A 57,671-nucleotide genomic window follows, 5' to 3' on the forward strand; every position below is an offset into this window, starting at 1 on the left:
TTAGCTCAAAAAGTCTTGTTCCATATTTAGAATTATAGAGATACTGCCTTTGTCCATACGCTTTGTCAATTGTAGAAATTGCAATCTGTGAAAGATTATAACCTTCATAAAGTTTTTTGTGAGTGCTTAGCGCATTTTCATTTGGCAAAAATATTTTTGTCATGCATGCATCTTTTATTGTAGCAGCTATACTTGATTTTTCTATATCATTTAATGACTGTGTCGCAAAGACAACTTCAGCATTTGCTTTTCTTAAAACTTTTAGCCACTCTTCAATTTTTGCTTTCATTCTTTCATGTCGCAAGAATACCCAGCATTCATCGAGAATAATCAAAGTTGGAATATCTTTTCCCAACTTTTCATTTTCAATTTTAAAAAACAAGTATTCCAAAATTGGCAAAAGCACTTTAGGTTTTTCCATAATTGCTCCCATTTCAAAAGTCAAAAAATTTGTATCTTCCATCACATCACTGTTATTATCAAAATAACTTCCATAAATTCCTTCCTGTGAATAAACTCTTAATGCCTCTTTTAATTTTTGAATTTGCACAAGTTTTACAAGTGTACTGATTGTACGCATTTTGACTTCCATTTTGGATAGTGAGAGCAACGCATCATATATTTTTTTTCGATTTACTACGTCTTTTGCCAAACTTTCATCTTCCTGTGCAATAAGTCCCATCACCCAATCCATCGCAAATTCCATATCTTTGGACTTATGAATATTTCTAAGTGGTTGAAACGCCATATGATTTTCACTTCCCAAATCATAAAATCTACCACCTGAAGCCATTGTCAAGACTTTTGATGACGCACCTTTATCAAATACAAAAACTTGTGCAGCACTTTTTCCATAATTTTTTTCATTTTTATCACTAAAAATTTTACTTTCATATTTCAAAAAATTTAAGACCATAGTTCCCAGCAAAACAGATTTCCCTTTTCCTGTAGGCCCTAATACAAGCGTATGACCGACATCTTTGTCAACTTTGTTGTTAAAATGAAAAATTCTGTCATCCGTTATCGTGTCAAACAAATTTGGTGCATTTATCCGCACGTCCCAGTCATTCCCTTCAAAAACTGAAGAAATTGGAAGCATATATCCAAGCGATTCCGAATTCATCGGACTTTTTCTCATATTTTGTTTTATATTGGATGGCATCGCTCCAAAATAAGCATCTTTTACATTTAATTTATCGTCTAAGCATGTAAAACCATGGCGATTTATAATTCTAATGACTAAATTAACTTTTTCATTTAATTTTTTTAAATTCTTGTCTGAAATTATCACAGTAAAAGTATAATATCCATAAGAAACCTTGTCCGCTTCGAGCTCCTCTCTTGCATATTTTGCTTCATAAGTTTTTTTAATTCTATTCTCATTCCCACTATCAACATTCCCACGAGTGTTATTAAACGCATTCAAAACAATTTGAATCATATTGTATCTTTTTCCAAACTGATACTTCTCAATATTTCTTATTGAAGAAAGCGCTTCTTCCTTGGAAAGTCCGATCAATCTTGTAACACTTCTAAACGGAAACTTTAACTTTTCTAGCTCAGAAAATATTTGTGGGACGACTTCACTTGGAAATAATTTTATACTCACAACTTTTGTGTATGAATCATTTGCTTTAATTGCTCCATTTTCAATTCTCATCTGTGAACAACTTAACCATTCATCAATTGGAAAACCTAATGGTGGTACTTTTAAATTAATTGATGGTAAATTAGGATTTATTGTTCTATACAAAAAATTTAACAATTCACTATTTTCTAGAATTTTAATATCCAAAACTGCGTACTCGAGCCTAAACAAAATATCTTCCAATTTTCTGTTAAACTCTTTAATAAGATTGTCAAACTGCTTCATATAATCCTTTTTCTTGAAACTTCCTTCGTTAAATAAAAATTCATCAATATTTTTTTCTTTTGTGTAATCGTACAAATATGAAATTGTTAAATAGTGGCAAATTTTATAAAATTTTTTCTTTTTAAATAGCTCATTTCGCATCTTATGTCCTATAATCGTTGGAATCGGTGAAAATTTGCTTATTTTTTCTTCTTTCCTTTTTATTGGAATTTTTTGTGTCTCATAGTGGAAAACGACTCCGCTGTCAACTTCTTTCAATGTTTCATTCAAATTTTCTAAAATTTTATCAATGTCATCAACATAATCCAAATCTTTATTAATTATTTCAAAAACTCTGGCAAATCCTCCATTTTTCAGTAAAAGTGTATTTTTATCAATCATTCTTCTGTACGGAATATAAAAATTTACACTGTCATTAGTTGTATTTAATTTAAATTTATCAACAATTTTTTCCGAAACAAAAAAACTACTTTTATTTTTTTTACTTTTCATTTTTCTCCTTTCAAAAAATTTCACCAAAAATATCAAATATTTTTAAAATTATTTATCTTCTAAATTATTTCCCGCTATTTTTTCAACATCTACTGCTTCTCCTTCTGGAACTTCATTAAATTCACTACTTTTCACCTTTTTGTTATATTCTCTCAAATCATTTTCATATTTTGTCATCGCACTTTCATATTCTCTTTTTCTATAATTTTCTTCTTCAACTTCTTTTAAATATTTATGCCATCTTGAAAAATAATAAAATTCTCTTACATTCTTATATTTTTGCAATTGAATTTTTAAAAAATCACTATTTTCATAAATTTTACTTTCATCACCTGAATTATTAACAATTTCTACCTCAGTTTTTTCATTCTCACCACAAAAAATAAAACTTGAAAAAATTAAAAATAAAAATATTTTTTTCATAATTTTCCCCCCTTTTTTGTAAAAATATCCTAATTTAGCTTATTTTCTTTTTTAGTAATATCTTCAAATACATTTTTAAAATTAATATTACTTAACAAATCATCCACTTCATATCCTTTCTCTTTGTCATCAATCTTAACATTGTTTTTTTCATTTTTTAAAAGCGATATTTTTCTTACTTTTTTATTTTTTTTTAAAGAACTTTCTTTTTGAATCTTGTTATAAATTTCAATATATTTTTTTATTCCTTTGCTATTTTTTATATAATTTTCCCTACTTCTCTTGTATTCTTCCAACTCCTTTTCATCAAATCTTTTGATATTAGCTTCCATCGTTTTTATTTCACTGTAAATTTTTTTTATATCTTTTTTCATATTTTTTAGTGCAACCTTGTAAGGAATGTAGTTATACGGATAATTTTTATACTTTTTTCGTTGTTTTTCAGAAAGCTTTATATACTGCTTTTCCTTTTCGTAGCAACTTTCCGTGTAAATATATGGAATTTTTGTCAAATCACCGTACTCTTTTTCCTCAAAATAGACAATTTTATCGCTTTTTATTGGATTTCTTCCCGCAAGTTTAACTATTATTTTATCACTAGGAAATCGTCCGACTTCATCTGGCGTAAGCAAATCCTTTCCCAGAAATTGCTGACTTTCAGATTTTATAATCGTTCCAATTGTTTTATTTGACTGAGTAAACTGCTCCACCGTTTCTTTTCCTAAAAGTTTTGAAACATAATTTGAAGTAGTTTCATCGTTTGAGGTGTAGAAAACTTGCGTCTGGCAATTTGACAAAAATCCATTTTCCTTCCCATAAATTTTAAATAATTGATCTAACGACTGAAGAATTATCATCATTTTCATACCGTATCCAGCGACATATCCAATTCCTTTTTCCAAAATTTCCAATTTTCCAATTGCTGGAAACTCGTCCAAAAGCAAAAGCATTCTCCATTTGTGCCCCTTTTTATTGATGTAATCTATTTCTGGAGTAAGAATATTTACCATTTGCAGCAAAAGTATTTTTATTAGTGGTGAAAGCGAAGTTATATCAGCGGGTGGAACAACCAAATAAAGTGATACTGGCTTTTTGTAATTCATCAAGTCAAAAATTCTAAAATCGCTGTGATCTGTATTACTTTTTACAATCGGAATTTCAAAAATCGAAAGTTTAACTTTTGCCGAACCAATTACAGAACCTAAGGTCTGCTCTGGCAAATTTCCTTTTTCCATAAGGTATCTAGCTGCTTTCGGATGTCTTCCTCCTTTAATTATTTCTGCATCGTTTGGATACATTTGAAATAATTTATTTCTGACATACTCTTTAACTTCTTCATCTTTTCCAAATTCTTCTATCATATCTTCCTCCTGCGCCTTTTGTAAAATTATTTCTTTTATTGGTGCCGTGTAATTTGGATCTGTTATAAAATCGACCACATCTGCCATACTTGCACTAGACACTGGTTTTTTTTCGCCGTTTTCAAAAAGAAATTTTGGATTTTGTAAAAATTTTTTGTACATCACATAAAAAATTATCCCAATTAACAAATCCGCCGCTGAATTATTCCAATAAGGATCTTTTCCACCACCACTGTCATCCTGCATAATTATATCAACAATAAGTCTCACATCTTCCATTTCATATTCAGTCAAAAATCTGACTTCTGCAAGTGGATTATATCCACACGAATTTTTTGATTTTGGTGCAAATCTCAAGATTAAATTATCAAATTTTTCTTTTCTAGCCCCCGAAGTCAACTGATAATTTTCTCCTTTAATATCGAGCACAACAACACTTTCATTCCAAGAATCAATAAGCGTTGGAATTATAATGGAAACTCCTTTCCCTGTTCGAGTTGGCGCCGTAACACAAATGTGAGTCTTGTTATTATCCCGTAATGTTATGCCGTTAAATCTCCCCAAAACTACACCTTTATCCGATTTTAGACTCACACCAAAGTATTTATCTTTTCCTTTTTTAAAGTCAATTTCTTCAATTCCTCCCCATTTTGCTGAACCATGTGAATCATTTATTCTTTTTTTCTTTTTCAAAATAAAATAAAAAATTAAAATTATTAAATTAAAAATTATAAGATAAAAAATTGCAAAAGCTCTTGTTTTTAAAAAAAATGAACTTTGAGAAATATCAATTATTTTCCCGTGATAACTTACTTTTTTCCCGACAAGTGCAAAACTTCCTAAAAAATTAATATTTGTTTGCATAGACAACATCTTATAAATATGCAAAAAATTTTTTTTTAATATCAAATCAAAAAAGAAAATATATGCTAAAATATTTATAAAAAAATATGTAAAAAAATTACTATAACTTTTAAGTTAATCTTATTTTTCCTCATTTATTCCCCTTTCATATATTCCAAAAATATTTCTTCAACCATTGTAAAAAAAGAATCTATATTACGAAAATCATAAATTTTTATTCCAGTATTCATAATCAAAAATTTAATAAATAAATTTTTTTCGCATTTAAAATGATTTCTTTTCAAAAATTCATAAAAAATCTTTTTCACATCACTTTTTAAAAAAATATTTTCACTTCCAATAAAAAATTTTCCACTAAATTTTTCAGTTAATTGAAAAAAAACTTCTTTTTTTAAATTTTCAATTCCAATTCCATTTTGAATAGCTGATTTGAAAATAATATTTTTTTCGTTTCCTAAAATTTTAGTAAAAATCATACTGTATAAAATATCACTGTCCAAATAAAAAATCAAAAGTAAATTATTTTTCAAAAGTTCTTCATCTTTTTCTTTAGATGGAAAAGATAAAAAATCAGGAATTTCAATATCGTAATAATTCAAAATATTTTTTTCTTCGTAAAAACTCTCAATTTGAAATTTTATAGAAAGAAAATAAAACCTTTCTTTAAAATTTATTTTAAAATCCAAAATTCTAAAATTTGTTATATTTCCCCAAAAAAATTCACAATTTTGTGAAAAATCATAACCTTGATACAACGAATTATTAAAAGTAAAATCAGAAGTTTCATTTCCATTCATTTCCTCAAAAATTTTATCAATTTCAAATTCATAAGCTTCCAATTCTGTAAAAAATCTTTTTGCAATTTTTTTTAATTTTAAATTTTTTCTTATTTCCAAAATTAACTCTTTCAAAATAATATTAAAATTTTCATTTTCAAAATAATCAAAATCCCAATTATCCATCTCCTCTTTTTGAAGATTCAGAATTTCAAATAATTCAATTTCAAATTTTTCCCACAAAACATATTTTACAAGCTCCCAGCTTTTTTTAAAAATAATTTTATGAACATAATTTTTACTGCAAAATTTTTCACAACTTGCAAACTTTTGTAATTTTCCATTTTTAATTCCATCTTTTATCCCAATAAAAAGAGTATATTTCTCAGAATTAACTTCATATTTGTATAAAAATCCAAAAGAAAATTTCTCAGAATTTTTTGTTTCACAGCTATTTATCAAATTTATTAAATTTTTTATTATATTTTCCAAAATTTTCTCCTACTGCGAATTTTGATTTTCCATCGGTTCCACTTCTATATTTTTAGTGTCTGAATTTTTGTTTAAATTAGAATATGTCCCATTATTCTGCTGAATTGGAATTGGATTTTGTAAAACATTTTGACTCACATTTCCAAATTCTACATCTTTTATTATAAGTCCCAATGGATTTAATCTAACCATCGCATTTGAATTAACTGCAACTTTGTCTAAAAAAGCTACCATTGTATATTTAGCTTCTTTTTCAGGCGTCCCATTTTGTGAATAAGTCGTCTCCTTAAAGTTAACTTGGTATTTGTCCTTGTCAATTTTAACAAAGCTTTCAATCTCAACTGAAATTGATTTTTGCATTCTTAAAACTTCATTTGTATTAGTTTTATTGGCGATAAAATCCTCGATTTTAGCTTTTGCAGAATTATTTACAAATGCCATTTTTTCTTTTGTCTGTTCTTTATAAAACTCGCTGTCCTTGTAAACAGTTCTTATTTTTTTCACAAAATCAACCAAAAAATATTCAATCAATTTTTCATCAACGTTTTGATTACTAGCGTTCTTAGTATTTAAAACCTGTCCATTGACGGAGTTTTCTTTATCAACTCTTATAACATAAGGAATATACGGATTTTTTACACTTCTATAAATTAATCCAAGGAGTGTCATAAAGTTTGTTAAAGTTAAGCACACTATTATAAAATATAATATTTTTAAATATTTTTGAATTTTGACAGTTGAATGATACATCATTTCAACTGATGTTCTCATACCTTTGGAGCTACTCAAATTCCCAAACTCATATTTCTCACTAATTTTTTTATTTCTTTTATATTCACAACTTTCCCCTCTAAAATTAAAATTTTAATCAATCAAGTTTTCCAAAATATATTTTTTATTTTTGTAGTCATAACCTTTTACTCTCATTATTTCACTCACATAATTACTGCTGTCCATTTTTTTCTTCACAGTAATTACAATATTTACAGCTTGCACTATTTCTTCAATCTGCGGAACAGAAGTTATTGAGAGCATATATTGTTCCATTTTTTTTAACGCAGATTGACTGTCATCTGCATGAATTGTATTAAATCCTCCTTTTGAACCAGAATTCCAAATTTTTAGTAAAATATCAACCTCTTCCCCAGTTCTTGACTCTCCAACAATTACGGTATCTCCATCAAGCCGCATAGAAGTTTTTAATAAATCAGAAAGTTTTACATATTTTGAAGTTGTAAGCTCTACCTTGTTGTCGCAGTCGCATATAATTTCGGGTGTATCTTCAATTATAATTATCCGTTTTTTTGTCCCTTTCAATTCATTGATGCAAGCATTTGCAAGAGTAGTTTTTCCAGTTCCAACTCCTCCAGCGATTAAAATATTTGCTCCATTATGTATCTCTTCTACAAGCTTTTTTTTATATGTTTCCGAAAGTTTTCCAGTATTTACATAATCAGTCAGCGGAAAAATTCTAGACGGCCTTTTTCGCAGTGAAAAAACAGGTTGACCTTTTACAATATCGCCTATTAAACATTCTATTCTCTCGCCAGTTGGAAGATTTGTCGATAAAATTGGTGCTTCTTCAGAAATTATGGCGTGATTGTAATCGGCAATTAACTTTATCATATTTTCTGCTTTATCCGCTTCCAAAATTATATCTGTTTTAAATTTCCCCTTTCCAAACATATCGACTCTTATGAACCCATCTTGATTCAAATTAATTTCATTGATATTTTTATCTCTTAAAAGCGTCATAATATCTTTTCCAAACTGTGAAAATATGACTTCGCTGTCTTCGCGAACTTTGATAATCTGCTTGTATCTATATGGTAATTTTGAAAAAATCGAATCATAAGTTGTAATATAACTTAAATCTTCAAGTCCAATATCGTCTGGACTTTTTTCCAAAACTTCCATTTTAGTTTTTTTATTTTTTTCCTCAATTTCTTCAATAGAAATTTTTATTGCTTCCATTTCTCCCCCTTTAATCACAAAATTAAATTAAAATCAATATTTGCTCCAAAAATCCAAAAGATAAAATCACCAATCGCCCAAGTCAATCCAATAATAAACGCCGCCTGAATAAATTTCATAAAAACAGTTGCCAAATCTGGTGGTTTTCCCGAAGAAAAAATTTCTGGAAAAATTCCTAAAATTGCGACAATTAGCATAACTCCGGTTATTGTCCACTGTAAAAACTCAATAAATCCAAATAAAATTCCATTTACATCTTTTGTAACTTCCGAAGCACCTTTATCTATTTCACCTGCAAAAGCTGGAAATATTAACAATATAAACATTATGATTACAAATATTTTTCTACTTTTCATATTTTTCTCCTGATTATTAATCTTTTTTTAATTATAACTTTATAATCTTTTTTTGTCAAGAAAAAATTAAATAAAAATTAAATTAATTTAGAACAAAAAAATTAATCTTGACTTTTCATAAAAATAATATTAAAATTAATTAAAATAAAAAAAAGGGGGAGAACAATGAAAAAAACAATTTTTATTTTTTTTATAACAACTAGTCTATCTTTTACAAATGGTCTGCGATTTACAATGGAGAAAGATAAAGATAACAATTTGAATAAAAAAAATTCTCGATCTGAAAAAGAAATTTCTGAAATTGGAGATGCTGATATAAAGTCATTTGAAACAAATATAAATACAGATGTAAAATTAATTGACAAGAAAAAAAATAATAAAATTTTACTAAACAATTTGCTCAATAAAATAATAAAAGAATCAAATACTTATTTAGGAACCCCGTATTTGTGGGGTGGAACTACAAAAAATGGAATTGATTGCTCAGCTTTTGTTAAAAATGTCTATTTATCAGTAGGAATAAAACTTCCCAGAGTTTCACGAAACCAAGCAAAAGTTGGAAAAACTGTGCCGTTAGATACAATAAGAAAAGGTGATTTAATTTTTTTTGAAACAGACAAAAACCGTCCAAATACAGTTTCACACGTTGGAATTTATTTAGGAAATGGCAAATTAATTCATGCTTCCAGTAAAAACAAAAAAGTTGTCATAGTTCCGCTTAATCAAGGATATTTTTTATCAAAAATGGTTACAATAAAAAGGATTATAGATGTCTTATAAAAATAAAATGGACAAAATATTTGAATATTTAAAAGACAATTTTTTTGAAGACGAAGTAATTGATGACTTTGACAATTTAAATTTAAATTATAATTTTGAATCAGAAAAATATTTGAATAAAAATTTTATTTTTCAAAATATAAATAGAATGTTTTTACAAAGTAAATTTTCTGAAATAAAAAATTTTGAAAAAAAATTTAATTTTTTGGCAGACGATAATGTAAAAAAAATTTTTAAAGATAAATTTAGAAACGAATCGGTTAATGATTTTAATGATTTAAAAAAACTTTTTTCTAAAAAGAAAAATATTTCAAAAATATCTTTAAACTCTATCGTTAATTTGATAAGCAAAACCAAACTTTACGATTTTTTCGAATTAAATATTTTGGAAAACGAAAATTTTAAAAATTTTAAAGAATATAGAAATGAAAAAAGTATACTAGAAAATGAATATTCCTTTTTTATTTTAAATTTAAAAAATAATTCTTCCAATTTAAAATTTTTACTGAAAGAAAAACAAAAAAATATAAATTTATTAAATATAAAAAATCAAGAAATTTTGGATGAGAATTTTAAAAATCTTTCAAATAATTTTATTAAATTAAATTTTCTTCGTAAAATAAAAAAAAGTAAAGTTGATATCGAAAATATGAAAATAATCAGTCAGTTTCCAAAATATTTAAATAAGTAACTGCATAAAAAAAATAACTCTAATAATTTTATTTTGAGTTATTTTTCTTTAATTCTGAACCTCCCACTTCTCGCGTCGCAGGATTCTAAAATCTTTAAAAGTATTTAAAAATTTTCTAAGAAGTTTGATAGCTTTAACACTATCCTTATTCTTTTAGGCGTGTTCAGCTCGCCCCTATTGTATAGGACAACATTTAAGTCCACAACTTTACTTTTCTTTAGAATATTTAATACTCCATTACAATCTTCAATCAAAGATATTATATCATATATTCTACATTTTATCTACTAAAATTTTTCCATATGCTTACTAAATTTTTGTGCAATTCATCTCACAACTAAAGTTGCGAGTGTTCTTGCACTATTTCATAAAAGTAAAAAAATTCTGTCATTTTTTAAATTCAAATTTCTTATTTTTTTCTAAAATTTTTATTCTTTTATCAAAATTATTTATACACTGATTTATAAACTCTTTTAACCTTATTAAATGGTGTTTCGATTTCTCTAAAAACTTCTGTTCCTTTTACTAAAAACATTTTTCCATAATAAATTGATTTTCCAATTTCTTTTATTTTTATCAAAAGTAATACTACGATATAAAGTGTCAATATCAGTTCAAATAATTTTGACATATTACTAATTCCACTTTTTTCAATTTTGTCAGTTAGTGAAAAACTGACTCCAGCTAGTAAAAACATTACAATAACATTTGTCATTGCATAAATTACTGCTCCAACTACTCCAATTCCAATATTTTTTGTGATTTTCAAAACTAAAAATATAATGATACACATCGAAAAACAGCCAATTATTAAATAATCAATTAAAATTGACATTATTTCAACAGCTGCCTTAAAAATAAGATATAAAAATAAAATTCCAGAAAATAATAAAATTAACGGCATTATATTGTTGACAACTCCTTGAATGTTAAACATCATTTTTATTCCTTGCAACATAATCGAAAATGGAATATCAAATAATTTGATTAAATATTCTGAAAATTTTTTCATATCAAAATTTTGTCCAGCTAATATACCACCGACTTTCATTGAAAAATCAAACAACACTCCTGTATAAAAATTCCAAAAAAAACTATTTGCCAAAAGTGAAAAAACAATTCCCGTAACTATAATTTGTGGAATGATATTTTTTAATATTTCAATTATTGTTTTTGAATGTTTCGTTTCAACATTTAAAATACTTTTAAAAATCCTAATTAAAACTTCTACAGTTCCCATAAACAAAAGAAAAACGGCTAAAATATTTGAAAGCGTTCTCCCAACATTGTCAGTAATATTTCCTACTACTTTAAACAAATTTGTCACCATTTTACTCCGAATATCTTTTGTCTCTTCCATTTTTCCAATTGGAGATTTTTCATAATTTGGATTATTTACATAACCATTATTTCCACTATCATTTTTCAATTCTCTCATTTCATTTGCCATAAATGTTGCCGCAGCTATAATTTCCCAATATTTTAATTCTGTTTTATCCCACAATATTGGACTTGTTTCTGTATCATTTTTAAAATTTAAGCTTGATGACTTTATTGCATTCGTAGCTAATCCTATATTATATGCTGAAATGCCTGTCGCAGCAGTTGATAAAATCGTCCCAAAATTAAAGACAGCATTTTCATCAAAATTTTGATTTTGGCTTTGAAAATCATTTTTTTCAACATTTTGATTTTTTTCCAAAGCATTTGCAACTGTAGAAAAAATTCCAATAATTAAAATTAAAAATATTATTTTTTTTATTCTCATTTTTCTTTCTTAATCCTCTTTTTCTAAATTTTTTTATCTAAGTTTTTTTCAAATGAATTATTTATATTTTTTCCCTTTTTCTCTAAATTTTTATCTTGTCTTTCATCTTTTTCATCTATATTTTTCCTTTTAAATTTTAAATTTTCTTCTTTTTCTTGTCCAATTCCCATTCCATCCAAAATTAAATTTACAACACCACTCACATTCCACATAATTTTTTGCAAAACAAAAATAATAACTGCAAAAGCAACAATTCCATCAATACTGTTAGAAATTGATATAACATTTAAAATTTGATAGATAATTCCCATTATTGCGACTGAAATAAATAGTGTAACCGCTTGTTTTATGATAAGCCTCACACCTTCAAAGCCAATCTTTTTTGTTGAATCCAAAGTTAAAAAAATTAAATATATTGTTGATACCAAAGAAAGTATTAATGCGGTAAAAATATTTCCCACAAATTTTGATAAAATCCTAATCACTATCCACATACAAAAAATTAATATTATTATTTTAATAACCATTTCAAATATCCCCGACAAAGTCATTCTTTGCAATACATTTTTTAAAATAGCAAATGGTTTTGCCAAAAATATTTGCGAAATTTTCCCTGGTGTGGTATTTAAAAAACTAGTATCTCCAAAAAATAAAATTCCAAATTTGTAGAACATCAGAAAAATGCTTTCTACAAAATATGTCAAAAAAGTTCCAGAAAACATTTTGTTACCATAAAACTGATTTTTTCCAAAGCCAAATTTTAGGGAGTAATGAACTGGTGTAACAAATATAAACGAAACAAAAAGATTTGTTGTAAAAGTTGGTATTATTATTTTAAATATTCCATAAATATCAATTTGTCCCAAATTTTTTAAAATTATTTGCAAAACATTTATAATCATAAAAAAAAGTATAGTATATCCGAAAATTTGACTTATTTTAAATGAAATTCCACGATGTAAAACAATTCCTCCAAAATAAATTGAATCAATAAAATTTGAAATTATGTGATCACCTTTTAATGTGTATTCCTTGAATACTTTTCTAAAAGTATCAGATTCAAAATTTGCATACAATGTTGAATTCACTAAAAACATTGATGCCGTAATAAAATTATTTTTAAAAAACTTTTTTACTCTCATCATTTCCCCTTTTAAAAACTATCTGACAAACTTTGTGCTATTCCCGAAACAATACTTTGCAAAAAACTTATACATAAAAATATTTTTACCATACTTATTAAATTGAAAGGTGTAATAATCACTCCATTTTTTATTACAGCTCCTCCCAGATTTTGAATTGCCATCGAGAGCAAAATTACAACTGCAAAATTTATAAGATATTGCAAAAATCCACTTATTATTATTTCCAAAGTATTAAGTGCTTTATCTCTTGTAATATTGTGCATTCCAAAAATCATATAAAATAATCCGATAGAAGTTGAAATAATAAATGAAAGTGTACTAAAAAACATATTTAAGACTATTTTTAAAAGCGTTAAAACGGTCATAAGTCCCATACCGACTGTAAGCGGTCTGAAAAACACAGTTTGCACTATTACTCTTGAAATAGAAAATAACATTCCTAATGTATTTAACGCATTTTTTGCAACTTCGGAAGGACTTGTAAACCACTGTGAAATCGTTTTCCAAATTGTTTTAAAAAATCCAAATAATCCTCCAATTGCATGAGGTTGACCTAAAATTCCATTCCCATAACTTGCCACAATCAAAGGAATTCCTTTTTTAAAAACGTGAGCGGCTAAATCTGAATAAGTTAAATATTTTCCATTTTTCATAAAAATATTACTAGCTTTTATAAAATCGCTGTAAATATAAGTCGGCAATTTATACAAAAAAACTGGCACAATGATTTTTTTCATAATCGCTGGATACATTGCAACAAACGCAAAATACGGTGATTTCAAACTAATTTCAACCAAAATATTTTTAACAATCTCTTCAATCGAACCACTAAATCCATTTTTTAAAATTTTCCACAAAATATTTATGATAAGTAAAAAAATCATAATAGACATAATTATTCTTGAAAGTTCAACTTCGCCATTATTTAAAATTGTAAAAAAATCTGCTTCGCCAGATGAAATTTTATTTTTAATCAAATCCAAGCCAACTTTTCCTAAACCATTTTCATTTGAAATTTCAACTCCAATTTTCTTAATCAAAATATATTTTAAAATTACTTCAATATAATAAAAAAAATTTATAGCACAAAACAATTATTTCCCCTCCTTCTTAAAAAAGTTTTCTATTTCTATTCCTCGCTCATTTCTTTTGATTTTTTATGAATAACCTTTAACGTTTTTGTTTCCAAGTCCTTTAAATTTTTAATTTTTTCTTCAGCTTCAAATTGATTCTTTGGCATATTTTTTAAAAATTCTTTTCTAAAATTTTCAATTTCTGCATCAGAAATATTTAAATTTTGTTCTTTAAATATTTTTTTTATTTCTTCATTTGGAATATTTGCAAATTTTTGAATATTTTTTTCATAAGAATCTTCTTTTTCTTCAGGTTCCTCCACAAATAATTCTGATCTTGTTAAATTTTTTTCTTCTTCTTTTGAAACAACTTTCTTATACTGCGCATTTCTTTTTTCACCAAAAATTGGAGTTTTAGAAAAATTTAGATTAACTAGCAAAATTACAAAATAAATAATTAAAGCCAAACCTCCCATAAAAATATATTTTTTAGGAATGGCATTTCCCCTTATCACAACTTTATCTTCCATCGACAAAATAAAATCAATAATTTTTTTCTTCATATTTTTCCCCCAATTTCTTAAATTTCAAATACAGCATTTTTTCAAAAAATGTTTTAAAATCACTTTTCTCAATTTCGACTATTTCAAATTCTGCCATTTCATAAATCAAGCTCTTTAACTCTGTTTCTGGCAAAAAATTAATTGGAATCTTATTCAAAACTGAAATTGGATTTCTTAAAAGAATAATAGCTTTTTTTTGAAAATCGAAAAATTTAGATGAATTTATTTCTTTTATTATAAAATCTTGATCTTTTAGAGCTACATCAAAATATTCTTTTATTTCGCCAATATTGTTTTTTCCCCGAATATATTTTATTTCATAAGTTTTCTCCCGCTCAATCAAATGAAAAAGTTTCTTTTTTATTTTTATAAAAATTTTATTTTCTTCACTTAATGAAACATCTAAATAATTTCGCACAATAATTTTTTTCCCATAATTTCCAAATCCCATTTTTTTTATAATAAATAAAACTAAAATCAAAAAAATTAATGTCATCAAATTAAATAACATAATCTCCCACCTTTTTCTAAAAAATATTTTTAATTTTTTTTGTAAGTGAACAACTTTCTTCACCCTCCAAATAAAAATTTTCAGTTTTAAAATATTGTTTGTCCAAATAAATATCAAATTTAGAACTTTTTAACCTAAAATTTTTTATTTCAACTTTTTTCCCAAAAGATTTTTTTTCTCCGTATAAAATAATTTTTTCAAATCCATTCATCAGTTTTAGAAATTCAAAAAAATTTTTAAAAAGTGAGCTTTGCACAAAAATTTCATTTCTTGAATTAATGTTAAAAAAAATATATTTTATATTTTCATCTAAAATTCTGTGATACTTAAAAAGATTGAAAAATTTATCTATATTATCTTCATTTAACTCAAACGGATTCTTTTTATCAATTTTAAAATTTTTTTTATATTTATATTCCAGATATTCTTCGTACAAAACTTCTTTTTTCTCAATTTTTTTCTCATTATTCAAAAAAATTATTTCCCTTTTAAAATTTTGCCCCCTAAAAAATTTATATTCATCTTGTAAAATATCAAAATCTGAAATTCTAAAAACTACCCCATCTAAAAATAAATTAACACAACTAATTTCATCAAAAAAAGCGACTGTCACTAATCTTTCAAAATTTTTATTTCCAAATTTTTGTGAAAACGGAACAACAAAATTAAATTTTTTCAAAAGTAAAAAATACACTTTAATAAAGATAAATTCTTTGTCAAAATGATAATTTTTATCCTTTAAATTTTTATTTTTATATTCTTCAATAACGCTATAGATATCATTCAAAAAAATTCCCACAACTTTTTGATTTTTTACTTTTTTTGGCTTTTTCAAATTTTTTATTTTAAAATTAAAAGAAAAATCTTTATTCTTTTTTTCCAACTCAAACTTTTTTTCTTCACACAACTTTTTGATTTTTTCTTCATTTTCTAAATTTTTTTCCAAAATATCTTTAAACTCAATCTCAATTTGCTTCTTTTGAAAATTCATTATTTTTTTAATCAAATTAATGTCATTAAGTTTTACATTCTTTTTTTCAATTATTCCATTTTCATTAGGAACTCCTACAATATATTTTCTAAGTTCATCAATCAAATCTTTAAAAACAACACTTTTTGCAATTTCAAAAAAATTAATTTTTTTCATATTTATGTTATAAAATTCAATATTTACTAAATAAAATTTAACCCCATTTTTCACAACTAAATTTTTTTTTATAATTTCTTCAAACTTTTCAAATATCAATTTTTTCAATATTTTTTCCTTTGGGAAATTTTTTTTATAAAAAATTTCTTTTTTATTTTTTAATAAATTTTCAGGAATCAAAATCGACTTTTTTCTTACATCAAAGAATATCCTAGCTTTATAAAATTTTTTTGCTAGTTTATAAAAATCTCTATCTTTTTTATTTTTTTCAAAATTAAAATTTAACTTCAAATTTTTTAGAATCGAAATTCCTACTAAAAACTTCTCTTTTTTTAAAATTTCTTTTCCATTTTCAAAATAAATCTTTTCATATTCAAAATTTTCTTTTATAAAATTATAAATCTTCATAAAAATATAAATTTCATTAATTTTATTTTTTTTAATTTTATTTCTTAAATTTTCTTTTTCCTCAAAACTCCTTTTTATTTCCTCGTCCACCTCTTCCAGATATTCAAATTCTTCATACCTTTTTTTATAAATCCAAAATAATTTTTTTAAAATTTTTTCCGAGGTTTTTAAATAATTTTCTTCCAATTTCTCATCTACAACTTCCATTTTCAAATTTTCATATCCAAAATAATTAAAAAAATCCAAAACACTCAATTTATAATCCACGTTTTTATTATCTTTTTTATTTTTTAAAAAACCATCTCTATCTTTTATTGTCGCTTCATAAATTATTTTTTTTCTTTTCTGAATTTTTGAAATCTGCTCTACAAAAAATTGATTAATTCCATTTTGCTTTTCAAAATCATTCGTCCCATAAATAATTTTAGGATTAAAAACTAAATTTTCTTTTTCGAATGAATCTTTTTTTATTTCACAATTTAAAATATTTTTTACATCACTAAAATAAATACTCACATTCCAAAGTTTTTCAATATTTTTAAAACTCAATTTATAATTTTCTTTCATTTTTCCCCCTTTCCCCTCAAAAACTTTAAAATTTTCTATTTTAATTTCAAAAATATTTTATTATCTTTTCCAAATTTTTCTCATCAATCAAAAATTTCATCTCAAATTTAAGATCCTTTTTTTTAAGAATTCCAAAATATCTTGAGTCAAACGAAGTAGGTGTATCTCCCATAACAAAAAATTCATCTTTTTTTAAGACATAACTTTCTCCTTTCATATTTTCATTTAGTCCTTTTATTTTAAAAATTTTCCCCTTTTTTATCCCATTTATAAGAATTTCCCCACTCCTTTTGATTTCTATTTTATCCCCATAAACTCCTGCAATTCTTTTCATTAAATAAATTTTTCTCATTTTATTTTTATTTGGAAAATTTTCTAAATACTTCAAATATTTTTTATTTAGTTCAAACAAGACTAAATTATTTTTTTCATACTTTGGAAAAATTTTTTTAAAATAAAACCCTTTTGGCAAACTATTTGTAACATTATAAGTAAACCTAGTGAAAATAAAAATTATAAGAAAAAAAATAAATACAAAAACTGAAAAAAAATATTTCTTAAAAATTTTCTTCATTTTAATTTTAACTCCTTTTTAATTCTATTTTATTATAACATTAATTTTAAATTAAAACAAGAATTTTTTTAATTTTCAAAAAATTTTTTTGATGCACTAAAAATCACAATTCAAAATAATATTAAAATTTCCAAAGACAGAATAAAAATATTTAGAGGTAAATAAAAACTTCTGTCTTTAAGTTTCTTATTTAACCCACGAAATTATTAAAATAAATTTTTTTAAGCAGAGGTGTTCATCATTGCACCCCCGTATCCCAGCGGGTCTTTGTCATTTTTTATGTGCTGCCGAAAAACTCTTAGACTAGCATGGGGATTATAAGGGAAAATGACAATCCTTTCTCGTTATGTAAAATTACACTAAACAAAATAACATCTTGTAATTACAAATAAATTAAAAAATATTGAAATTAAAATTTGCCACTAAAATTTTTACACTATCAATTTTAAAAAAAATATTTGACAAATTTTCAATTTGTATGTATAATGTAACCAAGAAATATTTGTAATTATTTCAATTTAAAAATAATAATCATTTATAGTTAAATAATTAAATCAATTGAAAAAATTTCTCTATGATTGGCAATCATTTGTCTATTTAATATGAATCAATTTCTCTAAAATAAAAATTTTCAATTTGATTTATTTAACTATAAATTATAAATTTAAAAAATTAAAATTATAGGAGGAAATATATATGTCATTAATTGGAAAAAAAGTTGAAAACTTTACAGTTCAAGGCTATCAAAACGAAACTTTCAGAGAAGTAAACTTTGAAAAAGATATTTTGGGAAAATGGAGCATTTTTATGTTCTATCCAGCAGATTTCACATTTGTTTGCCCAACAGAATTAGAAGACTTGGAAGACCATCACAAAGAATTAAACGATTTGGGATTTGAAGTTTATTCAGTAAGTACTGATACTCATTTCACTCACAAAGCTTGGCACGATCATTCAGAAGCAATTAGCAAAGTAACTTTCACAATGCTAGGAGATCCAAAAAAAGAATTAGTTAAAATCTTTGATGTTTTAGAAGAAGAATCAGGAATGGCTTTCAGAGGAACTTTCGTTGTAAACCCTGAAGGAAAAATTGTTGCTTATGAAGTAAATGACGGAGGAATTGGAAGAGATGCTTCAGAATTAGTAAGAAGAGCAAAAGCTGCAAAATTTGTACACGATAATCCTGGATTAGTTTGTCCAGCTAAATGGAAAGAAGGAGAAAAAACACTAAAACCTGGATTAGATTTAGTAGGTAAAATCTAATTTATTAAATTAAATAAAAAAATTATCCACAATTTAAAAGTATAAAATGACTTAAGGGAGTCTTTCTCCCTTATTTTGAATAAATAAAAATAAAAAAGGAAGAGGAGAAAATGGCTTTATTAGATAAAAATATTGTAGAACAATTAAAAGGATATTTTAACAACATAAATGGAAATATCGAAATGGTAGCATTTTTGGACGACAGCGAAAAATCAAAAGAATTAGATAGCTTTTTAACAGAAGTTGACGCCATTTCAGATAAAGTTAATTATTCAAAAAAAACTTTTGGAGATGATACTGCTTTTGAAAAAGCACACAATATCACAAGACCAATTTCATTTACTTTGTTAAAAGATGGAAAAAAATCTGGAATTAACTTTAATGGGATTCCTGGAGGACATGAATTTAACAGTTTTATTTTAGCAATACTTGGACTTGCTGAAATGGGGAAAAAATTGGAAGGAGAACAATTAACCAAAGTTAAATCTGTTACAAAACCTTTAAATATCGAAACTTATGTTTCTCTTTCCTGTACAAAATGTCCTGAAGTAATTCAAGCATTAAATACAATTTCTATGGAAAATGAAAATATCACAACTTCACTAATCGACGGAGGAGTTTTTACCAAAGAAGTAACGCAAAAAAATATTCAAGGTGTACCAGTTGTTTATATCAATGGTGAAAAGGCTTCTGTTGGAGAAAAAACAATTGAAGAATTGATTGATATTGTTACAAATGCCTAATAACCTAAAATAATTTATATAATTTAAAAAGAAACTATTTCATAAAATTATCTTATGAGATAGTTTCTTTTTTTATAATTTACCACTTTTTCTAAACAAATCTTTTACCCTCAAATTATTTTTTCTCGCTTTTAAAACCCACGAAACCGATCCTTGTACAAAATACAAAATTCTTAGCCAATTTTGATTTATATAAATATTCTCATCGCTTTTTAAAGTTAAAATATTATCAGAAAATTTTTCTAATGCTTTACCTAAATTTTTCAGAGGTCCTTTCCCAAATTTACATTTTTTCAAATATGGCAACAATTCTCCTGCACCCACACCAACTCCTTGTCCCCATTTTGCCTTAACTTTCTCGCACCAGTTTTTCATCTGTAAAATTGCCAAATGATTTTGTTTTCCTTCATAAAATCCATTATTAACCACACAATAAATTTTACTTCCAGATTTTATAACTTTTTCCTTCTCAAATTCTACAAGTAATTTTAGCAGATTGGATGGAATCCCATCAACATATAAAGGAAAAAGAAATATTAAAACATCGCTACTATAGATTTCATTTCTAATTTTATCATTTAGATTAAAAGAAATTGAATAATATTTTTTTATTTTATTTTCTTTAAGTAAAGACGAAAGATAATTTCCTAATATTTCAGAATTACTTTTAACTGCTTTTGGACTTCCATTTATTACAGTGATTTTCATATTCCATCATTCTCCTTGATCTTCTAAAAAAGAAACCTTAAAATTTTTTGTATTTAAATTCACACTATTAGCCTTTACTATTTCTTTAGCCGCTGTCTTTTCACTTTGTGTCAATTTTTCACCATAAAAATATACATTTAAATCAAATCTCATTTTATTTCGTGCGACATGATGCATTTCCTTATTCTTAAATTTAAAAAATGGCAACAAATATGGAATTGTTCTATCCAGTACATTTTTTACGAACGGACTATAAGAACCATAGACACATTGACTTATAATCACAACTTTATCTGCCTTGGAATATAATGTTGCTAAATTTTCATATCCATCCCTAATTTTACATCTCCCAGGAGTTTTAATCCAGCATTCAAAACACCCCATGCAGCTTTTAATTCTATTATTATCACAAATTATAAATATATCTTCATCAGCTATTATTTTCTTTTGATTTATACTTTCTTTTATTTTATCTATAATTTTTTCTTTTTTTTCAATTTTCCACTTCAAATTTTTCAATTTTTCATTATCTAAATCATGTATAATCAATTCCATATTTCTCACCTTATTTAAGATTCAGCCTCATATAGCATAACAAAATTCCATTTTGATATTACTTTACTATACAAACTGATTTTATTATCTCTTCTATTTTTTCTTCCCAAATTTCAGAATGTTTTAATATTATATCATTCATAATCATTATTGTTACTAATCCCTGTACTAATGCCCACATTGCTATAATTTTATCTTGTATAGCTTGATTTGGTACATCTGCTTTTTGAAGTACTTTAGTTGCCTCACTTTTTAATATATTAAAAGCACTTTGATTACTATTTTCTATTTCTGAAAACTCTGACAATAAATCTATTTTTGTATTACTTCTTGAAATTATAAAATAATAATACTCATGATTTTCACAAAAAAACATAACATATGTTTTTCCTAATTTTACCAATAAATCTTCGTTATTTTCATATTTTTTTCTCGTCTTAGCCAATTCCATTGCTAATATTTTCCAAATATAATCACTCATTGCTTCAAGTAAATCACTTTTTTTCTTAAAATATGTATAGGGAGCCGCATTACTTACTCCACACATTTTAGCTATTCTTCTTAAAGATAATTTTTCTTCCCCCACCTCATTTATCATTTCTATCCCCTTTTCAATCAATTCTTCTCTCAGATTTCCATGATGATAGCTCTTTTTAGATTTCTCCATTTTATTGACCTTTCATTTATCTTATCACTGTAAAGATTATACAATTTAATCTTAACACTGTCAAGTTTATTTTGAAAATTTTTTTATTTTTAACTTAAATTTTTTAAATATCTTTCGGCACCTCATAAGCCTGATGGCAAATTGGACATTCCAAATATTCTTTCCTTGCACTTATCGGAAAAACTGGTATCCAAAACAAAGTAAACCAGTCACGATATTCCATAAAATTCCAATCAGATGTATTGTTGCATCTTGAACAATGACAGTTTTCTAGTGTTCCTAAATTTTTAAATTTTCTTTTCGTTCCAAATATTAAAATCATTCTGGATGCTTCTCCTTTAATTTTTACATTTTTTGACAAGGGGTCAAGACCCCTTGCTAATCTTTTAATTATAAAATTTTTTTAATTACTAATCTTCTTTTTCAATTTCCAGTAATTTCAATCTCAAGTCATCTTCAAGCATTTGTTCTTCAATTCTCGCAGGTGCTCCAGTCATCAAGTCTTGTCCTTTATTCGTTTTAGGGAACGGAATTACTTCTTTTATTGAATCTTCCTTCAACATCGCCATAAGCCATCTGTCTATTCCATAAGCAAGTCCTCCATGTGGCGGAACTCCATATTTTAAGACTTCCAAGAAAAATCCAAATTTATCTTCCAATTCTTCTTGGCTAAATCCTAATTTTTCAAAAACTTTTGCTTGTAAATCTTCATCGTGAATTCTAATACTTCCTCCACCGATTTCATAACCATTTAAGACAATATCGTATGAATCTGTCTTAATTTTTGCAAGTTCATTCGTATCAAGATACTTTCTATCTTCTTCCTTAATTGAAGTAAACGGATGGTGTTGTGCTTTATATCTATTTTCTTCTTCACTCCATTCAAACATAGGAAAATCAACTACCCATAAGAATTTAAACGCATTTTTGTCAATTAATTCCAACTCTTCTCCCAATTTCAATCTCAATGCTCCCAATCCATCATGCACAACTTTGTATTTATCAGCCAAAATTAACGCAACTTCATTATTTTTAATTCCCAATTTTTCAATAATTTGTGCCAATTTTTCTTCTGAAAAGAATTTTGCAATTGGAGAATTTATTTCCCCATTTTCATTCATTTTAATATACGCCAAACCTTTTGCTTTAAAGTATGTTTTCACATAATCTTCCAAATCTTTAATATATTTTCTTGAGAATTTTTTTGCATTTGGTGCAACAATCGCTTTCACATTTCCACCATCTTTCAACGCATTTTCAAAAACGCCAAATCCACAATCAGAAGTTTCTCTAGACAAATCAATCAATTTCATATCAAATCTCAAATCTGGTTTATCTGAACCATAAAAATTCATAGCATCATCGTAGCTCATTTGAGGAAATTTTTCAGTAATTTCAATTCCTGTTACATCTTTAAATACTGTCTTTGTCAATTCTTCAGCCATTGAAATCACATCTTTCTGCTCAACAAACGACATTTCCACATCTAATTGAGTAAATTCAGGCTGTCTGTCAGCTCTCAAATCTTCATCTCTAAAACATTTTGCCAATTGGTAATATTTGTCAATCCCAGAAACCATAAGTATTTGCTTAAATAATTGTGGTGATTGTGGCAATGCATAAAAATCACCTTTGTTAGTTCTACTTGGCACGATAAAATCCCTTGCTCCTTCAGGTGTCGCTTTTGCCAAAATCGGAGTGTCGACATCCAAAAATCCATTTTTATTCATAAATTTTCTAATCGAAAACAGCATATCATTTCTTTTAATAATATTATTTAACATTTTCGGTCTTCTAATATCCAAATATCTATAAGTCAATCTCATATTTTCACTAAGATTCCCAGTTTCACTAATCTCAAACGGCAGCTGCTTTGCTCGGCTTAAAACCTCAATTTTTTTTGCTTCAATTTCAATATCCCCAGTTGGAATATTTTTATTTTTACTACTTCTTTCAGCCACAAATCCTGTAACCTTCAAAACCCATTCATTCTTATATTTTCTAGCTTCCTCAAAAAGCTCACTCCCAGAAACTTCCTCATTCAACAAAATCTGGGTAATCCCATATCTATCCCTCAAATCAATAAACACAAAGTGCCCCAAATCCCTAACTTTAGAAATCCATCCCGACAAAGTTACTTCTTCGCCAATATTTTCCATTCTTAACTCATTTAATTTATAGTTTCTATACATTTTTTGTCCTTTCTTTATTTAATAATTTTATATTTTTTCTATAAAATTTAGTACAATCTATTTTTTTTATAATTTATCTTATTTCATTTCATTCCAACTTTTTTCCACAACTTTTTGCATTTCTATCACATCTTTTGGCAATCCTTCAACAGTTATTTCATAAAGCTTGTCTTTCACAATAACACTATTTTTAATCATTGATTTTCCTTGAAAATCTGTCAATACAAACCGCATTCCTTTATGACCATTCAAAATTACTGGTTCTAGCGACATTTTATTTTCAGAGACTCCTGCTTTTTTATATTTATCATACACATTTTTTAACATTTTTTCTACTGCCTTTTCTGAATTCATATTTTTGTACTCTTTAGCTAAATCATATGACATAAGCGTGTAAATATCACCATTTCCTTTGCTCATTTGCATTGCATATACTGGTAATCTAACATCAGCAAATAATGTCCAACCTTCTATTTTAGGATATTCGATAAAACCTACTTTTTCATTTCCAAATCTACCTTTTTCAAAATATTTCATCGAATCTATATATATTTTTCTCTTTTCAGTTTCAACTTTTTTAACTATCTCTTGTCCCTTTTCAGAATTCAAATCTAATAAACATCCAATATGTCCCGCAGGTTTATAACAATTTTCAGAATATAAACTTAATGCACTAATCAAAAGTAACGCTGTAAAAAAAATCTTTTTCATCTTAATACTCCTTTAAATTTCTTGTTTCAAAATCTCCAAAACTTCCTCAAAGCTATATTTTTCTTGCTCTCCAGTACTAAACTTCTTAACCGTAATCACGTTTTCATCTCGCTCTTCTTCCCCTAAAATCAAAACATATTCAGCATTTTCACGGTTTGCCTTTTTCATTTGTGCTCCAAAGCTTTTTGCATTGTAGTCAAAGTTTACTTTAATACCATTTTTTCTAAGTTCGTTTACTGTTTTCACAAAATATTCTTTTGTGTCATCAAAATAAATCACATAAATTTTTTTTTCTTCTTCAGAAATTATAGAATCATCCATTAACATTGCGATTCTTTCCATTCCAGCGGCAAATCCAATTCCAGGAACTTTCGCATTTCCTAATATTTCAAGCAATCTGTCGTATCGTCCACCCGCTAGAACTGTCGCTTGCGACCCCAATTTATTCGATTTAATTTCAAAAACTGTGTCCGAATAATAATCAAGCCCTCTAACTAATTTATCATTTACGACATAATTCACGCCCAACAATTCCAAATATTTTTTAGTAGCTTCAAAATATTTTTTACTTTCTTCATCTAAATAATCGTAAAGTTTTGGTGCATTTTTAAACTCTTCCTGATCGCCTTTATCCTTAGAATCCAAAGCTCTCAAAGGATTTTTCTCATATCTTTTTTGTGAATCCTCACTCAATTTATCAAGTCTTTCAAACATAAATTTTTTCAAATCTTCAATATATTTTTTTCTCGACTCAACATTTCCCAAACTGTTAATTTCCACAACCAATTCAGTAATTCCTAGCTCTTCAAGAAAATCACAACCCATTTTAATAATTTCTGCATCCAGATATGCACTTCTCACACCAAACATTTCCACTCCTGTTTGATGAAATTCTCTCATTCTCCCTTTTTGAGGCGCTTCATATCTGTACATTGGACCGTTGTAAAACCATTTTACAATCGGAGAAGACTTATGAAATCCAGCTTCAAGATACGCTCTTACAACTCCCGCAGTCCCTTCTGGACGCATTGTAACATCTCTTTCTCCCTTATCTTTAAAATCGTACATTTCTTTAGAAACAACATCAGTCTCATCTCCAACTCCTCGTTTGAAAAGCTCTGTTTCTTCCAAAATCGGCGTAATTATCCGCTCAAATCCATATTTTACAAAAACTTTTTTTGAAACACCCACAATCGCATCATATTTTTTCACATCATCTGAATATCTATCTTTCATTCCTTTTAAGGCGGTTATCATATTTTTTTCCTTTCTTAATTAATATCGTCAATTTTATTTTATAAATTATTATATCACAATTGACTAAAGATTTTAAGATGTGGGATTTTATAGTTTAATTTATTTTATTTTTCTCATCTTCAATCAAATCTCTTAAATCATTGCTTCCTTCTTCATAAATTATTTTTGCGATAACTCTCAAAATTTTGTACAATTTTCTTAAACCGTAAAATATCAAAATTGTCAAAAGAAAAGTCTGAGAAAATAGTAGCGAAAATAATAAATTTATATTTTTGTTGATTTTATATAAACTTTTTTCCAAAAAAAGGCTAAAAACGATATTTCTTAATAAATAAACTTGCAAAGGAATATAAATTGCTGTTGCCATGCGAATTATTTTTAATATTGAAAGCACAAGTTTTCTCACTTCAAATGGATATTTTTTCTCTCTTTGTAAAATATGGTACATAATCTTTTCTTTTGTAATAAATTCCAAATCATAATATCTATCTTTTAAAGTCAAAAGTAACACTAAAATTACTGAAATTAAAAACATTACATAATTAATCTTTTTTTTATTTTTCAGCTTTTTATCCACAATAAAAATTTCTTTTCCCTTACTTTTTCGAAAATAGCGGTAACTACTGTTTAAAGGCAAATAAATTCCATTTGAAAGTTTTATAATTTTTCCTGAAATAATGTTTCCAGTGTAAACTTTATCTTTTGAAAAAATTTTTACAACATTATTTTTTAAGTCAATATATTCGCCTCTTTGAGATTTTAAATCACTATTTCCTTCGTCAAAATTATTTTTATTTTTTTCGTAATAAAGCATTAGGCTGCTATTTTCCTTAACTAATAAATTTTCAACTCTGTAATTTCCTTCTATTTTATTTACAGGACTAATAATTTTCCCATTTTTGTCAACTGACCATTTAAAATGATTGTTTTCATTTAAAATTTCAATAGTTGAATTTTTCAGCAAATCTACTTTGTCAATATCATCGCTTTCCAAAATTAAAAAACTTTGATTTTTTTTCAAAAGAGTTAACGTATAATTTTTAAAAGTAAAATTTGCTAGACACAACAAAATTATTCCGAAAATTATTTTAACTAATTTTATGTGCAGATAAAATGTTCCGATATAGAACTTTTTAGTTATTTGCACAAAAAATAAAGTTATCCATCTAATAATGACAATACTCATCCAAACTATGATAAATGTCACCCAACCTACAAAAATTAATAAATAAATGTGATAATTTAAAACTTTAATTTGCCAGGCAATGTTTAAAGAAGTTAGTATTAACATTGTATAAACTGATATTTCCAAAAAAAATTGAGATAAATCTATTATTTTAATTTGATTATTTTTTATTTTTAAATATTTTTCCCGCCTGTAATAAAGTTTTTTTATATTTTTTTTAGTTTTATTTTTTTCATATCGCTTTTTTAATCCTTTTATTTCATTTTCCGATCTTTTTAACATCGTAAATTTAAAATTTTTTAAACGTACATCATTTTTTAAATACTTATTTTCTTTACGCATAAGATCAACTTTTGTAGAAATAAGATAAGATACGATAATTTTATACAAAACTTGTAAAACTTTTATAATTTCTTGCATTTTTCCTCCTTTTTTTAATTTTTTACTTTCTATAATTTTTTATATTATATAAAAAAGACTGGCTCAAGTCCAGTCTTAAATATCAGAATATCTTTATTTATCCAATTTTTACAGCCAACTGCTTTTATACATTCTGTAATCCATTTCAGGGAAAATATTATCTCTACTTTCTATTTCAGTAAGCCAGCTTTCGTCAAGTGAACCGCCTTTAAAATCTTCGTAAATTTTAAATAATCTATTTACATGATCGCTTATTTTTTTGTGAGCATAACCTACCATTGTTCCTGTGTACATTATAAATTCCCAGCAAGAAGTCTGTGCCATAACCAATTCTCTCGCAGCTTGATTTAAAGCTCTGTATTCCAATTCGTTGTATGGTTCTCTTCCGTTTGCAAGTTCTATCATTTTTGCTGCTGCTTTGTGTAAGTGTCTGTAGACATAGTCATTTGAGCCGTCTATCCAAACGTCATAATATCCATTTGCTCCCCAGCTTGACATACTTACATCCACAATTTGGTTAGTCGGATATTTTTGTAAATATTTGTATGGTGTAATTGTTGAAAAGTCTGATTCTGCTGCTGCTCTAAATACCCATTCCAAGAAAATAGGACCTTCATACCACCAATGTCCATATAATTCTGCATCGTATGGTGAAATGACGATAGGTTTTCTATATTTCATTTTTGAAGCTAAAAATTGAATTTGTTTTGAACGGTTAAACACAAAATTGTAAGCGTGTTCTTTAGCTCTGTTATAAGCTAAATCAGGGTCGTAAACTGCTTTATAGCTTCCTTTTTTATCTGTAATCGCGTGATATTTTATTCCAATATTTCTTCTTACGCCGTCGCTGTGCAAATAAGGTTTTATGTAATCGTAGTCCAATTCATATCCTGCATCTTTGTGAAACTCTCTATAAACTCCATCTCCAGGATACCCAATTTCTGAACTCCACACTTGTTCTGACGATTCCAAATCACGTGCAAATGCCGCAACATAATTTCTTGTATAAACGGGTGAATAAATACCGTAAACTGGTCTTGGATCACTGTGCATTATTCCGTGAGCATCAACTAAAAAGTAACGAAATCCATGATTTTCCAAAAATTTATCTTGTCCAGGATAATAAGCACATTCTGCAAGCCATATTCCTTTAGGTTCTCTTCCAAAGTTTTTTATGTAATCTTTTTTTGCCATATAAACCTGAGCGTTTACTGCTTCTGGATAATCTTTCATAACAGGTAAAAATCCGTGTGTTGCTGTAACAGGAATAATTTCCAAATTTCCCTGATCTTGAAATTTTCTAAATGCTCCCACCAAATCTCTTCCATATTTTTTCTCAAAAACATCTTTTGCTCTTTGATTGAACCAAAAATTATGTTTGGCAACTTTTTCCATATCCGGATAAGGTTTTAATCTCTCCAATTCTTTTTTGCAAAGGTCAATAAGTTTATCAATATGTTTTAAATATCTATTTCTTAATAAATCGTCATTCAACATATTTACAAGTGTCCCCGACATTGTTATTGTCATATTCCAAGGAACATTATCTCTCGTTAAATTTTCAAACATTTCCAAAAGTGGAATATATGTTTCTGTGATCGCTTCATATAACCAATCTTCTTCCAAAAATTCTTCATACTCAGGATGTCTTACGTAAGGTAAATGTGCGTGCAAAACAAAACTTAAATATCCATTATTCATACTTTTTTCCTCCATACTAAAATTTTTTACTATATATTATTTATACCATATTTTTCAACATTTTTAAAGTCTTATTTTAAATATCTTTTTTATATTTTTTTTTAACTAATGTTTACAAAAATTAATAGAATACTTTTAATTTATTACTTAAAATTTTTATGTTCACATCTTGATTTTCTCCTTTTTCACCATCAACACTAACTCCTATTTTTTCTTTAAATTTTTTTATTTTACAACTTTTTGCTTGTAAAATTCTCACATAGTCGTTATTCACCAAATTATTATTTAACAAATCAAAAAATATTTTCGAAATATCAACTGGATTTTCGATATTCTTCACAATCACAATGTGCAAAAATCCATCGTTTATATCCGCATCATAAATTATATCATCAAATCCAGCGACACTTTTTCCATTTAAAATGACAAATAAAATTGCTTTTTCCTCAATTTCTTCCCATTTCTCATTTTTTTCATCGGCGAAAATTTTCATCTTTAAATCAAATTTTTTTATATTCGTCAATTCCGTCAAACCATTTAAATAATAGGCAACTTTTCCAATTGTCTTTTTCAAATTTTTATCTGTGCTGTAAGAGATTTTTGAAAAAAGTCCACTTGCATATGATGATAAAAAAATTTTTTGTTCATTGATTAATCCAAAATCGACATTTTTTGGATCTTTTTTTAAAATATTAGAAATCCAGTCCCCTATGTTATTTCCTAAATTTAAGGATTTTCCAAAGTCATTTGAAGTTCCAGTTGGGAAAATAGCAACTTTTGGAAATGTTATATTTTGCACATAAATTTCACTTAGTATTCGACTGAGCGTTCCATCTCCACCCGATAAAATCAAAATATCATATTTTTCACTTTTTAAAATATCACAAAATTTGTCATAACTTTTATTTATACTGTAAAAAGTTACTATAATTCCCTTTTCTAAAAGTTTTCTTACTATCAAATCAAAATTATTCAAAATCACATTTGAATTTCTGGATTTCGGATTGTATATTAAAAGCGCCTTTTTTAACTCTTTCATAATTTTTTTCTACTTTCTTTTTGAAATTTTTTGAGATTTTTTTCTATTTCTTTCTATTTTATGTTCTTCTAAATCTTTTAATTTTTTTTCTTCTTTTTCTTTGTTAAAAAATATACTCTTTGTTCTAAATCCTATGTCGTAACCTTTTGGTTCAAACCATTGCGTTTTACTTTTTTCCGTCTGGATTCTTTTTTCCTCTTTGGTCAATTTATTTCCATTTTTTATTTTAAAATACATTTCGGGATCGACTCTGTTCATAAGTCCTCTTCCTCTCATTTCAAAAGCTATTTCAAAATGTAAATGTGGTGCGTGAGTTCCACTGGCATTTCCTGTCGTACCTGTTTTTGCTATAACTTGCCCAGCTTTCACTTTATCCCCTATTTTTACTTTAACTTCACTCAAATGCGCATACCTTATGTATTTTATTGGCATCGAAGGATTGTAGTTATCTCCGTAAAGTTCTTCTTTTGCACTTTCTTTTGGCTTATAATTTTTTCTTTTTATTTTTTCCAAATCATTTGGGTTCACTTCTAAATAAAAATTAAGTCCATAACCTGTTTTATCGACATACAAATCAACAACTTTTCCGTCAGCAACTGCATATACGTCCGTACCTGGAGGTGCAAAAATGTCAACTCCTTGATGAACTCTTAGCCCATTACTCCGAACTTTTCCAAACTTTGACCAATCAGGATACTCTTCACCACGAAAATTATAATACGCAAGTTGTGGATTCTTTACTGGATTAATTCTAAAAATATGATCGTCTTCCTCTTCAATATCGGCATTTTTTTTTGTATTTTTATTTACACCATTAAATATCAACATCAAAATCACAATTCCTAAAACTGCAAGAGATGCTATTCCTACAATTATTCCTTTCTTCTTATCTTTTAAGCTTTTGTTATTATCCATAAATCAATTTAATTCTTTTCTCCTCAATATTTAAAATGCGGCATTAAAGCCTAATTTTACAGCACTGTTTTTACTATCTTGCAACTCATAAGACAATTTTACTCCAAAATTGTCTGCAATATTATATTTTAAACCAGCTTCAGCATTTACTACGCCTCTTGAATAAGTTAACGGTGCAAGTTCATATCTTGTTAAATGTTCTCTTTCTCTGTGATAAGATTTTTTAGAAAATCTATGTTCATATTCCACATTACCAAATAAATCAACTTTTCCAAGTGATGTTTCACCATAAATACCAACTGTTCCATTTGGTGAAGTTGTTGAGGTACCTGAGAAATTAAGTTTATCAATATCACCTTCTTTTACTTTCGTCAATCCAAGTCCAACATATGGTTTTATATAACCGTTACCAAATAAAAATTTGTACCCCAATTTTGTTGAAAAATCTAAAATTTTTGACTTAAATTCAGCATCACTTATAGCTCCAAGTGTTTTACTTGTCTCAAATTTATGTTTGTTTGCCGAATAAATTAAACTTCCCATTAAATCAATATTATCATTAAAATCATATTTCCCATTTAATCCAAGTTGATATGATTTAATTTTTTCTTTTACATCTTCAAATTTTTCTTTGTAATAAACATTGGAAGTATCATATCCAAAAGTTGTTCCCAAAGTAAACTTTCCAAAATCTTTTGAACCGTTAAGTAAAATTCCATCACTATCTGAATTATATTTCACATTGCTTTCCTTATCACTGTATTTTCCGCCATTATTTCCTAAATATTGTATGTCTAATTTATATTGACCATCTTTTGTCTTTTCAAGATTTTTTAGCGTTGTATTTCTTGCCGACCTTGTCAAATCTAAATCAACTTTTGAACGAGGCATTTCAACGGTAACTTTTTCCGCCGCCTGATTTTCAGGTGAAAATAAAGTTCCTGTTTTTGGAGTAAAGTTATTAATTGTCATCATCAGATCTTCAAAATATGTAGGTAAGTCATCATACCCGTTGGGATAAGCATTCGTATCTGAAGTAATAAACAAATTTCCTGCATTACGTTCACGAGATAATTTTATAATTTCTTCATATTGTTCTGGCGTTGCATTATAAATTACATGTAAAATATGATTGGAATTTGCAGGATCCTTTTCAAATTCGGATGTTCTAGCACGATAATTATTCAAATATTCCGTTGCACTAACTTCCTGAGTCATCCAAATATCAGCATAAGGTGCGATTCCATCTCTAATTCCCCATCCATTATTTGCAATAACGGTCATTTCTGGATATTTAGACTTTATATAATTATAAATTTTAGCCATATAATCAATTTGTGCCTGAGTCGCTCCTCCTTCAATTTCATCGATAAAATATCCCGCTATATTTTCTCTTCCATAAAAATTGACAAAATTATCAATATCACCATAAACTAAATCAAGATTTCTAGTAGAACCATGTGTATATGTATATCCTATATTTTTTATTCCTGCCGCTTTATTTCTCGCTATCTGTTCCATATCTTCATCTCTTTTAACCAAATATTGCTGATGAGGATCTCCAGACGGTGCAGCTTTATATGAACCAAAAGCTACATAAGGGATTAATCCGCCTCCAACATCTGTGATTCCTTTCCAAAAAGAAGCATTGACACCACTCTTTCCAGTCCATCGAAAAGCAGGCATAACAACTTGTTGGCTTTTTATAGTTTTATTGTCAAAATCCTTATGTTTTTTTGAAAATCCTTCTTTAAATTCTAAATTAATCTGTATTTTATCAGGATCATTATAATTTTCTTTTTTAGAATTAAAATTAGTATTCCGCTTAAAATTATATCTTTCTGAAATAGAATCATCCGAAATTAATTCTTTTGAACTATTTCTCATATCTAAATTTTCAGCAATCTCATTTTTATTTTCTGATATTTTTACCAAATTATCTGTATCATCTATAGAATTTGTATTTCCATAACTTATTCCCGCAATTCCCGCTACAAAGCATGGAATTATCCTTTTTAATTGCTTTTTCACATTTAATTCTCCTCCTTTTTGTATAATTTTTTTATCTTAAAATTTTTTCAATTATAATATAACATAAATTTTATAAAAAATGAATATTTTTAATTTGGATAACGTAAAAATTTTAGGAAAAAATTTTACTTTCAAATTTTTTTCCTTTTTTACTAAAATAAAAAGTTAACACTGTAATTATTTTTTTATCTATAAATTACTCAATAAATTTAGCATAATTTTCAATTCTTTTTAAAATACTGGCAACTCAAAAGATTTTTTAAGGAAAAAAACAAAATTTTGACAAAAATATAGTGTATAATATGAAAAAATGAATTAACAATAACAAACTGTTTAAATATAAAATATTTAAAGAATAGGAGGTATCGTTATGAAAATAAAAACTTTAGGAAATATAGTACTTGGAGCTTTGATTCTATTAGTTGGATTTGTGATATTGACAGAAAGTAAGGATAATCATATTGATATAAAAATTTCAAATAAAGGAAATTTAAATGTAAATAATGTAAAAAATGTAACAGCAGTAACTGAAAAAAAAGGTTCTGGAAAAAAAGTAAAAGCTGTAATTATTGAATTTAACAAGTCAATAAAAAATGAGAAATTACCAAAAAATGCAGTTAAAGTAACTCAAAAAAATATTTCTAAAAAAAATACGGAAGATAAAATTGACGAACCAATAGTAAATACAACAGAAACAAAAATAGACAGAGAAGTTTCTAAGATATATATAAGTGATAAGATGGATGAAAATACAAAAGCAAAAAATGGAAAATACTTGTATTTAGAGTTGGCTGAAGATAAAAATTCTGATGACAAAATGTCTCAAAATGATACAGAAGATTTAAAAATATCAGTTTCACAAAACAAAAAAAATTATTTTACAAATACAAAAAGTTTCAATGTAAGCAGTAAATCATAAAGTAAAAAAATATTTATTAAAATGGTGATTAAATGAAAAATAAAAAGATGTTATTAATTTTTGCAGTAGTTATATCTATGTTAAATTGTTCCAATGAAAATATTAGCAAAAACAACAATATGAAAAAACAAAATACTGCTGAAAATACAAAAATAATAAAAAATTCAAAATTGAAAAAAGAAGACTTAAAAAGTATTGATTATTCAAATATGGCAGACAAGGATGTGCAAAAGCAGATTAGAGAAAGTTTAGAAAATTCAAAAGTTAATTCTAGTAATATAGATCTATTTTTTAAAAGCGTAAATTACTACAATGAAACGACTGAAAATAAAGGATTAATAAAAAAAGGATTTATTAATTCTAAAAACATAAATCCAACTTACGATGAAGCAGCTATACAGCAAATTTGGGATAAAAAGAATAAAAATTTTCCAGGATTTAACTGTAGAATAACAGCGTTTACATTGATGAAGGATTATATAAAAATGGAAAAACCAGCTGTAAATGCCGGGGAAATGCTTTTTATGGACCTGGAATCGCTGAAAAATACGCCATTTGAGTTATTTTCTCAAAATGAAAAAGAGAAATTTGTCAATTTATTTTCAGAAATTCCGACAAAGGCGACCAAAGATGTGAAAGTTCATGTTGAAAATGTGAAATATATCTGGAAAAAGCGAGGAATCAAATTTGATAAAAATAGTAAAATATCAATGATTTCTGTATTTTTTCATTTTAATGATGATCCCAAGGAAAATATTCTGTTTATAGGACACGTTGGAATTTTAGTTCCTCAAAAAGATGGAAAGTTATTGTTTATTGAAAAGTTGGCATTTCAACAACCTTATCAGGTGTTAAAGTTTAATAATCGATTGGAACTGAACGATTATTTAATGAATAAATACGATACTGCATGGGGACAGCCTGTCGCTAAGCCATTTATTATGGAAAATGATGAATTGCTAAAAGAATACAGAGCTAATCCCAACAATAAAAATTAGTAATTTTTAAAAACTTATAAGTAATATTAATATTTCCTAAAAAAAAGAGGTTGTTTCATAATTATGAGATAACCTCTTTAAAATTTTTATATTCTATTAATTTTTCCCCCAAACTTCATCCGCAACTTCCTTGATAAATCTAAGTTTTGCCCATTGCTGTTCTTCCGTAAGATGATTTCCCTCCTCTGTTGAAGCAAATCCACATTGTGGACTCAAATAAAGTCTATCTAGCGGAACATATTTTGAAGCTTCTTTTATACGGGCAATTACAGCCTCTTTTTCCTCCAAAGTTGGATTTTTAGAAGTTATAAGTCCCAATACAACTTTTTTATCCCCAGAAACTTTTGCAAGTGATTCAAAAGTTCCTGCTCTTTCTGTATCAAATTCCAAATAATAAGCATTTACATCTTCTTTTCCAAAAAGTTCATCCGCAATTTTGTCATATCCACCTTGTCCAAACCAAGTAGAAGAATAATTTCCACGACAAACGTGCGTATTAATTACCAAATCTTCTGGATTATTTTGAAATACCCTGTTATTTATATTCAAGAATTTTTCTGCAAATTCACGTCTGATAACTTCCTTATCCCTATCACTTTTTTCAATAAACGAAGCAATAAAATCATCATCTACAAGACATCCCCAAGTACAGTCATCAATTTGCAAAGTTCTAAGCCCTTCGTTATACAAATCATTTATTACCGTTTTGTAAGCATTCACAATATCATCTTCCAATCCTTTAAAATCAGGATAAACTTCAAGAAGTGCCTTGACATGCTTATCTTCCCTTACTAATTCCGCATAAAACTGTGATGGAGCTGGTATTGTAAATCTGGCTTCCACACCTTTTTTATCCTTTACCAAATCTCGCAAAAATGTAAAATGTTTTACAAATGGATGATTTTCCCCACTAAATTTTCCAGTAACAATCGCACTATCATCACGAGTTACAACTCCATTAAATTCATATCCCTTATCAGCGTGAATATGCCCAATTCCATTGAATCCCCAGAAAAAGTCCAAATGCCAGTAACTACGTCTAAACTCTCCATCAGTAACACTTGTATATCCTAGCTCAATTTGCTTATCCACAATTTTTTTAATTTCTTCATTCTCAATTTTTGTCAATTCTTCCCTGTCAATTTTCCCTTTTTCAAAATCATTTCTAGCTTTCTTCAATCTTTCAGGTCTTAAAAAACTTCCTACTACGTCATGTCTATGAGGTGCATTTATTGTACACATATTTATCAACTCCTTAATTTATATTATTTAAAAAATAAAATTTTATTTTAAATCATTTTGTTATCTTTTATGAAGTTATTATATACAAATATGCGTACTCTGTAAAATACATTTATTTTTTAGTTTGTTATAACTATTAGTTATGGAAGATTTCATAATATATTTGAATAAATCTAATACTAAACCCCATTTGAATAACGAATACATTATAAATCTTTTTAGCAGATTAAACCTAATATTTATTTTCAAATAATTAAAACAAATATTCGCTTTTTAAATGGGAGATAGTATAAATTTATAAAAATGTCTTTAAAAACTCTATCAACTAAAGATTGGAATAAAAAAATATCGACTCGTTAGTAAATTTCAACTCGATAAATCGATATTTTTTATTTTAATTAAAATAAATTTTAATCTTTCAGTAATTCCATCGCTGCTCCATAAATATGCTCCGCAGTCAATTCATACTCATTCATCAGAAAGTCTAATGTTCCAACTTGCCCAAATCTTTCCTTTATTCCAATTCTTCTTAATTTTGCATTTCCAGCTTCAGCAATTATCTCGGCAACTGCACTTCCTAAACCATTGTGAATGCTATGATTTTCACAAGTTACTATTTTCCCTGTTTTTTGTATATATTTTTTGATTAATTCCTTGTCTATTGGATTTAAAGTGAACATATCTATTACAGCAACACTTATTTTTTCTTTTTCTAACTTTTCTGCTGCTTTCAAGGCTTCCGCTACCATAATTCCATTAGCAATTAAAGTAATATCAGCCCCATCTTTTAACAAATTTCCTTTTCCAATTTCAAACGTTGAGCCTTTTTCATAAATTGTTGCTGCATTTTTTCTAATTGTTCTAATCCAGTAGAAACCATCTTTTGTGGCGATTTGTTCGAGAATATTTTCAAACATTACAGCATCTGTCATTTCCATCACAACAGTATCAGCAAGACCTCTCATAATTCCCATATCTTCAAAGGACATGTGAGTTCCTCCATTATGGGCGGAAGTTACTCCAGCGTCAGAGGCAATTACTTTTATGTTGTTTTTTTGATATGCTCCAGACATAAAGAGCTGATCAAAGCATCTTCGGCTTGCAAAAGCTGTAAAAGTGTGTGCAAATGGATATTTTCCAGCGATAGACATTCCAGCCGCAATACCTATCATATTTGCTTCCATTATTCCACAATTTATTACTCTTTCAGGATACTCTTTCTGTACTTTGTCCGTTGTAATTGCGTTCATTAAATCAGCTTCAAGAGCTACAATTTCATTGTGTTTTCCCATTAATTCACCAAGTTTGGAAGAATAAACTTTTCTCATTTCTATTTCATCTTTTTTTGGAGTTCCGTTATAAATTTTTATCATTTATTCCACCTCGCTTTCCAAATCCTTTATAGCCCTTTCAATTTCCTGCTTTAGTTCATCAGTTAATCTTAGATGATGAGAATTTTTCATTTTTTCGATGTATTCGACACCTTGCCCTTTTATAGTGTCAAGTATTACAAATAGTGGTTTTTCATTGCTTTTACGAGGCACTTTCAAAATATCATACATTTTTTCAATATCATTTCCTTTTACAGTAACAGTATCAAAGCCGAATGCTTTCATTTTTTCTTCAAAAGAGAATGGTTTTATTATTTCATCTAAAGCACCGTCCAACTGTTTTTTGTTGTAATCGAGGAAGACAGTTAAATTATTTAAGTTATGGTGAGCGATAAACTGAAATGCCTCCCAGCACTGCCCTTCATTTATTTCTCCGTCTCCAATAATACAGAAAACCCTGTTATTTTTTTTGTCTATTTGCAGAGCTTTTGCAATTCCTGTGGCAATTGAGATTCCTTGCCCTAGAGAACCTGTTGTTGCATCAATTCCTTTTGTTTTAAGTCTATCTGGATGGCTTGGCAAATTTGTTCCATTCTGATTTAATGTGTAAATTTCTTCAAGCGGGAAAAAATCTTTTAAAGCTAAAGTTGTGTACAATGCAGGGCCTGCATGCCCTTTTGACAGCACAAAGTAATCTCTTTCTTCCCAATGTGGATTTTTAGCATCAACATTCATAATGCCACCATACAGTACTGCCAATATCTCAACGATTGATAAACTTCCACCATAATGCCCAAAGCCTAGATTAGTAAGGGATTTTAATGTGTTTATTCTAATATTGGCAGCCAATTTTTTCATTTCTTTCACTTTTTCATTATAATCACTATTCATTTTTGGCTCCTTCCAAATGATAGTCAATTGTTATTTAGTTTTAACAATGATTTATTTTGATTTTTTTGAAGGTACAAATCCAAAGGCTACTAAAATAGCAGTTATTCCAACAATTATTCCAGAAATTACTACTGGAGATATATGTTTTGCCATATTTCCTAATACGATTCCTACTGTTACAAAATCTGCATCAGAGAATGTTGTATTTGCAAATCCTAGATTTCCTAATACTGGTAATAAAATTACAGGTAAGAATGTTAATAATAATCCATTTGCAAAGGCTCCAATTGAAGCTCCTCTTCTACCACCAGTGGCGTTTCCAAATACACCTGCTGTCGCTCCACAGAAGAAATGAGGTACTACTCCTGGTAAGATAAGAGTCCATTTTAACATACCAAGCATAAATAATCCAACAATTCCTCCTAAAAAGCTGCATAAAAATCCGATTAATACAGCATTTGGCGCATAAGGGAATACGATTGGGCAATCTAACGCAGGTTTTGCATTTGGTACAAGCTTTTCAGAAAATCCTACAAAGGCTGGAACTATTTCTGCAAGGACAAGTCTAACACCTGATAAAATAATATAAACTCCCGCTGCAAATGTTATAGCTTGAATAACTGCAAATACCAAATAATTATCTCCGCCGCTTAGTTCCTTTTCAACATAGCCTTTTCCTGCAACTAATGCCAAAATTAAGTAAATCATCATCATAGTCAATGAGATTGAAATAGAGCTGTCTCTTAAAAAACTCAAGTTTTTAGGCAATTTCATTTCTTCTGTTGATTTTGAACCTTTTCCAACTAGAGAACCGACAAATCCTGATAAAACATATCCTATTGTGCTGAAATGCCCAAATCCAACATCATCACTTCCAGTAATTTTTCTAACATAAGGTTGTGCCAACGCAGGAAATATCGCCATTACAAGTCCTAAAGTAAGTGAGCCGATGATTATTAATAAAGGTCCGTTAAATCCTCCAACTTTTAATATTATTCCAATCATACATGCCATATACAAAGTATGGTGCCCTGTAAGGAAAATATATTTTAATTTTGTAAATCTTGCAATAAATATGTTCCAGAACATTCCAAGAGCCATTATTAGTGCTGTTGCTGTACCATATTCTTTTAATGCCATTGACACAATTGCTTCGTTATTAGGAACGATTCCTTGAACGTGAAATCCTTGTTCAAACATACTACCCATAGGCCCTAATGAACTTACAACAAGTCCTGCTCCCCCACCTAATACCAAAAATCCTAAAATAGTTTTAATTGTACCTTTTACTATGTCTGTAAATGGTTTTTTCTGAACTAATAACCCAATCATTGCTATTAATCCAACTAAAATTGACGGAACTTTTAAAATGTCCACAATAAGAGTTAATAAGCCTTTCATTTTGCCCTCCTAAATTTTATATTTTATTTTTTGAAATAATCTGTTAATTTTTCTTCCAGTTCAGGCATACTTATAATGCTGTCTAAAACAATTAATTTATCAGCTGGAACTGTTGCGCTTTCTGCAATATCCTTTCCCATTACAAATACATCTGCCGCTCCAGGAAGTGCTGATGCCAAGTCAGAATGTTCAACTTCAGCTTCTACACCAATTTTTTTAAGAACCTTTTTAATGTTCATTTCTACCATAAAGCTGCTTCCTAATCCTGATCCACAAACTGCCATAATTTTCATAATAATCTCCTCCTAATTTTTTATAAATTATTTTTATTTTTTTAAGCAATATTTTTTATAATTTCTAATATTTCGTCATAATCTTTTGAATTTATTAATTTTTCAATACTTTCGTCATCTTGAAACAATTCCATCAACTCCATAAGAGTTTCCATATGACTATCAGCATCTTTAGTTGCCAGCACAAATACCAGCTGTACTTTAGAATTGCCATAATATACCGGATTATTGAGTTTTAAAAGGCTCACTCCAGTTCCCAATGTACCATCTTCAGGCCTTGCATGCGGCATTGCCAGGTTTTCCCTTAAAATGACGTAAAAACCTAGTTTTTCAATGCTTTCTATCATAGCTGTTATGTAATTTTCTGTTATTATATTTTTTTTTAGCAGAGGTTTTCCTGCGATTTTGATACTTTCTTTCCAGTCAATTACGGAATCTGCTATTTGAATGTTGCCATCAAGTATTTTTTCTAACATATGAGTTCCTTTCTGAAGTATTCTTCTAATTCTTCATATTTAGTTATTTTTGAGATTTTTTCAATAAAGTTATATTTTGTAATTAATTCAAATAAGTCGTTTAAAATGCCTAGATGCTCTGTCTTGTTGGCAGTTGCAAAACTTAAAAATATGTTTGCGCCTTTTCCATTTGGAAATAGAACTTTTTCTTTTATAACTAATAATGAAATCCCCGTTTTTAATACATTTTCTGAAATTGGTGCGTGCGGAATTGCGATTCCTTCTTCAATAATGATATAAGCGCCGTGCTTTTCAATCATTTTTATCATTTCGCTTATATAGTCATGTCGTATAATTTCATTTTCTTCAAGTATATTTCCTGCCTTAGTTATCGCTTCTTTCCAATCTTTAACTTTATTTACAAACTGAAAATTGTTTTTGTTAAGCATTTTTTTTAAAATAATTCCAACTTCTAATAAATCATCATTAATTTTGTTTTCAAATTTGTTTTTTAGTTCATTCACAAGTTTACTTTTATCTATTATAGTTGTATTATTTTTTATTATTTCCATCAGCTGTTTTAGTGAAATTTTTGTTATATTTTTTCGTATTCCATATTTTGACAAAAGAATAAAATCTTCCTCTTTAAGCAATGGATTTATTTTTACAACAGGAATATCATAACTTTCTTCCAAGTCAATAGTAGACAAGATTAAATCAATATTCGCATAATTAGGCATTGAAGTTTTTATCAAGTAGTATGGCAAAACATCCACAATGTCCAAGTCATAATTTTCCTTTAAACTTTGTTCAAGCACCTTTGAACTGCCATAACCCAGTCCACAAATTAATATAACCTTTTTAGTTTTTTCAGAAGTGTTTCTTTCAATGGAAGCCTTTATATGAAAGCCCATAAGAGCAATTTCATCTTCTGGAAACTTTACTTCAAAAAGTCCTTCAATTTCCTTTATAGCTTTATTTACTACATCCAAAATAGGATCTTTTTCTAAAATTAATTCCTGAAAAACCGAATTTTTAATTTGAATATTATTTTTTATTCTGTACATAGCAGGTTTTATATGGTATAAAAGCCCGTTATATAGTATTTCATCACGTGTCAAGTCAGTTTTTACAATTTTGCTCACTTTGGAAATCATTTTTTTTATAATCAGTTCCTCGTTTATCCAGTCTTCAAACGAATTATTTTTTAAACTGTTTATATTTATTCCCATTATTAAATCTGTTATTTCAATCAATATCTCAGTCTTTATTTCATTTTTATTCAAAATATTTTTTAAAATTTTTTCAATTTTTTTGTATTCTTCCGTATTAATTAAAAATTTCTTTGCAGTCAAATCATTGCTGTTTTCATAAATTTTCTCGAAATTTAATAAAATTAACACATAAGAAAATATTTTATTATAGCTTTCCTTATTTATATTTAAAAACATCACTTTTTCAATTTCTACAATAAATTTTTTTGTATTTTCAATATTTTTTTGTTTGATATATTTGAAAAAATAACGATAAACCTGTGCCTTTACTAATTTTGAAGAATTTTTATCATTAAGGGAGTCAAATATTTTCTCCAAAAGTTCAATTTTTTTTATGAGAATGTCTCGAAAGTTACCATTAAGGCGATAACCATTAGCATTTTTATAAACTAGCTCAATTTTCTGCATTTTAAATTCTTTTGACATTAATTTTAAATCTTTTTTTATTGTCGTTCTGGAAATTTCAAGCTCCTCACATATTTTAGTAATATTAAGTCCTTTTTCATCAAAAAATAATATTAGTTTTAAAATACTTATCCTATCTTCCATAGATAATTTATGAATTTTTTCCAAAATCTCAAGTAAATTTTTAAAATCCTGATTAGTGTCAAGAGAAATGCTATTTTTAGCCTTTTTAGTAATCTTATAGTCAAGTAACCGCAAAATGCTGTCGATGTTATTAATATAATATCTGGCTGCCCTGTCTGACACTCCATATTTCTCAGATATTAATTTAAAATTATATTTTTTCCCTTTAATAAGGTTATTTAATATTTCAGTTTCCCTATAGTTTAACATAATATTCACCTTTCTATAATAAGGATACCTTAATAAATTGGAATAATCAATTTACATTACACTTCAAATATATTTGAAAAAATGTTACCATCTATTTTTATTTATACTTTTTCTTTCATAAAAAAATTAAAAATTGTATAATATTTATACGCAAAATTACACAAATTAGTACGCATAATATTGTTTTCAAATTTTACAAAATTTCCGTATATTTCAAATGCTCTTTCAAAGCCTCAACATAAACTTTTCCATAAACACTAAGTTTGGTATTTTTCTGCATTATAATTCCAACTTTCATATATTCGTCAACTTCCAGCGGTCTTGCAATAATATTTTCTCCATTTAATTCTTTACTGATTATCCCAGTACTCACAGTATATCCGTTAAGCCCGACTGCTAAATTAAACAAAGTCGCTCTATCTCTAACTTTTATATTTTTATCCCTATCAATCGTGCTAAGTATTTCTTCCGAAAAATAAAACGAATTGTAATCCCCTTGCTCAAACGATAAATATGGATATTTCTTCAAGTCTTCAAGACTAATGCTTTCCTTTTTTGCCAAAGGATGATTAAAACTGATAAAAACATGCGGCTTTGCAGTAAATAATTCAATAAATTTCAGATTATTTCTTTTTATCATTTTCTCAATCACAGTTTTATTCGCTCCTGAAGTATACAAAATCCCAATTTCACTTTTTCTCTTACTCACATCTTCAATAATTTCATTAGTCTGCGTTTCCCTAAGCGTAAAATCGTACTTATTTTCCCCAAACTTCTTAATCACATCCACAAAAGCATTTACTGCAAACGAATAATGCTGTGCAGACACTGAAAAATGTCGAGTTATCTTATTTCCCTTCTTATACTCTCCCTCCAATAAATCTGTCTGCTCCAAAACCTGTCTTGCATACCCTAAAAATCTATCTCCCTCAAGAGAAACAATCACTCCCTTATTTGTTCTGTTAAAAATTGATATATTCATTTCATCTTCCAATTCTTTTATAGCCTTAGTCAGTGCTGGTTGAGAAACAAAAAGCTCTTTTGCAGCATCACTCAATGTCCCTTTTTCAGCGACTGTAACTACATACTTTAATTGTTGTAATGTCATTTTATCCCTTTCTTTTTTTATTAAAATAATTGATAATTACTTTAAGCCCTGCTCTGTCGCCTTAGTCCGCATAACAAAAAAAGCTGATATTTCTACCAGCTTCCTCCACCTCCCCCGCCGGAACCTCCGCCAGAGAAACCGCCTCCACTTGAGAAGCCTCCGCCGCCAAAACCACTTGAACTTCCAGAATCATTCCTCAAGGTGCTAAATCTTTCTTCTCTTATTTTATTATACGCATTATTGTATACTCTTGAAACTGTATTTGCCAAAATGAAACTATCGTATGTATTGAAATGAACTCCCCTATTTATGTAAGAATACGTATTTTCATCAAAATTATAGAGCTTTATTGTATTCTTCATAAGTTTTATCGCTTCATTTTTTACTCCAAGAGCTACTGCATACGGTAGTATCCCTTTAAAATAGGCTACCAGCTCGTCTACATCATTAAATTTCATAATTTGATTAGCTTCGGCAGTCTTTATGTACATTTTCATTCCATCCAGATATTCTTTTTTTCTCATCCCATCAGCTGTATATCTTCCAATTACTTTTGAATAAATAGTGTACATTGCCATAATTATGCCAATTACAATGAAATTTAAAACTCCATATATTGCTGACATAAATAATACTACTAGCCACTTAACAACTTTTAAAAACGTACTTTTACTTCCATAAATATTCTTTAAAACTAAAAATACTCTGTTTAAAATTATTCCAAAAACACAGCCAACCATAACTAAATAAGCCACTTCAAAATTGTTGTCAGCTAAGCCTTCTGTTCCACTATTTGCATTTGTCGAAATTATAAAAACTATGACTATACCGATAATAAATGCAACATTAAAAATACTGTTATCCCTGTAAACTTTCCTTTTATATTCATTTTCAAACAATTTCAATATTTTATTTGAAGCTTTATAAAGGCTTCTTTCATTTTTGAATATGTTCCCTGTATCAGAAAGTGCATTAAAGACAATCTTTTCTTCTTCTGCTAATTTAGGCTTGCTTCTTTTACTGTCAGACAATGTATATTTTACATTTTTTCCATCACCTTTTTTATCGTCAGCTTCAACATAACCTTTAGAAAGTAAAGAGAGCACTCCGATTGTCAATATTTCCTTAGGTTCCCTTACACCTTTAATGTACGCCGCATACATGGCTGAAATATCCTTAGGTATGTTAAATTCAGGAACAATTGCCTTTTTACCCACATCTCTTCCAAATATATACCATGTTACAAAGCCATAAATTGCTAGAAATATTATTATAACAGGCCCTGCGGCAAGTAAAGGGTGAGCATAATAAAGTGTCTGAAGTTTATCTAAAAATGTTGGGTTTATATTATCCGTCTTTAAATTCAGACGGAAACTTAATCCATTATATGATTGTAAAACCTTGTTTGTTTTAATTTCAATAGTTCCATTATTCAAATTTTCAATATAATCTTTTCCGCTTTGACCGTATTCACCTGTAAAAATATCTAGTTTACTAATTTCATTTTCTGTCACAGGCTTCCCATTTCCAAATTTTATATTCACTGTGGCTTTTTCAATAGGAACTTTCCAAAACTGCCCAATTGCATTAAAATATACCTGATAAATTCCATCTTTTTCAAATACTGCGTTATATATCACATAGTTAAACTCATATCTGTTTACGCCATTTTCCACAAATCTGTCTGCAGAACCTACTCTGTATCTTACTCCTTCATTAAAATTTTTTGTTGAATACTCTTCTGAAAGCGCATTTCTCTTTATCGAATTCATTTTTATGTAAGATTTATAAATATCCACCCCATTTTTCTTTGAACGTAACGGAATATCCCTATAAATCCCATGTTTTGCCGCACCGTCAAATTCATAGTCAATCACTTCATTTACTGTCAAAGTCCCATTTTTATTTATCTGAACTGTAACGTCATAATTTGTTATTTTTTCAGCAATTAACAATTTTGTATTTAAAAAAAATAACGTGAAAAATACAAAAATTATTGAAAAAATATTATTTAATTTTTGTTTGTTAAAACTTTTCATAACAATCCCCCTTCTAAAAATTCATTTAAACAAATTAAAATTTAACTTCTGGAACTTTTTCCGCCTCTTCCACAGCATTAAAGAACTCAGCCTTTTTGAATCCAAAAATTCCACCAAAAATATTATTTGGAAAAGTTTCCACAAAAGTATTTCTATCTCTTGCTGTTCCGTTGTAATATTTTCTTGAACTTTGAATTTCTGTTTCTATTTGAGTTAGTTGAGATTGTAGGCTCAAAAAGTTTTCATTTGCCTTCAAGTCTGGATAATTTTCCTGTAACATCATTATTGATCTTAATGTTTTTGTCATTTCATTTTCAAGTTTTTGAATTTTTTCAATATTATCAATATCCTTTGTATCAATCGACATCATTTGACTTCTCAATTTTACCACATTTTCCAGCGTTTCCTTTTCATGTGTCGCATATCCTTTGACAGTATTCACAAGATTAGGTATCAAATCCAGCCTTTTTTGCAAATATACGCCTATTCCGCTCCAACCTTCCTCATTCAAATTCTTCAATTTGATATATTTATTGTAAATCCCCATTGCCATCAGAACCAAAATCACCAAAATTCCTATAAAAACAAATACAATATTCATAATTCATTCTCCTCTTCTATTTTTTATTTTTATTTATTTTATTTAACATAAATCCAATTAATATTACCACAACAGCTCCTATAAAAACATTATAATAAACCGTGTAATCCCTTGGCTTTGAAACTTTCTTTCCATCTGCTTTTTCCAATTTTCCTACCAAAACTTCATCCCGTTCCTTTATTGAATCGACAAATTCTGCAATATCGTACTCAGGCTTATCTAAACTTTCATCTCCAAAGGTTATTTTATAATCTTCCCCTTCTGTAGCCCTAAACACAATTCTGTCTGGAACATAATTTCCTGTTACCCTTTTTATTTTGAGCGGTGAATTATCTCCATTCCTTATTTCAATGATTATTTCAGACAATTTCGGAACATTTTCTAAATTTATTATCAAATTTGACTTTTCTCCAACTTTGGAAATTATCCCTTCCGCATAAAAATCATCTCCGCTTCTCACAGCATAATTTCTCTGAAACTCATCATTTACATCTAGAACAATATTTTTTAAAGGCAAAAACTTGCTCTTGATTTTCAAAATTGTACTTTTTCCTTCCTGCTCAACTTTATAATCCAATTTTGTCCCTACAGTTTTAAGTTTTACAGCCTCATTATTTGACAATTTCAAAATTGCTTCACTAAAGATATTCCCTTTATCTAATGGCGTTACAATTTTATAAAATTCATATCTTTTTTCCGAAAATTCTATTGTCAAGTTTGCCTTATCAGGTGTTTTGTAAATTTCTCCCGAAGTTATCTGTTCCCAATCTGTACCGTTATTACTTCCAAGCAAAGTATATTCGCTGTAAAAATTTTTGGAAGAAATCAGCGCAAGCCTATTTCCAATTATATCCTTTAACGAACTATCAGAATTAAATTTTACAATAAATTCCATTTTATCCTTTTTCATCAATACTTCATCTATTTTTGCCTTTGCAATAACTTTTTCACTGTGCTTTTCCTGCTCTTTTCCAGTTTCGATAACATAAGGAACTTCCTTCCCATTTTTATCAATTATCCGTATATCTCCAAGATTATTTTTACTGTTCTCATAAATATCCTCTGTTAAAAAAAATTGCTTGTATGCAGACTTTCCTGTTATTTTTATAGTTTTAAAATACTGATAGGAAAAAAGTTGAACAATTGTCAATAAAAATAAAAACAATATTATTTTATTTATTTTCTTCATTTTTCTCACCTTTTCCAAAATCCTTATCCCTCAAACTCTCTTTCACTTCCTGCTCCAACTTCTTCAAAGCCGTCTGATAAATATAGGAAGTTCCAATCAAAATAGCTCCCATACTAAAGTAAGCAATCAACTTATAGGAATTATCAAATCGTAAGAAATCCCATAAAAAACTTTTTGCCACAAAAAATATTCCTATTCCAAGCCCAATTCTTCTAACATTCCTATTCGGCACTCTAAATCCTTTCCAGACTAAATATCCACATAATAGCAATCCAACTATATCCAAAGCCAATCCAGCTCCTAAAAATAGCATATTTGACTGTTCGTATATTCGTAAAATAATATTTGCTACAAAAAGAAAATATATTGATTCTCCGAGTATCCACAATGGTTTTTTCTCTTTTTCCCTGAAAAAGCATAAATGAATATCATTTTTTGCGACCATAAATAAATATATATTTACAAAAACTAGCAAAATTAGATATATCTGAAAGTTTATTGGCGGATATCTTGAATACAAATTTTCTTCTACCCATTCTCCGCTTCCAAGAATATATTTTACACAATTAAACATATTTATAAATAACAAATAAATTATTTCAATTATTACTAAAAATTTCAAGCTAAAACTATCCTGTAATTTCTTTACTCTATACGTTACTGTTCTTAAAACAAACAGTGAAACTAATATACAAAATAATGCATCTTTACCATAATTTATCGCTTCGAATGAAGTGACAATATTAAAAACAACTTTATTTACAAAAAATATTGAATATGTAAAAATCAGATATTTAAATATTCCATTTAAAATCCTAACTTCTGTCTTGTAACTTTTTTGTTTTATCAAAAAGTAAAGCACAAATGAAAAAGATATTATCATCAAATCCTGAATATACACAAGTAAATATTTTTCTTCCCGCACAATCAAATTACTTACCAGCGAAACTAGATAAATCGCAATTGTCCCATATCGCATTTCTTTATTTTTATATTTTCTATAAAAGAAATATAATAGTGCAGTTTCAGCACCCCACGCAACCACAACAAATTTTTCTGGCACAATTAACGGGATAATTAGGATAAAACTTCCTAATGCAACGATATAAAAGATTTTTGCAACTTTGTTGTCCTTGAGCCTGTCGCCAAAAAATCCGTAAATTATTCCGACTGTTGCAACTAATACCGCTTTTAGCCAACTTGGCGTTGTCTTGTCAAATAGGCTGTAAATCAATGAAAATTTTATAATCAGATTTAAACTTAGAAATATATAGTCGATTATGTTGCTTTGACGATTTTCTTTTTTGTGAGAATTTAGGAAAATGAAACTGTATGCTGTTGTGAAGATTACGATGTAGAAAAATGCCGTAATCTTGTCGTGAATGCTGTGATTTAAGTAATAAATCAGCCCAGTCATATTCACTACACCCGTAACAAATCCAAAAATCTTGCTGTATATCCAGTCCTTTTTCCAAGAAACTCCAAGCACAATTCCCTGCAAAATCAAAGAATATGCCAAAACATAATAAATCTGGACATTGCTCCTATTCACCCAAATATACGCTCCGTAAGGCAAATATCCACCAATCAGCGACAATACTCCAATTATCTGGCTATCATATCGCAATGAAAGAATCACAACCAGCCCTGTCAGTATTACCGATATAAAAAGTCCCGCTGTCATTGAATAAAGTTTGAGATATAACGTAGAAAGAAGCGTAGTCAAATAAAGAATACCAATTCCACCGCCAATCAGCCCAACTGCAAAATGCTTCTTATTTTTCTGATAAAATTTTTCTCCAGCAAAAAGAAAAAACATCCCAAGCAAATACGAAGCCGAACTTTTTACATAATTATTTGCCAGAATTTTTGCAAACTGTGTCCGAAATACTAAAAAAACTCCCAAAAAGATTGATATTATCCCTAAAAAGTTAAAACCCTTCAAACCAATAAGTTTTTCAAATACAAATCTTTTTTTCTCTCTTTCAAAAAGAAATTCCCCTTCCTTCAAAGTCGTTTCTTCTTTTATCTTATTATGAAACACCGAAGATTCCTCTTGAAGAAATACCTTATTTTCAAAAGTTTTCCTATTACTTTTTTCTAAAAAATTACCAATTTTTCCATTAATTTTTTTGAGTTCATCTCTTAAAGAATCAGCTTCATCTGAAAATTCACAAGAAAGATTTCTTTCCAGCATTTTGACTTTTCTCTTCATTTCCTCTGCATAATTAGAAAGCCTTCTAGTCACTCCACTTTCCAATTCCACATTCATCTTCTCAGCCAAAATATTCTGAAACTTATCAATCTCACCATTTCTCCTAACCTTTTTAGCTTCCTTCAATTCTTCAATCAGCACTGCATTACTATTTTTAAGTCTTCCAATTTCCTCTTCCCTAATTTTCACCTTTTCATGAAATGCTTTCAAATCCTTTGCCAGCCTTTCATTATCTTCCAAAAGTTTCTTTTCCCTGCTTATTCCATCCTCATTTTTTATATTTTCAATTATTGATTCTATCTCCGAATTTAATTTCCCAATTTCCTTATACTTATTCTCAAGATTCTCTAATTCTTTTAGCTTGTCAATCATTGTAAAACCACCTCAAAAGTTTCAAAATAGAGAGTGTCCAAAATTTTGTATGAATCTCTAGACAAATCCAGTAACATAAGGATTTTTTATTTTATTCACACAAAAAATTTACACTCTCTCCAAATTTAGTTAATGGAACTAATTTTATTAGAATTTTCAATGTTTTTTTACAAGTTCTTCAAATACTCAGAAAGCGAAGTCGCTCTACGTCCCAATACTTTTTCAATATCACAAGAAATCCCCGATTGCTCACCTTTATCAATTGCAGTATAAGTCGAAACCCAAGAATCATATTCCCATTGTTCAGCTTTCCAGATTTTACGGCTTTCATAAGCTTCTTCCACAGTTTCATTAGTATACTTAATTTCTTTGCCAAAATGTTCACTCACAATTTTTCCAATTTCATTCATTGTCAATTCCTCAGGCCCTGTCATATTCAAAGTCTGATTTTCCCATTTTTCTGGATTTTCCAAAATTTTTGCAACAACTTCTGAAACATCTGAACGCACTACAACAAAAACTTTCCCATTCCCAGCAGGCCCTTTTATTTCTCCATATTCTCTACACATATCCACAAAGAAATCTGCATAAAAATTATCTCTCAAAAATGTATATTTAAACCCATTTTCTTTAATATACTCTTCGGTAGCATAATGATCTCTTCCCAATGTAAACACAGAATTTTTTGAAGCATTGTAAAACGAAAGATACACAATGTGCGAAACTTTTGCCATTTTAGCCGCATCAATAAAATCCTTATGTTGTTGAACTCGATTAGGATTTTCCGAACCCGACACCATAAAAAGTACATCAATTCCCTCTAGCGATTTCACAGTATCTTCTGATTTATCATAACTCGACTTAAAAACATCAGAAAATCCCATTTTTTCAGCCTTTTCCTTATTTCTAGCCAAGTTTCTCACTTCTATTCCATTTTTCTTACATAATTTTGAAACAATTCCACCTAAGTGTCCTGTCACTCCAGTTACCGCTATTTTAGCCATTTTAATATTACCTCTTATCTTTTTTTGTTTTTATTCTTTTTATTTTACATTTTCCATTTAGAATCTATTGAAATTATTGAAGTTGGCATTCCTACAATTTGAATATCAAATTTTAAACTTGTTTCCACTTTAGAAGAAGCATTATGTATTCTAAATGTAAATTGCCAACCATTATTTAAATACAGTTCCAAAGTATTTAGACTACCTGGTTTAAAATCCAGACTAACTATTCTATTCGGTAAAAGAACAATCGGTATTTCTATTTTTCTTTTTTTATGTACCCCTTCTTGATTTAATGTACCATATAAGTTATAACTTTGCACTCTTGTAATTCTTTTAGTATCGATACTAATAACTTTATAAAAATCAAACTTTCCTAATAAGTATTTTAACATATTTTCTAATAATCCAATTTCTTCTTTATTTTGTTTTAAAATTTCTATTTTAAAAGCTTCCAACAATGGAAAATATACATTCTTATCTTTATTTAGTATTTCTTTCCAAAGAGTTTTCTTTCTTTTTTCTTCTTCTAAAAAATCAAAAATTGGTTTCACTTTTTTCCAGTATTCTTCTGAACAAGAAATATTGTACCATTTTTTTCCAAAATCTAATTTTTTAGATAATCTGCTGTGCTTTACAGCAAAATGATTATGTTTTAAACTTAACCCTATTTCCCAATTAATATTTTCTCTCATAATTATTATATCCCTTACATCCCCTTTTTTTCCGTTATCATCAGCTTGAATTTTTAGATTCAATGTATCATTATTTTTTTCAAGAATTAATGGTTCTAAATCTAAAACAGTATTTACTCCTGTTAAAGCACTTAACTTATATATTTCTTTTTCTTCTTCTGATAAAGTTTCCCAAGCTTTTTCAGAAGCTGAAAAACTACTATTCTTCTCAATCCAAACTTCCCTAATTTTAGATATTTCATCAAATAAAACATTTAAAAATATATATTCATATGCTCTTCCCTGATTATTGCTTTTACTACTCATTAATTTTACTTCTCTCTTTCTTTTCCAATGCTTCTCTTATCTTTTTAGCAATTTCATAAGCAAGATTAATAGGTACAGCATTTCCAATCATTTTATAACCATCATTTATATTATCATAATAAAATAAAAAATCATCTGGAAATCCTTGTATCCTAGCACACTCTCTAACTGTCAATCTTCTATACAAGTGTTCGTAGCCTTTAGCAAAAATATTTTTATCTTTCTCTATTTTAGGCATTACAGGTGCTTGTGGATGTAATTGACATTGTCTTCCGGAAGCTTGAACAGTAAAAGCTTGTTCATCCCATTGCCGCACCCTATTTCTACTCATAAAAATTGTAGAATATGATCCTAAATAATATTCATGATTAGGATAAATACATTTTTCCTTATTTGCTTTATTTTTTTCCAAGGCTTTTATTGGAGTTTCTTTTAAATCATATATTACATCCTTTAAAGTCAATTTAAAATCATAAGGTTTCGGAAATTCAAAATTTACTTCTAATTCCTTTTTGAATCCAATATAAAAAACCCTTTTTCTATCCTGTGCCACCCCATAATCACTAGCATTTACTTGAAATATTTGAACATTATATCCTATTTTTTCAAATTTTCCTATTATTTCCTTAACTGCTTTATTATGCCTTTTTGCCATCATTCCACTTACATTTTCTGCTAAAAAAAATAATGGCTTTTTATCTTTTAAAATTCGTATATATTCGTAAAACAGTTTTCCTCTAGGGTCATCAATTCCTCTTAATGAACCTCCTACACTCCAAGATTGACAAGGCGGTCCTCCTATAATTCCTTCTATATTGCTAGGAAATTCATCTAAAGAAACTTTTGCAATATCTTTTTTTATCAAATGTGCTTTATGATTTTTTTCGTATGTCTCCCATATTGTCTTATCGTACTCATTAGCTACTAAAATATCAAATCCTGCTTTTTCAAATCCTAAATCTAAACCTCCAGCTCCTGAAAAAAGGCTTATCAAATTCATTTTTTATTTTCTTCCTCCCTTTTATTTTTCACTATAAAAAACCTTTAACCTCCCCAATATTTCAAACTCCCCCTTCTATTTAAAAATATATTCTACCCTTTCACAACAACATTAACCAATTTATTAGGTACAACAATCACTTTCACAATTTCTTTCCCGTCAATAAATTTCTTAGCCTTTTCTGATTCCAGCGCAAGTTTTTCAGCATCATCTTTTGAAATACCAATTTGAGCTGACACCATGTCTCTTACTTTTCCGTTTACTTGGATTACCAAATTGAAAGTATGGTCTTTTGTCAATTCTTCGTCATATTTTGGCCATTCTTCTTCAAAAGTAAATGTTTTATTTCCTAAATAAGCCCACAATTCATCAGCTACATGCGGTGCAAACGGCGCAATTAACAAGATTGTTTTTTCCAATACTTCACGCCAGATTTTTTTACTTTCTGAAGAAATATTGTCTTTATCAATCACTTCTTGCTTGTAAGTCGTCATATCATTCAATAATTCCATGACAGCTGCAATTGCGGTATTGAAGTGAAAATCATCTTCGATACTTTCTGTAACTTTTTTCACTGTTTGATGCAATTTCTTTTGAATTTCTTCATCTTTTTGATTTCTCTTTTTCAATTCAACTCCGTAATGATTTTCTGATTTCGCATTGTGGTCAGAAAATTCTGCAGTTCCAGAAACCAATAAATACAATCTATTTATAAATCTATATGCCCCTGCAAGCCCATTCATGTTCCATTCTAATTCTTTTTCAGGCGGTGCAGCAAATAATGTAAACACTCTTGAAGAGTCAGCTCCGTATTCTTTCACGATTTCTTCAGGATCTACTCCATTATTTTTCGATTTACTCATTTTTTCTACTTTTGTAACTAATTCTTCCCCTGTTTTAATCGAAAACGCTTTCCCGTCTTTAAATTCAGCTTCTCTTGGGAACAAGTATCTTCTCTCATTTTGTGAATAGAATGAAGGCCCTAAAACCATTCCTTGCGTCAACAATTTTTTAAATGGCTCATTTGTGTCAACGTATCCCAAATCTCTAAGTGATTTGTGGAAAAATCTCGCATAAAGCAAATGCATTACTGCATGTTCAATTCCACCAATATATTGATTTACAGGTGTCCAAGCATCTGCGTCCGCTTTTTCAAATGGTTTTTCCGCATTGTGAGAATCCAAATATCTCAAATAGTACCAAGACGAATCAACGAAAGTATCCATCGTATCAGTTTCTCTTCTACCTTTTTTCCCATTCGGCAAAATCACATTTTTAAACTCTTCCGAAGTTTCAAGCGGATTCCCTTTCCCATTAAATTCAATATCAGTAGGAAGTTTCACAGGCAAGTTTTCTTCTTCCTCCAAGTAAATATTCCCATCTTCATCATAAATCACAGGAATCGGAGTTCCCCAATATCTTTGTCTACTAATCAACCAATCATGAAGTCTATAATTTACCGTTTTCTTACCAAGTCCAATTTTTTCCAATTTTTCAGTAATTTTCTCTTTTGCTTCATTACTATTTAATCCATTAAATTCTTCTGAGTTTACCAGTATTCCTGGAACTGTTAAAGCATTTTCCAATTTTTCAACAGAAACTTCTTCTAAATTTCCATTTTTATCAACAGGATTTACAACAATTTTCAAATCCAAGTTATATTTCTTAGCAAACTGAAAATCTCTTTCATCGTGTGCAGGTACCGCCATTACAGCTCCTGTCCCGTAATCCATCAATACATAGTTTGCAACCCACAACTGCACTTTTTTACCATTTACAGGATTAATCACATAAAGTCCAGAAAATACTCCTTCTTTTTCCTTATCTTCCGCTGTACGAGCGATTTTATCCTCATTTCTCATAGCTTCAACTTTTTCTCTAATGCTAGGATTTTCCTTTAAAATAACTTCTTCAACCAACGGATGTTCTGGTGCAACAGTTGCATAAGTAACTCCATAAAGCGTATCAGGTCTTGTTGTAAACACAGAAATTACAACTTCTCCCTTGTCATTCAATTTCAAATGTGAATTTCCATTATTTTCAAATTTATAATCTAAAATAAAGTCAACTTCAGACCCAGTCGATTTTCCAATCCAGTTTTTTTGCATAGTCAAAACTTGTTCAGTCCAGTGTCCTCTAAGTTCCTCATGTCCTGTAAGCAATTCTTCTGCATATTCTGTAATTTTAAAATACCATTGCGACAATTCCTTTTGAATAACATCAGTTTTACTATGTCTCCAGCATTTCCCATCTTCGACTTGCTCATTTGCCAAAACCGTATTACAGTCAGGACACCAGTTTACAAAAGATTTTTTCTTGTAAACCAATCCTTTTTTATACATTTCAATAAAGAATTTTTGATTCCATTTGTAATACTCTGGAGTATAGGTACTAAGTTCTCTATCCCAATCATAAGAAAGACCCATAAGTTTCAACTGTCTTCTCATATTGTCAATATTCGCTTTAGTCCATTTCCCAGGATGAGCCCCATGGTCAATCGCCGCATTTTCCGCAGGTAATCCAAAACTATCCCATCCAAATGGATGCAGCACATTAAACCCTTTCATCTTCTTATATCTAGCAATCGCATCACCAATCGCATAATTTCTCAAATGCCCAACATGCAATTTTCCTGACGGATACGCAAACATCTCAAGCACATAATAATTCTCTTTACCATCGGCTTTATTTTCAGATTTAAATACATCTTTTTGGGCCCATTTGTCTTGCCATTTTTTCTCAATTTCATTAGGATTATATTCCTTAATCATTATTTTTTCTCCTTCATTTTTCAGTATTTATTTTACAACTTTGGTTTTTAGCTTAACTTATAATATCTATTATTTTATCATATTTAATGGATTTTTCAAAAAGTAATTTGATTAAAAAAACTCTATTTCATCCAATGAACTCTCAAATGTATTTACTTTATTGCACATCTTTTCAAGAATTATACTTCCTTTTTGTGATTTCAAACCACAATAACGACAAAGATATTTAAAATTCTGATTATTATAAAAAATGTCCTCTTTATTCCTTACTTTTATTTCTTCAACACCTCCACTACTACTCTTTGATGCAATTAATACAGGAACGTTATAAATTTTTTTAGGAAAGTCAAAATCTAATATTCTTTTTTCCTTTTCTTTTTCATCTCTATAATTTAAATACAACATTTCAAATATAAAGTGCAACAACTTTGCTGATGAATAATATTTTTTTACAAGTTTATTATCTATTGTTTTAGATTTTAATTCAATATGAAATAAAAAATATTTATCATCTTTTAATCTTTTTACAAATAATACATTATCAACTGAACTAATTTCTTTTTTTAAAAATGGCAATAACCTTTTTAAATTTTCATCAACATTATTTATGTCCAAAGTCAATTTCAAGACTTGATATTTGTCTGGATTAAACAAAACTTTTACTTTATGGAGTCCAGTATTTTTTGTTCTTGTATTCTTTTTTTCTTCTAAATATAATTCTTCTTTTATTATTTCTGAAAATGAATTATCAAAATTATTATTTATAAAATCAAACATTTATTCTTCCTCCATTGCAAATAATAATTCCTGATACAAATTATCTATTTCTCCTAAAACTTCATTAAATGTTTCCGTTATTACCCCATCTTCTCCAAATTCAGCCTGCTCTATCGTTTTATTATTTAAAAAATAAATATTAACATCTTCCTGTCTTAATCCATAATTTTGTCTATCAATAGAATATTCTTTTATTATTTCATCATCAATTTTATCCTTACATTTTTCAAACATAATCATATTATTCATTTCCTGCGTAATTACTGGACTATGCGTACTAATAACAAATTTCAATCCTTGTTTTGATAAATAGTTTATAAGTTTCATTATTTTTCTCTGATTTTCAGGATGTAAATTCAATTCAATTTCATCAATAAAAATTATATCTCCCTTTTGTGCCTGATATTTTAAATATAAAAAGAACCCCGCTAAAGTTTTTACAGTTGAAGAAACTAATCCCATATTTAATTCAACATCATTTTCATTTTTATAAATAATCTGGTTAGATTTTATTATTATTTCTCCTTCAATTATATTTTGAATATCAATATCTTTTACAAGATTTTTATAAATTTCTGTTTCTTCCCTGTTTTCATATTCTTCCAATTGATTTAATCGTATTATATACTCATTTACAGGTTCAGAATATCTTGAAACATCTTTTAATAAATTCATATCTTGTGATAGTTCCAAATTTCTTAAAATATTATTTCTATTTTCTAACAATTGATTATAAAATAAAACAGCACCGCTTCTTTCTGCTGGA

Annotated in this window: 50 protein-coding genes (2 of these 50 only partly in view); 6 read left to right on the top strand and 44 right to left on the bottom strand. The window is 27.9% G+C overall.

The genetic code is table 11. The annotated features are described in order from the left end of the window. The 7 genes from AXF11_RS03930 to AXF11_RS03960 form a co-directional block, all read right to left on the bottom strand. Positions 1 to 2,365, bottom strand: partial view of a TraG/VirB4 family ATPase gene (locus AXF11_RS03930; RefSeq protein WP_068155124.1) — the 5' portion only. Its footprint begins 215 nt before the window's first position; the window shows 2,365 of its 2,580 coding nt (coding positions 1-2,365); it begins with the start codon at positions 2,363 to 2,365; the stop codon falls past the left edge of the window. 48 nt (positions 2,366 to 2,413) lie between these two features. Next, on the bottom strand, positions 2,414 to 2,788 hold the full coding sequence (locus AXF11_RS03935; RefSeq protein ID WP_068155126.1) for a hypothetical protein: 375 nt from the start codon (positions 2,786 to 2,788) through the stop codon (positions 2,414 to 2,416). A gap of 29 nt (positions 2,789 to 2,817) precedes the next feature. After that, entirely contained in the window at positions 2,818 to 5,013 is a 2,196-nt protein-coding gene (locus tag AXF11_RS03940) for a type IV secretory system conjugative DNA transfer family protein (protein ID WP_068155128.1), read from the bottom strand. A gap of 134 nt (positions 5,014 to 5,147) precedes the next feature. Next, positions 5,148 to 6,281, bottom strand: a complete 1,134-nt coding sequence (locus AXF11_RS03945; RefSeq protein WP_068155130.1) for a hypothetical protein — start codon at positions 6,279 to 6,281, stop codon at positions 5,148 to 5,150. Between the two features lie 9 nt (positions 6,282 to 6,290). Next, positions 6,291 to 7,052, bottom strand: a complete 762-nt coding sequence (locus AXF11_RS03950; protein WP_068155132.1) for a type IV secretion system protein — start codon at positions 7,050 to 7,052, stop codon at positions 6,291 to 6,293. A gap of 93 nt (positions 7,053 to 7,145) precedes the next feature. Further along, positions 7,146 to 8,255, bottom strand: a complete 1,110-nt coding sequence (locus AXF11_RS03955; protein ID WP_068155134.1) for an ATPase, T2SS/T4P/T4SS family — start codon at positions 8,253 to 8,255, stop codon at positions 7,146 to 7,148. A gap of 14 nt (positions 8,256 to 8,269) precedes the next feature. Next, positions 8,270 to 8,611 (bottom strand): hypothetical protein, encoded by a 342-nt coding sequence (locus tag AXF11_RS03960; protein ID WP_068155136.1) that lies wholly within the window; start codon positions 8,609 to 8,611, stop codon positions 8,270 to 8,272. 165 nt (positions 8,612 to 8,776) lie between these two features. Between AXF11_RS03960 and AXF11_RS03965 the strand changes: the two genes are divergently transcribed. Together AXF11_RS03965 and AXF11_RS03970 are read left to right on the top strand one after the other, a co-directional pair. After that, entirely contained in the window at positions 8,777 to 9,391 is a 615-nt protein-coding gene (locus AXF11_RS03965; protein ID WP_068155137.1) for a C40 family peptidase, read from the top strand. After that, positions 9,381 to 10,082, top strand: a complete 702-nt coding sequence (locus tag AXF11_RS03970; RefSeq protein WP_068155139.1) for a hypothetical protein — start codon at positions 9,381 to 9,383, stop codon at positions 10,080 to 10,082. Before AXF11_RS03965 ends, AXF11_RS03970 begins: the two co-directional genes overlap by 11 nt. A 445-nt stretch (positions 10,083 to 10,527) precedes the next feature. On the opposite strand, the gene AXF11_RS03975 is transcribed toward AXF11_RS03970, so the two are convergent. From AXF11_RS03975 to AXF11_RS04005, 7 genes are read right to left on the bottom strand one after another with little or no spacing between them, the layout of a single operon-like run. Further along, on the bottom strand, positions 10,528 to 11,850 hold the full coding sequence (locus AXF11_RS03975; protein WP_068155141.1) for a hypothetical protein: 1,323 nt from the start codon (positions 11,848 to 11,850) through the stop codon (positions 10,528 to 10,530). A gap of 23 nt (positions 11,851 to 11,873) precedes the next feature. Beyond that, positions 11,874 to 12,992: a hypothetical protein gene (locus tag AXF11_RS03980; protein WP_068155142.1), complete on the bottom strand. Its 1,119-nt coding sequence runs from the start codon at positions 12,990 to 12,992 to the stop codon at positions 11,874 to 11,876. 11 nt (positions 12,993 to 13,003) lie between these two features. After that, positions 13,004 to 14,089 carry a hypothetical protein gene (locus AXF11_RS03985; protein WP_068155144.1) on the bottom strand — a complete coding sequence of 362 codons (1,086 nt, stop codon included), beginning with the start codon at positions 14,087 to 14,089 and terminating at the stop codon, positions 13,004 to 13,006. A gap of 35 nt (positions 14,090 to 14,124) precedes the next feature. Next, on the bottom strand, positions 14,125 to 14,631 hold the full coding sequence (locus tag AXF11_RS03990) for a hypothetical protein (RefSeq protein ID WP_068155146.1): 507 nt from the start codon (positions 14,629 to 14,631) through the stop codon (positions 14,125 to 14,127). Continuing rightward, the gene (locus AXF11_RS03995; RefSeq protein ID WP_156440381.1) at positions 14,612 to 15,142 is read right to left on the bottom strand and encodes a hypothetical protein; all 531 of its coding nucleotides are present in this window, start codon (positions 15,140 to 15,142) and stop codon (positions 14,612 to 14,614) included. The genes AXF11_RS03990 and AXF11_RS03995 overlap by 20 nt, the downstream gene beginning before the upstream one ends. Before the next feature lie 16 nt (positions 15,143 to 15,158). After that, on the bottom strand, positions 15,159 to 17,264 hold the full coding sequence (locus AXF11_RS04000; protein WP_068155150.1) for a hypothetical protein: 2,106 nt from the start codon (positions 17,262 to 17,264) through the stop codon (positions 15,159 to 15,161). 46 nt (positions 17,265 to 17,310) lie between these two features. Further along, positions 17,311 to 17,838 carry a S26 family signal peptidase gene (locus AXF11_RS04005; protein WP_068155151.1) on the bottom strand — a complete coding sequence of 176 codons (528 nt, stop codon included), beginning with the start codon at positions 17,836 to 17,838 and terminating at the stop codon, positions 17,311 to 17,313. 696 nt (positions 17,839 to 18,534) lie between these two features. Between AXF11_RS04005 and ahpC the strand changes: the two genes are divergently transcribed. Both ahpC and AXF11_RS04015 read left to right on the top strand, forming a co-directional pair. Then, positions 18,535 to 19,101, top strand: a complete 567-nt coding sequence (gene ahpC, locus AXF11_RS04010; protein ID WP_068155154.1) for an alkyl hydroperoxide reductase subunit C — start codon at positions 18,535 to 18,537, stop codon at positions 19,099 to 19,101. A gap of 110 nt (positions 19,102 to 19,211) precedes the next feature. Then, positions 19,212 to 19,844, top strand: a complete 633-nt coding sequence (locus tag AXF11_RS04015) for a thioredoxin family protein (RefSeq protein WP_068155157.1) — start codon at positions 19,212 to 19,214, stop codon at positions 19,842 to 19,844. 72 nt (positions 19,845 to 19,916) lie between these two features. Here the strand turns inward: AXF11_RS04015 and AXF11_RS04020 are convergent, their stop codons facing one another. The 12 genes from AXF11_RS04020 to AXF11_RS04075 form a co-directional block, all read right to left on the bottom strand. Continuing rightward, on the bottom strand, positions 19,917 to 20,552 hold the full coding sequence (locus tag AXF11_RS04020; RefSeq protein WP_068155160.1) for a hypothetical protein: 636 nt from the start codon (positions 20,550 to 20,552) through the stop codon (positions 19,917 to 19,919). A gap of 6 nt (positions 20,553 to 20,558) precedes the next feature. Next, positions 20,559 to 21,107, bottom strand: coding sequence for a flavodoxin family protein (locus tag AXF11_RS04025; protein WP_068155163.1), 549 nt, complete (start codon positions 21,105 to 21,107; stop codon positions 20,559 to 20,561). A gap of 58 nt (positions 21,108 to 21,165) precedes the next feature. Continuing rightward, a complete protein-coding gene (locus AXF11_RS04030) occupies positions 21,166 to 21,774 on the bottom strand; it encodes a TetR/AcrR family transcriptional regulator (RefSeq protein ID WP_068155165.1) in 609 nt (202 codons plus the stop codon). Positions 21,775 to 21,877: 103 nt separating this feature from the next. Beyond that, positions 21,878 to 22,096 (bottom strand): zinc-ribbon domain-containing protein, encoded by a 219-nt coding sequence (locus tag AXF11_RS04035; protein WP_068158226.1) that lies wholly within the window; start codon positions 22,094 to 22,096, stop codon positions 21,878 to 21,880. A gap of 88 nt (positions 22,097 to 22,184) precedes the next feature. Next, positions 22,185 to 23,966 (bottom strand): aspartate--tRNA ligase, encoded by a 1,782-nt coding sequence (gene aspS / locus AXF11_RS04040; RefSeq protein WP_068155167.1) that lies wholly within the window; start codon positions 23,964 to 23,966, stop codon positions 22,185 to 22,187. 78 nt (positions 23,967 to 24,044) lie between these two features. Continuing rightward, positions 24,045 to 24,677 carry a hypothetical protein gene (locus tag AXF11_RS04045; protein WP_068155170.1) on the bottom strand — a complete coding sequence of 211 codons (633 nt, stop codon included), beginning with the start codon at positions 24,675 to 24,677 and terminating at the stop codon, positions 24,045 to 24,047. Between the two features lie 12 nt (positions 24,678 to 24,689). Then, complete coding sequence (gene hisS, locus AXF11_RS04050) at positions 24,690 to 25,934, bottom strand: histidine--tRNA ligase (protein ID WP_068155172.1); 1,245 nt, start codon at positions 25,932 to 25,934, stop codon at positions 24,690 to 24,692. A gap of 94 nt (positions 25,935 to 26,028) precedes the next feature. Continuing rightward, on the bottom strand, positions 26,029 to 27,540 hold the full coding sequence (locus AXF11_RS04055; RefSeq protein WP_068155175.1) for a hypothetical protein: 1,512 nt from the start codon (positions 27,538 to 27,540) through the stop codon (positions 26,029 to 26,031). Between the two features lie 108 nt (positions 27,541 to 27,648). Beyond that, positions 27,649 to 29,241 (bottom strand): glycoside hydrolase family 57 protein, encoded by a 1,593-nt coding sequence (locus AXF11_RS04060; protein ID WP_068155179.1) that lies wholly within the window; start codon positions 29,239 to 29,241, stop codon positions 27,649 to 27,651. A 121-nt stretch (positions 29,242 to 29,362) separates the two neighbouring features. Next, positions 29,363 to 30,280, bottom strand: a complete 918-nt coding sequence (locus AXF11_RS04065) for a diacylglycerol/lipid kinase family protein (protein WP_068155182.1) — start codon at positions 30,278 to 30,280, stop codon at positions 29,363 to 29,365. Positions 30,281 to 30,289: 9 nt separating this feature from the next. Continuing rightward, positions 30,290 to 31,195: a M23 family metallopeptidase gene (locus tag AXF11_RS11050; protein WP_068155184.1), complete on the bottom strand. Its 906-nt coding sequence runs from the start codon at positions 31,193 to 31,195 to the stop codon at positions 30,290 to 30,292. A gap of 30 nt (positions 31,196 to 31,225) precedes the next feature. After that, positions 31,226 to 33,226 carry an autotransporter domain-containing protein gene (locus AXF11_RS04075; RefSeq protein ID WP_068155187.1) on the bottom strand — a complete coding sequence of 667 codons (2,001 nt, stop codon included), beginning with the start codon at positions 33,224 to 33,226 and terminating at the stop codon, positions 31,226 to 31,228. Positions 33,227 to 33,596: 370 nt separating this feature from the next. Between AXF11_RS04075 and AXF11_RS04080 the strand changes: the two genes are divergently transcribed. Continuing rightward, on the top strand, positions 33,597 to 34,145 hold the full coding sequence (locus AXF11_RS04080; protein WP_068155190.1) for a hypothetical protein: 549 nt from the start codon (positions 33,597 to 33,599) through the stop codon (positions 34,143 to 34,145). A 32-nt stretch (positions 34,146 to 34,177) separates the two neighbouring features. After that, a complete protein-coding gene (locus AXF11_RS04085; RefSeq protein ID WP_068155193.1) occupies positions 34,178 to 35,143 on the top strand; it encodes a DUF4300 family protein in 966 nt (321 codons plus the stop codon). A gap of 96 nt (positions 35,144 to 35,239) precedes the next feature. Here AXF11_RS04085 and AXF11_RS04090 read toward each other — a convergent pair whose 3' ends face one another. The 18 genes from AXF11_RS04090 to AXF11_RS04175 form a co-directional block, all read right to left on the bottom strand. Beyond that, positions 35,240 to 36,385 (bottom strand): 5-methyltetrahydropteroyltriglutamate--homocysteine S-methyltransferase, encoded by a 1,146-nt coding sequence (locus tag AXF11_RS04090; protein WP_068155196.1) that lies wholly within the window; start codon positions 36,383 to 36,385, stop codon positions 35,240 to 35,242. A 410-nt stretch (positions 36,386 to 36,795) separates the two neighbouring features. Continuing rightward, positions 36,796 to 37,758, bottom strand: a complete 963-nt coding sequence (locus tag AXF11_RS04095; RefSeq protein ID WP_068155198.1) for a transketolase family protein — start codon at positions 37,756 to 37,758, stop codon at positions 36,796 to 36,798. Beyond that, positions 37,759 to 38,607, bottom strand: a complete 849-nt coding sequence (locus AXF11_RS04100) for a transketolase (RefSeq protein WP_068155202.1) — start codon at positions 38,605 to 38,607, stop codon at positions 37,759 to 37,761. 51 nt (positions 38,608 to 38,658) lie between these two features. Next, a complete protein-coding gene (locus AXF11_RS04105) occupies positions 38,659 to 40,008 on the bottom strand; it encodes a PTS ascorbate transporter subunit IIC (RefSeq protein ID WP_018499078.1) in 1,350 nt (449 codons plus the stop codon). Positions 40,009 to 40,031: 23 nt separating this feature from the next. Beyond that, on the bottom strand, positions 40,032 to 40,301 hold the full coding sequence (locus AXF11_RS04110) for a PTS sugar transporter subunit IIB (protein ID WP_006803591.1): 270 nt from the start codon (positions 40,299 to 40,301) through the stop codon (positions 40,032 to 40,034). A gap of 41 nt (positions 40,302 to 40,342) precedes the next feature. Next, positions 40,343 to 40,777: a PTS sugar transporter subunit IIA gene (locus AXF11_RS04115; protein ID WP_068155204.1), complete on the bottom strand. Its 435-nt coding sequence runs from the start codon at positions 40,775 to 40,777 to the stop codon at positions 40,343 to 40,345. Further along, positions 40,771 to 42,828: a BglG family transcription antiterminator gene (locus AXF11_RS04120; protein ID WP_068155207.1), complete on the bottom strand. Its 2,058-nt coding sequence runs from the start codon at positions 42,826 to 42,828 to the stop codon at positions 40,771 to 40,773. The genes AXF11_RS04115 and AXF11_RS04120 overlap by 7 nt, the downstream gene beginning before the upstream one ends. 193 nt (positions 42,829 to 43,021) lie before the next feature. Beyond that, a complete protein-coding gene (locus AXF11_RS04125) occupies positions 43,022 to 43,936 on the bottom strand; it encodes a LysR family transcriptional regulator (RefSeq protein ID WP_068155209.1) in 915 nt (304 codons plus the stop codon). A gap of 92 nt (positions 43,937 to 44,028) precedes the next feature. Continuing rightward, complete coding sequence (locus AXF11_RS04130) at positions 44,029 to 45,975, bottom strand: DUF2207 domain-containing protein (RefSeq protein WP_068155211.1); 1,947 nt, start codon at positions 45,973 to 45,975, stop codon at positions 44,029 to 44,031. Between the two features lie 34 nt (positions 45,976 to 46,009). Continuing rightward, positions 46,010 to 46,576: a LemA family protein gene (locus tag AXF11_RS04135; RefSeq protein ID WP_068155213.1), complete on the bottom strand. Its 567-nt coding sequence runs from the start codon at positions 46,574 to 46,576 to the stop codon at positions 46,010 to 46,012. 16 nt (positions 46,577 to 46,592) lie between these two features. Continuing rightward, positions 46,593 to 47,765, bottom strand: coding sequence for a hypothetical protein (locus tag AXF11_RS04140; RefSeq protein WP_068155215.1), 1,173 nt, complete (start codon positions 47,763 to 47,765; stop codon positions 46,593 to 46,595). Continuing rightward, on the bottom strand, positions 47,749 to 50,352 hold the full coding sequence (locus tag AXF11_RS04145) for a DUF2339 domain-containing protein (RefSeq protein WP_068155219.1): 2,604 nt from the start codon (positions 50,350 to 50,352) through the stop codon (positions 47,749 to 47,751). Before AXF11_RS04145 ends, AXF11_RS04140 begins: the two co-directional genes overlap by 17 nt. Before the next feature lie 167 nt (positions 50,353 to 50,519). After that, complete coding sequence (locus tag AXF11_RS04150; protein ID WP_068155220.1) at positions 50,520 to 51,356, bottom strand: SDR family oxidoreductase; 837 nt, start codon at positions 51,354 to 51,356, stop codon at positions 50,520 to 50,522. Positions 51,357 to 51,400: 44 nt separating this feature from the next. Next, the gene (locus tag AXF11_RS04155) at positions 51,401 to 52,357 is read right to left on the bottom strand and encodes a HaeIII family restriction endonuclease (RefSeq protein ID WP_068155223.1); all 957 of its coding nucleotides are present in this window, start codon (positions 52,355 to 52,357) and stop codon (positions 51,401 to 51,403) included. Further along, on the bottom strand, positions 52,350 to 53,357 hold the full coding sequence (locus tag AXF11_RS04160) for a DNA cytosine methyltransferase (RefSeq protein ID WP_068155224.1): 1,008 nt from the start codon (positions 53,355 to 53,357) through the stop codon (positions 52,350 to 52,352). Before AXF11_RS04160 ends, AXF11_RS04155 begins: the two co-directional genes overlap by 8 nt. A 92-nt stretch (positions 53,358 to 53,449) precedes the next feature. Continuing rightward, positions 53,450 to 56,128, bottom strand: a complete 2,679-nt coding sequence (gene leuS, locus AXF11_RS04165; RefSeq protein ID WP_082729379.1) for a leucine--tRNA ligase — start codon at positions 56,126 to 56,128, stop codon at positions 53,450 to 53,452. Between the two features lie 111 nt (positions 56,129 to 56,239). Then, positions 56,240 to 56,905 (bottom strand): hypothetical protein, encoded by a 666-nt coding sequence (locus AXF11_RS04170; RefSeq protein WP_068155226.1) that lies wholly within the window; start codon positions 56,903 to 56,905, stop codon positions 56,240 to 56,242. Next, positions 56,906 to 57,671, bottom strand: partial view of an ATP-binding protein gene (locus tag AXF11_RS04175; protein WP_068155229.1) — the 3' portion only. Its footprint extends 629 nt past the window's final position; only the last 766 of its 1,395 coding nucleotides appear in the window; its start codon lies beyond the right edge, outside the window; it ends in the stop codon at positions 56,906 to 56,908.

This window comes from Leptotrichia sp. oral taxon 847, assembly GCF_001553645.1.
Lineage (GTDB): Bacteria > Fusobacteriota > Fusobacteriia > Fusobacteriales > Leptotrichiaceae > Leptotrichia.

Excerpts from the sequence above, each read along its gene's own strand:
- AXF11_RS03935 (WP_068155126.1), bottom strand. The coding sequence starts at position 2,788 with ATGAAAAAAATATTTTTATTTTTAATTTTTTCAAGTTTTATTTTTTGT.
- AXF11_RS03940 (WP_068155128.1), bottom strand. The coding sequence starts at position 5,013 with ATGCAAACAAATATTAATTTTTTAGGAAGTTTTGCACTTGTCGGGAAA.
- AXF11_RS03950 (WP_068155132.1), bottom strand. The coding sequence starts at position 7,052 with ATGAGAACATCAGTTGAAATGATGTATCATTCAACTGTCAAAATTCAA.
- AXF11_RS03955 (WP_068155134.1), bottom strand. The coding sequence starts at position 8,255 with ATGGAAGCAATAAAAATTTCTATTGAAGAAATTGAGGAAAAAAATAAA.
- AXF11_RS03960 (WP_068155136.1), bottom strand. The coding sequence starts at position 8,611 with ATGAAAAGTAGAAAAATATTTGTAATCATAATGTTTATATTGTTAATA.
- AXF11_RS03965 (WP_068155137.1), top strand. The coding sequence starts at position 8,777 with ATGAAAAAAACAATTTTTATTTTTTTTATAACAACTAGTCTATCTTTT.
- AXF11_RS03970 (WP_068155139.1), top strand. The coding sequence starts at position 9,381 with ATGTCTTATAAAAATAAAATGGACAAAATATTTGAATATTTAAAAGAC.
- AXF11_RS03975 (WP_068155141.1), bottom strand. The coding sequence starts at position 11,850 with ATGAGAATAAAAAAAATAATATTTTTAATTTTAATTATTGGAATTTTT.
- AXF11_RS03980 (WP_068155142.1), bottom strand. The coding sequence starts at position 12,992 with ATGAGAGTAAAAAAGTTTTTTAAAAATAATTTTATTACGGCATCAATG.
- AXF11_RS03990 (WP_068155146.1), bottom strand. The coding sequence starts at position 14,631 with ATGAAGAAAAAAATTATTGATTTTATTTTGTCGATGGAAGATAAAGTT.
- AXF11_RS03995 (WP_156440381.1), bottom strand. The coding sequence starts at position 15,142 with ATGTTATTTAATTTGATGACATTAATTTTTTTGATTTTAGTTTTATTT.
- AXF11_RS04000 (WP_068155150.1), bottom strand. The coding sequence starts at position 17,264 with ATGAAAGAAAATTATAAATTGAGTTTTAAAAATATTGAAAAACTTTGG.
- AXF11_RS04005 (WP_068155151.1), bottom strand. The coding sequence starts at position 17,838 with ATGAAGAAAATTTTTAAGAAATATTTTTTTTCAGTTTTTGTATTTATT.
- ahpC (WP_068155154.1), top strand. The coding sequence starts at position 18,535 with ATGTCATTAATTGGAAAAAAAGTTGAAAACTTTACAGTTCAAGGCTAT.
- AXF11_RS04015 (WP_068155157.1), top strand. The coding sequence starts at position 19,212 with ATGGCTTTATTAGATAAAAATATTGTAGAACAATTAAAAGGATATTTT.
- AXF11_RS04020 (WP_068155160.1), bottom strand. The coding sequence starts at position 20,552 with ATGAAAATCACTGTAATAAATGGAAGTCCAAAAGCAGTTAAAAGTAAT.
- AXF11_RS04025 (WP_068155163.1), bottom strand. The coding sequence starts at position 21,107 with ATGGAATTGATTATACATGATTTAGATAATGAAAAATTGAAAAATTTG.
- AXF11_RS04030 (WP_068155165.1), bottom strand. The coding sequence starts at position 21,774 with ATGGAGAAATCTAAAAAGAGCTATCATCATGGAAATCTGAGAGAAGAA.
- AXF11_RS04035 (WP_068158226.1), bottom strand. The coding sequence starts at position 22,096 with ATGATTTTAATATTTGGAACGAAAAGAAAATTTAAAAATTTAGGAACA.
- aspS (WP_068155167.1), bottom strand. The coding sequence starts at position 23,966 with ATGTATAGAAACTATAAATTAAATGAGTTAAGAATGGAAAATATTGGC.
- AXF11_RS04045 (WP_068155170.1), bottom strand. The coding sequence starts at position 24,677 with ATGAAAAAGATTTTTTTTACAGCGTTACTTTTGATTAGTGCATTAAGT.
- hisS (WP_068155172.1), bottom strand. The coding sequence starts at position 25,934 with ATGATAACCGCCTTAAAAGGAATGAAAGATAGATATTCAGATGATGTG.
- AXF11_RS04055 (WP_068155175.1), bottom strand. The coding sequence starts at position 27,540 with ATGCAAGAAATTATAAAAGTTTTACAAGTTTTGTATAAAATTATCGTA.
- AXF11_RS04060 (WP_068155179.1), bottom strand. The coding sequence starts at position 29,241 with ATGAATAATGGATATTTAAGTTTTGTTTTGCACGCACATTTACCTTAC.
- AXF11_RS04065 (WP_068155182.1), bottom strand. The coding sequence starts at position 30,280 with ATGAAAGAGTTAAAAAAGGCGCTTTTAATATACAATCCGAAATCCAGA.
- AXF11_RS11050 (WP_068155184.1), bottom strand. The coding sequence starts at position 31,195 with ATGGATAATAACAAAAGCTTAAAAGATAAGAAGAAAGGAATAATTGTA.
- AXF11_RS04080 (WP_068155190.1), top strand. The coding sequence starts at position 33,597 with ATGAAAATAAAAACTTTAGGAAATATAGTACTTGGAGCTTTGATTCTA.
- AXF11_RS04085 (WP_068155193.1), top strand. The coding sequence starts at position 34,178 with ATGAAAAATAAAAAGATGTTATTAATTTTTGCAGTAGTTATATCTATG.
- AXF11_RS04090 (WP_068155196.1), bottom strand. The coding sequence starts at position 36,385 with ATGTGTACAATAAATGCACCTCATAGACATGACGTAGTAGGAAGTTTT.
- AXF11_RS04095 (WP_068155198.1), bottom strand. The coding sequence starts at position 37,758 with ATGATAAAAATTTATAACGGAACTCCAAAAAAAGATGAAATAGAAATG.
- AXF11_RS04100 (WP_068155202.1), bottom strand. The coding sequence starts at position 38,607 with ATGAATAGTGATTATAATGAAAAAGTGAAAGAAATGAAAAAATTGGCT.
- AXF11_RS04105 (WP_018499078.1), bottom strand. The coding sequence starts at position 40,008 with ATGAAAGGCTTATTAACTCTTATTGTGGACATTTTAAAAGTTCCGTCA.
- AXF11_RS04110 (WP_006803591.1), bottom strand. The coding sequence starts at position 40,301 with ATGAAAATTATGGCAGTTTGTGGATCAGGATTAGGAAGCAGCTTTATG.
- AXF11_RS04115 (WP_068155204.1), bottom strand. The coding sequence starts at position 40,777 with ATGTTAGAAAAAATACTTGATGGCAACATTCAAATAGCAGATTCCGTA.
- AXF11_RS04120 (WP_068155207.1), bottom strand. The coding sequence starts at position 42,828 with ATGTTAAACTATAGGGAAACTGAAATATTAAATAACCTTATTAAAGGG.
- AXF11_RS04125 (WP_068155209.1), bottom strand. The coding sequence starts at position 43,936 with ATGACATTACAACAATTAAAGTATGTAGTTACAGTCGCTGAAAAAGGG.
- AXF11_RS04130 (WP_068155211.1), bottom strand. The coding sequence starts at position 45,975 with ATGAAAAGTTTTAACAAACAAAAATTAAATAATATTTTTTCAATAATT.
- AXF11_RS04135 (WP_068155213.1), bottom strand. The coding sequence starts at position 46,576 with ATGAATATTGTATTTGTTTTTATAGGAATTTTGGTGATTTTGGTTCTG.
- AXF11_RS04140 (WP_068155215.1), bottom strand. The coding sequence starts at position 47,765 with ATGAAGAAAATAAATAAAATAATATTGTTTTTATTTTTATTGACAATT.
- AXF11_RS04145 (WP_068155219.1), bottom strand. The coding sequence starts at position 50,352 with ATGATTGACAAGCTAAAAGAATTAGAGAATCTTGAGAATAAGTATAAG.
- AXF11_RS04150 (WP_068155220.1), bottom strand. The coding sequence starts at position 51,356 with ATGGCTAAAATAGCGGTAACTGGAGTGACAGGACACTTAGGTGGAATT.
- AXF11_RS04155 (WP_068155223.1), bottom strand. The coding sequence starts at position 52,357 with ATGAGTAGTAAAAGCAATAATCAGGGAAGAGCATATGAATATATATTT.
- AXF11_RS04160 (WP_068155224.1), bottom strand. The coding sequence starts at position 53,357 with ATGAATTTGATAAGCCTTTTTTCAGGAGCTGGAGGTTTAGATTTAGGA.
- leuS (WP_082729379.1), bottom strand. The coding sequence starts at position 56,128 with ATGATTAAGGAATATAATCCTAATGAAATTGAGAAAAAATGGCAAGAC.
- AXF11_RS04170 (WP_068155226.1), bottom strand. The coding sequence starts at position 56,905 with ATGTTTGATTTTATAAATAATAATTTTGATAATTCATTTTCAGAAATA.